This window comes from Streptomyces sp. PA03-6a (assembly GCF_033792765.1).
In the GTDB taxonomy this organism is placed as follows: Bacteria; Actinomycetota; Actinomycetes; order Streptomycetales; family Streptomycetaceae; genus Actinacidiphila.
This window is the reverse complement of record NZ_JARAVK010000032.1, coordinates 1-53,093: the sequence shown is the minus strand read 5'-3', so window position 1 is coordinate 53,093 and position 53,093 is coordinate 1. Positions and strand designations below refer to the sequence as shown.

The 53,093-nt window shown below is 69.6% G+C and carries 50 protein-coding genes; 27 read left to right on the top strand and 23 right to left on the bottom strand.

Going from position 1 to position 53,093, the window contains the following annotated elements; all coding sequences use genetic code 11:
• Positions 1 to 163: 163 nt before the first annotated feature.
• Complete coding sequence (locus PV350_RS11000) at positions 164 to 532, bottom strand: MarR family winged helix-turn-helix transcriptional regulator (RefSeq protein WP_500333504.1); 369 nt, start codon at positions 530 to 532, stop codon at positions 164 to 166.
• Between the two features lie 329 nt (positions 533 to 861).
• On the opposite strand from PV350_RS11000, the gene dxs reads away from it, so the two are divergent.
• Positions 862 to 2,853, top strand: coding sequence for a 1-deoxy-D-xylulose-5-phosphate synthase (gene dxs, locus PV350_RS10995; protein ID WP_499510159.1), 1,992 nt, complete (start codon positions 862 to 864; stop codon positions 2,851 to 2,853).
• Positions 2,850 to 3,929, top strand: coding sequence for a tellurite resistance/C4-dicarboxylate transporter family protein (locus tag PV350_RS10990; RefSeq protein ID WP_500333503.1), 1,080 nt, complete (start codon positions 2,850 to 2,852; stop codon positions 3,927 to 3,929). Before dxs ends, PV350_RS10990 begins: the two co-directional genes overlap by 4 nt.
• Positions 3,930 to 4,022: 93 nt before the next feature.
• Here the strand turns inward: PV350_RS10990 and PV350_RS10985 are convergent, their stop codons facing one another.
• From PV350_RS10985 to PV350_RS10970, 4 genes are all read right to left on the bottom strand, one after another.
• A complete protein-coding gene (locus tag PV350_RS10985) occupies positions 4,023 to 4,859 on the bottom strand; it encodes a GNAT family N-acetyltransferase (RefSeq protein ID WP_499510157.1) in 837 nt (278 codons plus the stop codon).
• Positions 4,856 to 5,764 (bottom strand): alpha/beta fold hydrolase, encoded by a 909-nt coding sequence (locus tag PV350_RS10980; protein WP_500333502.1) that lies wholly within the window; start codon positions 5,762 to 5,764, stop codon positions 4,856 to 4,858. The genes PV350_RS10985 and PV350_RS10980 overlap by 4 nt, the downstream gene beginning before the upstream one ends.
• 35 nt (positions 5,765 to 5,799) lie before the next feature.
• On the bottom strand, positions 5,800 to 6,777 hold the full coding sequence (locus tag PV350_RS10975; protein ID WP_500333501.1) for an RNA polymerase sigma factor: 978 nt from the start codon (positions 6,775 to 6,777) through the stop codon (positions 5,800 to 5,802).
• Positions 6,778 to 7,104: 327 nt separating this feature from the next.
• Positions 7,105 to 8,001, bottom strand: a complete 897-nt coding sequence (locus PV350_RS10970) for an aminoglycoside phosphotransferase family protein (RefSeq protein ID WP_500333500.1) — start codon at positions 7,999 to 8,001, stop codon at positions 7,105 to 7,107.
• A 177-nt stretch (positions 8,002 to 8,178) separates the two neighbouring features.
• Between PV350_RS10970 and PV350_RS10965 the strand changes: the two genes are divergently transcribed.
• The gene (locus PV350_RS10965; RefSeq protein ID WP_500333499.1) at positions 8,179 to 9,063 is read left to right on the top strand and encodes a GNAT family N-acetyltransferase; all 885 of its coding nucleotides are present in this window, start codon (positions 8,179 to 8,181) and stop codon (positions 9,061 to 9,063) included.
• A 171-nt stretch (positions 9,064 to 9,234) separates the two neighbouring features.
• Here PV350_RS10965 and PV350_RS10960 read toward each other — a convergent pair whose 3' ends face one another.
• Positions 9,235 to 9,582, bottom strand: a complete 348-nt coding sequence (locus tag PV350_RS10960; protein ID WP_500333498.1) for a hypothetical protein — start codon at positions 9,580 to 9,582, stop codon at positions 9,235 to 9,237.
• A gap of 231 nt (positions 9,583 to 9,813) precedes the next feature.
• Between PV350_RS10960 and PV350_RS10955 the strand changes: the two genes are divergently transcribed.
• The 3 genes from PV350_RS10955 (at position 9,814) to PV350_RS10945 (ending at position 12,215) form a co-directional block, all read left to right on the top strand.
• A complete protein-coding gene (locus tag PV350_RS10955; RefSeq protein WP_499510152.1) occupies positions 9,814 to 10,221 on the top strand; it encodes a DUF6416 domain-containing protein in 408 nt (135 codons plus the stop codon).
• Between the two features lie 465 nt (positions 10,222 to 10,686).
• Positions 10,687 to 11,847, top strand: a complete 1,161-nt coding sequence (locus tag PV350_RS10950) for an NADAR family protein (RefSeq protein ID WP_500333497.1) — start codon at positions 10,687 to 10,689, stop codon at positions 11,845 to 11,847.
• Positions 11,848 to 11,966: 119 nt separating this feature from the next.
• The gene (locus PV350_RS10945; RefSeq protein ID WP_500333496.1) at positions 11,967 to 12,215 is read left to right on the top strand and encodes a DUF1707 SHOCT-like domain-containing protein; all 249 of its coding nucleotides are present in this window, start codon (positions 11,967 to 11,969) and stop codon (positions 12,213 to 12,215) included.
• A 331-nt stretch (positions 12,216 to 12,546) separates the two neighbouring features.
• Here PV350_RS10945 and PV350_RS10940 read toward each other — a convergent pair whose 3' ends face one another.
• Positions 12,547 to 12,969 carry a hypothetical protein gene (locus tag PV350_RS10940; RefSeq protein ID WP_499510148.1) on the bottom strand — a complete coding sequence of 141 codons (423 nt, stop codon included), beginning with the start codon at positions 12,967 to 12,969 and terminating at the stop codon, positions 12,547 to 12,549.
• A 34-nt stretch (positions 12,970 to 13,003) separates the two neighbouring features.
• On the opposite strand from PV350_RS10940, the gene PV350_RS10935 reads away from it, so the two are divergent.
• From PV350_RS10935 to PV350_RS10925, 3 genes are all read left to right on the top strand, one after another.
• Complete coding sequence (locus PV350_RS10935) at positions 13,004 to 13,429, top strand: hypothetical protein (RefSeq protein ID WP_500333495.1); 426 nt, start codon at positions 13,004 to 13,006, stop codon at positions 13,427 to 13,429.
• Positions 13,430 to 13,558: 129 nt separating this feature from the next.
• On the top strand, positions 13,559 to 14,056 hold the full coding sequence (locus tag PV350_RS10930) for a Ku protein (RefSeq protein ID WP_500333494.1): 498 nt from the start codon (positions 13,559 to 13,561) through the stop codon (positions 14,054 to 14,056).
• Positions 14,057 to 14,197: 141 nt separating this feature from the next.
• The gene (locus PV350_RS10925; protein ID WP_500333493.1) at positions 14,198 to 15,112 is read left to right on the top strand and encodes an ice-binding family protein; all 915 of its coding nucleotides are present in this window, start codon (positions 14,198 to 14,200) and stop codon (positions 15,110 to 15,112) included.
• A gap of 428 nt (positions 15,113 to 15,540) precedes the next feature.
• Here PV350_RS10925 and PV350_RS10920 read toward each other — a convergent pair whose 3' ends face one another.
• Positions 15,541 to 16,008 (bottom strand): DUF5994 family protein, encoded by a 468-nt coding sequence (locus tag PV350_RS10920; protein ID WP_499510143.1) that lies wholly within the window; start codon positions 16,006 to 16,008, stop codon positions 15,541 to 15,543.
• 240 nt (positions 16,009 to 16,248) lie between these two features.
• Between PV350_RS10920 and PV350_RS10915 the strand changes: the two genes are divergently transcribed.
• Entirely contained in the window at positions 16,249 to 17,118 is an 870-nt protein-coding gene (locus PV350_RS10915) for an aminoglycoside phosphotransferase family protein (protein WP_500333492.1), read from the top strand.
• 197 nt (positions 17,119 to 17,315) lie between these two features.
• On the opposite strand, the gene PV350_RS10910 is transcribed toward PV350_RS10915, so the two are convergent.
• The gene (locus tag PV350_RS10910; RefSeq protein WP_499510141.1) at positions 17,316 to 17,525 is read right to left on the bottom strand and encodes a hypothetical protein; all 210 of its coding nucleotides are present in this window, start codon (positions 17,523 to 17,525) and stop codon (positions 17,316 to 17,318) included.
• Between the two features lie 282 nt (positions 17,526 to 17,807).
• Between PV350_RS10910 and PV350_RS10905 the strand changes: the two genes are divergently transcribed.
• Complete coding sequence (locus tag PV350_RS10905; protein ID WP_499510140.1) at positions 17,808 to 18,326, top strand: hypothetical protein; 519 nt, start codon at positions 17,808 to 17,810, stop codon at positions 18,324 to 18,326.
• A 561-nt stretch (positions 18,327 to 18,887) separates the two neighbouring features.
• Here PV350_RS10905 and PV350_RS10900 read toward each other — a convergent pair.
• Complete coding sequence (locus PV350_RS10900) at positions 18,888 to 19,562, bottom strand: SMI1/KNR4 family protein (RefSeq protein WP_500333491.1); 675 nt, start codon at positions 19,560 to 19,562, stop codon at positions 18,888 to 18,890.
• A gap of 243 nt (positions 19,563 to 19,805) precedes the next feature.
• Here PV350_RS10900 and PV350_RS10895 point away from each other — a divergent pair, with 243 nt between their 5' ends.
• Complete coding sequence (locus tag PV350_RS10895) at positions 19,806 to 20,678, top strand: hypothetical protein (RefSeq protein ID WP_500333490.1); 873 nt, start codon at positions 19,806 to 19,808, stop codon at positions 20,676 to 20,678.
• A gap of 121 nt (positions 20,679 to 20,799) precedes the next feature.
• Here the strand turns inward: PV350_RS10895 and PV350_RS10890 are convergent, their stop codons facing one another.
• Positions 20,800 to 22,413, bottom strand: coding sequence for a peptidoglycan-binding protein (locus PV350_RS10890; protein WP_499510136.1), 1,614 nt, complete (start codon positions 22,411 to 22,413; stop codon positions 20,800 to 20,802).
• Positions 22,414 to 22,438: 25 nt separating this feature from the next.
• Positions 22,439 to 22,987, bottom strand: coding sequence for a DUF4190 domain-containing protein (locus tag PV350_RS10885; RefSeq protein ID WP_500333489.1), 549 nt, complete (start codon positions 22,985 to 22,987; stop codon positions 22,439 to 22,441).
• A gap of 279 nt (positions 22,988 to 23,266) precedes the next feature.
• Here PV350_RS10885 and PV350_RS10880 point away from each other — a divergent pair, with 279 nt between their 5' ends.
• From PV350_RS10880 to PV350_RS10870, 3 genes are all read left to right on the top strand, one after another.
• Positions 23,267 to 23,734 (top strand): hypothetical protein, encoded by a 468-nt coding sequence (locus PV350_RS10880; RefSeq protein ID WP_500333488.1) that lies wholly within the window; start codon positions 23,267 to 23,269, stop codon positions 23,732 to 23,734.
• A 272-nt stretch (positions 23,735 to 24,006) separates the two neighbouring features.
• Positions 24,007 to 24,975: an ATP-binding cassette domain-containing protein gene (locus tag PV350_RS10875; protein ID WP_499510133.1), complete on the top strand. Its 969-nt coding sequence runs from the start codon at positions 24,007 to 24,009 to the stop codon at positions 24,973 to 24,975.
• On the top strand, positions 24,972 to 25,763 hold the full coding sequence (locus tag PV350_RS10870) for an ABC transporter permease (RefSeq protein WP_499510132.1): 792 nt from the start codon (positions 24,972 to 24,974) through the stop codon (positions 25,761 to 25,763). Before PV350_RS10875 ends, PV350_RS10870 begins: the two co-directional genes overlap by 4 nt.
• On the opposite strand, the gene PV350_RS10865 is transcribed toward PV350_RS10870, so the two are convergent.
• Positions 25,744 to 28,842, bottom strand: a complete 3,099-nt coding sequence (locus tag PV350_RS10865) for an ATP-binding protein (protein ID WP_500333487.1) — start codon at positions 28,840 to 28,842, stop codon at positions 25,744 to 25,746. The genes PV350_RS10870 and PV350_RS10865 overlap by 20 nt on opposite strands.
• A gap of 176 nt (positions 28,843 to 29,018) precedes the next feature.
• Between PV350_RS10865 and PV350_RS10860 the strand changes: the two genes are divergently transcribed.
• Complete coding sequence (locus tag PV350_RS10860) at positions 29,019 to 29,447, top strand: pyridoxamine 5'-phosphate oxidase family protein (protein WP_500333486.1); 429 nt, start codon at positions 29,019 to 29,021, stop codon at positions 29,445 to 29,447.
• 63 nt (positions 29,448 to 29,510) lie between these two features.
• Here PV350_RS10860 and PV350_RS10855 read toward each other — a convergent pair whose 3' ends face one another.
• The 3 genes from PV350_RS10855 to PV350_RS10845 all read right to left on the bottom strand — a co-directional run bounded on the left by PV350_RS10855 (position 29,511) and on the right by PV350_RS10845 (position 32,595).
• Positions 29,511 to 30,269, bottom strand: a complete 759-nt coding sequence (locus tag PV350_RS10855) for an SDR family NAD(P)-dependent oxidoreductase (protein WP_499510129.1) — start codon at positions 30,267 to 30,269, stop codon at positions 29,511 to 29,513.
• 328 nt (positions 30,270 to 30,597) lie between these two features.
• A complete protein-coding gene (locus PV350_RS10850) occupies positions 30,598 to 31,695 on the bottom strand; it encodes a MerR family transcriptional regulator (RefSeq protein ID WP_500333506.1) in 1,098 nt (365 codons plus the stop codon).
• A gap of 195 nt (positions 31,696 to 31,890) precedes the next feature.
• Positions 31,891 to 32,595 (bottom strand): NPP1 family protein, encoded by a 705-nt coding sequence (locus PV350_RS10845; protein WP_499510128.1) that lies wholly within the window; start codon positions 32,593 to 32,595, stop codon positions 31,891 to 31,893.
• Positions 32,596 to 33,273: 678 nt separating this feature from the next.
• Here PV350_RS10845 and PV350_RS10840 point away from each other — a divergent pair.
• Together PV350_RS10840 and PV350_RS10835 are read left to right on the top strand one after the other, a co-directional pair.
• Positions 33,274 to 33,777 (top strand): NfeD C-terminal domain-containing protein, encoded by a 504-nt coding sequence (locus tag PV350_RS10840; RefSeq protein ID WP_500333505.1) that lies wholly within the window; start codon positions 33,274 to 33,276, stop codon positions 33,775 to 33,777.
• A 59-nt stretch (positions 33,778 to 33,836) separates the two neighbouring features.
• Positions 33,837 to 35,261: a flotillin family protein gene (locus PV350_RS10835; RefSeq protein WP_500333485.1), complete on the top strand. Its 1,425-nt coding sequence runs from the start codon at positions 33,837 to 33,839 to the stop codon at positions 35,259 to 35,261.
• A gap of 302 nt (positions 35,262 to 35,563) precedes the next feature.
• Here the strand turns inward: PV350_RS10835 and PV350_RS10830 are convergent, their stop codons facing one another.
• Positions 35,564 to 36,013: a hypothetical protein gene (locus tag PV350_RS10830; RefSeq protein ID WP_500333484.1), complete on the bottom strand. Its 450-nt coding sequence runs from the start codon at positions 36,011 to 36,013 to the stop codon at positions 35,564 to 35,566.
• Between the two features lie 293 nt (positions 36,014 to 36,306).
• Positions 36,307 to 36,795, bottom strand: a complete 489-nt coding sequence (locus PV350_RS10825) for a hypothetical protein (RefSeq protein WP_500333483.1) — start codon at positions 36,793 to 36,795, stop codon at positions 36,307 to 36,309.
• On the opposite strand from PV350_RS10825, the gene PV350_RS10820 reads away from it, so the two are divergent.
• Positions 36,769 to 37,491, top strand: coding sequence for a CocE/NonD family hydrolase (locus PV350_RS10820; RefSeq protein ID WP_500333482.1), 723 nt, complete (start codon positions 36,769 to 36,771; stop codon positions 37,489 to 37,491). The genes PV350_RS10825 and PV350_RS10820 overlap by 27 nt on opposite strands.
• A 180-nt stretch (positions 37,492 to 37,671) precedes the next feature.
• Here PV350_RS10820 and PV350_RS10815 read toward each other — a convergent pair whose 3' ends face one another.
• Positions 37,672 to 38,100, bottom strand: coding sequence for a hypothetical protein (locus PV350_RS10815; RefSeq protein ID WP_500333481.1), 429 nt, complete (start codon positions 38,098 to 38,100; stop codon positions 37,672 to 37,674).
• A 618-nt stretch (positions 38,101 to 38,718) separates the two neighbouring features.
• Here PV350_RS10815 and PV350_RS10810 point away from each other — a divergent pair.
• Positions 38,719 to 39,474, top strand: coding sequence for an SDR family NAD(P)-dependent oxidoreductase (locus PV350_RS10810; RefSeq protein ID WP_500333480.1), 756 nt, complete (start codon positions 38,719 to 38,721; stop codon positions 39,472 to 39,474).
• 196 nt (positions 39,475 to 39,670) lie between these two features.
• On the opposite strand, the gene PV350_RS10805 is transcribed toward PV350_RS10810, so the two are convergent.
• Complete coding sequence (locus PV350_RS10805; protein WP_499510122.1) at positions 39,671 to 40,087, bottom strand: MerR family transcriptional regulator; 417 nt, start codon at positions 40,085 to 40,087, stop codon at positions 39,671 to 39,673.
• Between the two features lie 304 nt (positions 40,088 to 40,391).
• On the opposite strand from PV350_RS10805, the gene PV350_RS10800 reads away from it, so the two are divergent.
• The 3 genes from PV350_RS10800 to PV350_RS10790 all read left to right on the top strand — a co-directional run bounded on the left by PV350_RS10800 (position 40,392) and on the right by PV350_RS10790 (position 44,055).
• The gene (locus tag PV350_RS10800) at positions 40,392 to 41,351 is read left to right on the top strand and encodes a helix-turn-helix domain-containing protein (RefSeq protein WP_500333479.1); all 960 of its coding nucleotides are present in this window, start codon (positions 40,392 to 40,394) and stop codon (positions 41,349 to 41,351) included.
• Positions 41,352 to 41,888: 537 nt separating this feature from the next.
• Complete coding sequence (locus PV350_RS10795) at positions 41,889 to 42,452, top strand: NADPH-dependent FMN reductase (RefSeq protein ID WP_500333478.1); 564 nt, start codon at positions 41,889 to 41,891, stop codon at positions 42,450 to 42,452.
• Between the two features lie 196 nt (positions 42,453 to 42,648).
• Entirely contained in the window at positions 42,649 to 44,055 is a 1,407-nt protein-coding gene (locus PV350_RS10790) for an FAD-binding oxidoreductase (RefSeq protein ID WP_499510119.1), read from the top strand.
• A 108-nt stretch (positions 44,056 to 44,163) separates the two neighbouring features.
• Here the strand turns inward: PV350_RS10790 and PV350_RS10785 are convergent, their stop codons facing one another.
• On the bottom strand, positions 44,164 to 45,711 hold the full coding sequence (locus PV350_RS10785) for a SpoIIE family protein phosphatase (protein WP_500333477.1): 1,548 nt from the start codon (positions 45,709 to 45,711) through the stop codon (positions 44,164 to 44,166).
• Between the two features lie 113 nt (positions 45,712 to 45,824).
• Positions 45,825 to 46,754: a PP2C family protein-serine/threonine phosphatase gene (locus tag PV350_RS10780; RefSeq protein ID WP_500333476.1), complete on the bottom strand. Its 930-nt coding sequence runs from the start codon at positions 46,752 to 46,754 to the stop codon at positions 45,825 to 45,827.
• A 695-nt stretch (positions 46,755 to 47,449) separates the two neighbouring features.
• Here PV350_RS10780 and PV350_RS10775 point away from each other — a divergent pair.
• Entirely contained in the window at positions 47,450 to 48,022 is a 573-nt protein-coding gene (locus tag PV350_RS10775; RefSeq protein WP_499510116.1) for a TetR/AcrR family transcriptional regulator, read from the top strand.
• 607 nt (positions 48,023 to 48,629) lie between these two features.
• Here PV350_RS10775 and PV350_RS10770 read toward each other — a convergent pair.
• Positions 48,630 to 49,424: an SDR family NAD(P)-dependent oxidoreductase gene (locus PV350_RS10770; RefSeq protein WP_500333475.1), complete on the bottom strand. Its 795-nt coding sequence runs from the start codon at positions 49,422 to 49,424 to the stop codon at positions 48,630 to 48,632.
• A 415-nt stretch (positions 49,425 to 49,839) separates the two neighbouring features.
• Here PV350_RS10770 and PV350_RS10765 point away from each other — a divergent pair, with 415 nt between their 5' ends.
• The 3 genes from PV350_RS10765 (at position 49,840) to PV350_RS10755 (ending at position 52,583) form a co-directional block, all read left to right on the top strand.
• Positions 49,840 to 50,535 carry an alpha/beta hydrolase gene (locus PV350_RS10765; protein WP_499510114.1) on the top strand — a complete coding sequence of 232 codons (696 nt, stop codon included), beginning with the start codon at positions 49,840 to 49,842 and terminating at the stop codon, positions 50,533 to 50,535.
• Between the two features lie 112 nt (positions 50,536 to 50,647).
• The gene (locus PV350_RS10760; RefSeq protein ID WP_500333474.1) at positions 50,648 to 51,490 is read left to right on the top strand and encodes a GNAT family N-acetyltransferase; all 843 of its coding nucleotides are present in this window, start codon (positions 50,648 to 50,650) and stop codon (positions 51,488 to 51,490) included.
• Positions 51,491 to 51,839: 349 nt separating this feature from the next.
• Positions 51,840 to 52,583, top strand: a complete 744-nt coding sequence (locus tag PV350_RS10755; protein ID WP_499510112.1) for a GNAT family N-acetyltransferase — start codon at positions 51,840 to 51,842, stop codon at positions 52,581 to 52,583.
• Positions 52,584 to 53,093 lie beyond the last annotated feature (510 nt).

Genomic DNA, 53,093 nt, shown 5'->3' with positions numbered 1-53,093 from the left:
TTGGCCATCGTGGTTCTCCCTGGTGCCGGTGCGGCCCATTGTGGCCGCCTTCACCCCGGGGACGGAGCCGGCCACGGGTTCTCGACATCACCGCCCGATATTTTTCCGGGACCCGTCGACAGGCCTCGGTGTGTCCGGCCGGCGACCGTGGCGTGTGCACCGGTCACAGGACGAAATGCCGGCGCAGCCGCTCGTGTGCGGCCCGCTCGGCGTCGGTGAACCTGGCACGTCCGGCCTCGGTCAGGGTCACTTCGATCGTTCTGCGATCTCTGGGGCCACGACTGCGTTCGACGAGTCCTTCCGCCTCCAGGCCCGTGAGGAGGGAGGCGATCCGGGTCCGCGTCTCGCGCAGGAGCACCGTCAGCCGGGTCAGGGGTACGGGCCGGCCCTCGGCTTCCGCGAGGGCCCCGAGGATGAGGTAGTCGTGGAGCGACAGGCCGTGCGCTGCCCGCAGTTCGCCGTGCAGGAGACCCAGGCTCCACAGGATGGGTGGAGGTTGCCGTGTGGCGGTGGCCGGATGGCGGTCGGTCATGCTTCTTCCCCGGGGTGGGTCCACCGGCCGCGAGTTCGCGGCCCTACAGACATAACCGGGCTTCCCCACGCAGCCGATGGCGGAGCGGGGGACAAGAAGCCCTCGGATCAGGACACCGCGTCGTCCGTGCGCGCTCCGTGACGAGGGGACGGGCGGTCCGGGGCGGCCGCCCGGCCGATGTCCTGATGTGAGGCCGCCGTGGCACGCAGGACTGTCCGTCCCCGTGCCCTCCCGGATCTAGCGTCGTCAAGGCGATGGGGCCGCACAGGTCGGTCCGAGCGGCGGGTGCAGCCGCCGACGGCACAGCGGCATCGATGAGGAGCAGCGGCATGAGCCTGCTGGCAGGGATCAACCGGCCCGCGGACCTGAGGGGCCTGAGCCATCCGGAACTGGTCGGGCTCGCCGGGGAGATCCGCGAGTTCCTGATCCGGCACGTCGCGGCCACGGGCGGCCATCTGGGGCCCAACCTCGGCGTGGTGGAGCTGACGCTGGCGCTGCACCGGGTCTTCGACTCCCCGCGTGACCGGTTGCTGTGGGACGTCGGGCACCAGGCGTACGTCCACAAGATCGTGACGGGGCGGGCCGGTGAGTTCACCGGCCTGCGGCAGCGCGGCGGCCTGTCGGGGTACCCCAGCCGGGAGGAGTCCGCGCACGACCACATCGAGCACTCCCACGCGTCGGCGGCCCTGTCGTACGCCGACGGCATGGCCAAGGCCGGACAGCTCGCGGGGGAGGCGGACCGGCACATCGTCGCCGTCGTCGGCGACGGGGCACTCACCGGGGGGCTGGCCTGGGAGGCCCTGAACAACGTCGCGGAGGCCCCCGAACGGCCCGTGGTGATCGTCGTCAACGACAACGGCCGTTCGTACGCACCGACCGTGGGCGGACTCGCGCGGCACCTGACGGCCCTGCGCACCCACGCCGGCTACGAGCGTCTGGCGGGCTGGGGCAAACAGGCCCTCGGCGGTGCCGGAACGCCGGGGCGGGCACTGCACCGCACCCTGCATGCCGCCAAGGAGGGCATCAAGGAGGGGCTGCGTGCGGGCCTGGTGGAGGGCTCCACCGACGCCGTGACGCCGCACTCGCTCTTCGGCGCGCTGGGCCTGCACTACCTCGGGCCGGTCGACGGCCACGACATCCCCGCCCTGGAAGCGGCCCTGGAGCGGGCCAAGGCCCATGGCGCGCCCGTCGTCGTCCACTGCATCACGCGCAAAGGGCTCGGATACGCGCCCGCCGAGGAGGACGAGGAGGACCATCTGCACGGCATCGGCGCCATCGACCCGCAGACCGGGCGCCCGCTGCGGCCCGCCGTTCCGACCTGGTCGGCGGTGTTCGGCCGGGAACTGGTGGAACTGGCGGACGCGCACCCGGAGGTCGTGGCGATCACCGCGGCCATGCCCGGCTCGGTCGGTCTGAACGACTTCGCCGCACGCTATCCGGCACGGTTCTTCGACGTCGGCATCGCCGAGCAGCACGCGGTCGCCTCGGCCGCCGGGATGGCGATGGCGGGACTGCACCCGGTGATCGCCCTGTACGGCACCTTCCTGAACCGCGCACTCGACCAGGTGCTGATGGACCTCGGGCTGCACCGTCTCGGTGCGACCCTCGTCCTCGACCGGTCCGGGGTCACCGGTGACGACGGGCCCAGCCACAACGGTCTGTGGGACCTGGCGATGCTCCAGGCCGTCCCGGGCCTGCGGATCGCGGCTCCCCGTGACGCGCACACGCTGCGGCAGCAGCTGCGGCAGGCCGTCGCGACCACCGACGCGCCGACGGTCCTGCGCTACCCGCGGGGCGCGGTCGGCCCGGCGATCCCGGCGGCCGGTCGGGCCGGTGCGGTCGACGTCCTGCGTGAGGCCCCCGGCACCGGCGGCGTCCTGCTGATCGCCGTCGGGACGATGGCCCCGGTCGCCCTCGAAGCGGCGGAGCTCTGCGCCGAGCGTGGCGTGGAGGTCACCGTGGTGGACCCGCTGTGGGTCAAGCCGCTGCCTGGAGAACTGCCCGCCCTCGCCGCCGACCGCGCCCTGGTCGTCACGGTCGAGGACGGCCTGCGTACCGGGGGAGTGGGCACCGCGGTGGGCCAGGCCCTGCAGGATGCCGGCATCCGCACCCCGGTACGTGCCCTGGGCGTGGCCGACGGGTTTCCCCGGCAGGCCACCCGTGCCGAGATCCTCGCGGAAGCGGGCCTGACCGCACAGGCCGTCGCGGACAGCGTCATGGAGGCCCTGGCGCAGGCTGCCGTCACCGTGCCCAAAAGACGACGAAATGCACATACCAGTAAAATGCTGCTGCTGCGTCAGCGGCCGGAGGATGCGTCATGACCAAGATCAGCGGTCGCAGAATCGGTGAACAGGCGCCTTCCGGACGCCGCGCGGCCGTCTCCGCCGCGGTGGCCGACCTCAACCCGGGCGCGCTCGCGTTCGTCATGGGCACCGGCATCGTCTCCACGGCCCTGTACGTCAACGGCGCCGGCACCGCCTCCGCCGTACTGCTGTGGGTGGCACTGGCCGGGTTCGCGGTACTGCTGCCCGCCTACGGCTGGCGGCTGCTGCGGCAGCGCGAGCGTTTCGTCGCGGATTTCCTGGGGCCGCGCGCCTTCGCGTTCCTCACCGTCGCCATCTCCGCCAACGTGCTGGCCGCGCGCCTCGCGCCGGAAGGCCACACCGCGGTCGCATGGGCGTTCCTGGCCTTCGGGGCACTGGGGTGGATCGTGCTGGACTACGGCATCCCGCTCGCGCTCATCACCACCCTGAAACGGGGACCCTCGTTCGACCAGGTGAACGGCACCTGGTTCCTGTGGGCGGTGGGATCGGAGTCGGTGGCGGTCGCGGCGGCCGCGCTGGCCCGGGTGACCCCGGGCGCCGTCCTGCCGGTGCTGGCGGTGGTGTGCTGGGCCGTCGGCCTGGTGCAGTACCTGCTGACCGCCGCCATCGTCCTGGCCAGACTGCTGGCCCGGCCGGTCCGGCCGGAAGGCCTCATGACGTCCGTCTGGATCTTCATGGGGGCGGCGGCGATCGCTGTCCTTGCCGCAGTGCGGCTGATGGCACTCCCCGCGGGCAGCACCATGCTGGCGCGCCCACTCCTCGTCGGGTCGTCCGTCGTCCTGTGGTCGTTCTCGAGCTGGCTCATCCCCCTTCTGCTGGCCCTGGGCGTGTGGCGGCACGCGCTGCGCCGCATTCCGCTGCGCTACGACCTCGGCTGGTGGAACCTCGTCTTCCCGGTCGGCATGTACGCCGTCACGACGCACGAACTGGGACGCGCGACCGGGACCTCGTGGATGACGAGCATGGGCCGCTGGGAGGTCTGGATCGCCGCGGCGTTCTGGGTCGTGGTGTTCGCGGCCATGGTCGCCGCCAAGCTCCGGCCTCGCCGTATGGCTCCCCGGACGCTGTCGTAGGCGTGCAGCCGCCGGCCGCACCCCGCCGGCCGCAGACGCCCGCGGTCAGGCTCCGGGCCTGACCGCCGGGCGCCTCCGGCCTTTCCGGTCCGGCTACCCGCCCCACACCCAGGTGACCCGCTCGTAGAGCAGCTCGAACCCGGCGCGCGTCATGTTGTGCAGGGACGTGTTGTGGTCGCCGGGGCCTTCCGCCCCGGTCTCGGCGACGAGCCATCGGCAGCCTGCGTCGTGGGCGGCCCGGGCCCGGGCCGTGAGCAGCGCCGACTGGGCGCCGCGGCCGCGCCACTCCGGCAGCGTCGCCCCGCCGAACATGTCGGCACAGTCACCGTTCACGAAGATGCTGCCGACCGCAACGATCCGTTCGCCCTCCCAAACGGCGTACTGCCGCCAGTCCGGCCTGCCCACGCATGCCGCGGCCATGTCGATCATGGCCGGCGTGCCGAAGCCGAAGGTCGTCATCATCACGGTCGCCCACTCGCGTGCACGGTCACGCTCGACGAGGCCGACCCGCAGGTCCGGGTCGAGCGCGGCGACACCGTCGGCCCCGGCCAGTACGGTCGAGACGTCGCATCCGAGCTTGGCGAAACGGGTGCCCTCGGTGAGGTTCCACTTCTGCGCGGTCGAGGCCCAATCCGACGGCAGCAGGGACGGCGCGATCATGAACGAGCCCTGGGGCACGCCCTGAGCGCGGTAGAAGTCGCACACCTGCTCCACGACGTCCGCCGTGATCGGCTCGGCAGGCCCGAATCCCCCGGCCCGGTTGAAGAAGCGGCTCGGGTCCTCGCGAACGGCCAGCGCCCGCGCCGAGCCGAACTGCTGCGCGCCGATGCCCAGGGTGCTGAGGACGTCCGCGGGCGCGCCGGCCACGAAGTCGCTGTACGCCTTGATCTCGGTCTCTTCGGCCAGGCCGGTCGGCACGGTGGTGCTCACGCTTGGTTCCCCTTGTCGGTGGTGGTGACGAAGTCGAGTACGGCGGCGACGAACCTCTCGGTCTCCTCGACGTGCCCGAAGTGGCCGCTCCCGGTCAGCTCGCACAGCCGTGCGTCCGGCATGCCGGCGTGGATCTCGTACGCGAAGCGGGGAGGGCAGATGAAGTCGTAGGAACCGACGATCACCAGGGTCGGCGCCGCGATCGTGCCGAGCCGGTCCCGTACGTCCCAGTCGGCGGGGAGCCGATTCGGGTCATGGGTGGCCCGCAGGGTGGGCGTGCCGAACTGCGCGACCGTCGCGCGGTAGTCGGCGAAGTAGGCGGGCAGGAGGGTGCCGAGGTAACGCTCCTTCGACGCGTCGTCGACGACCTCCAGCGCCCCCGACATCCGGGCCTCCCACACCCGCCCCGCCTCGGTCGCCTCGGGCCGGTCCGGCCAGCGCTGGACGAACACGGCCATCTCCTTGGACGCCGCCTCCATCAGTTCCGGCCCGTACACGGGCGCGGTGTCGTAGAGGATCAGCCCGTCGAGGCGGTCAGCGTGGTCGAGGCCGAACTGCAGCGCGACGAAACCGCCGTGCGAGTGGCCGAGGACGTAGGCGGACCGCGCCCCGAGGTCGTCGAGTACGGCCGCGGCGAAGCGCGCGTAGCGGGACGTGGAGTAGTCCCCGTCCGGCAGCAGGCCGCTGTCGCCCGACCCGACGGGGTCGAGGTGGACCATGGTCAGATGCGGCTCCAGTGCGGGTATGCGCAGGTACTCAGGGTGCACACCGGGGCCTCCGGAGTGCACGAGGCACACCGGCCCGTCACCCGCGACCCGGTAGACCTGGCGCACGCCGTCGACCATGACGGTGCGCACCTCGGCAGCACGCTCGCCGTGCTCCGCCTCGTGATGGATTGCTTTCATACCCACACGATGCGGTGGGCCCCGGAAAGGTTCGATCAGTCTTCAAGATTGTTTGCGAGGCCGGCCCGGCGGCGGCGCGGGTGGTACAGGCGCAGCCTGTCGTCACGGTTCCGGTCCAGGTGGTGCACCCAGACCACGCTGGGCGGGCAGTGGAACGGATCCTCCGGGGGGCTGATGATGGCCGCCTCCCAGATGACCACCTCGCGACTGGCCACCACGTTCATCAGCTTCTGACGGACGCCGTCGGAGACGTCACGGCGGAAGGAGAACTCCAGGTAGTCGAGGTCCGAGCGCTTGCCGGTCGGCCAGGTCACCTCCAGTCGAGGTGACCGCCACTGCGCCCACGCCGAGGCGAGCTCGCCACGATGGCCCGCCAGCATGGTCTCCTCGGCCAGACGGCGGTGGCGCGCGGTGCGGGAGACGGCGTCGTCGTGCACCTGGTCGCCCATGCTCACCAGTGCACCGGCCAGCTTCGCCCGCGCCTGGCTGAGCCTGCTGCGCACGGTGCCGACGGGGGTGCCGCACAGCAGCGCGATCTCCTCGTAGGAGGTGACGTCCGTGAAGTAGCGCAGCATGGTCACCAACCGCAGCGCCGGTGACAACTTCTCCAGCGCACTCCAGATCCAGTCCTGCAGCACGTGCTCGTCCAGCACGTCCGCCGGGTCGGGCGGACCACCCGAGCGGTCCATGGCGACGAACCCCTCGAGCTCGGCCACCGGCACCGCCGACTTCTTGCGCAGCTGGGCACGGCAGACGTTGCGGACCACCATGCGCAGCCACGGCCCGGCGGCGTCCGGATCCCGCAGATCCCCGATGCGCCGCAGCGCGATGAGCGCTGCCTCCTGCACCGCGTCCTCGGCATCCGGGCTGTGGCCCAGCATGGCGAGGGCGACTGCGCGCATGGTCGCCTGATGCCTGGCGAGCAGCAGCCCCAGGGAACCCGCATCGCCTGCCTGAGCGGCCCGCACCAGCTCGAAGTCCAGCGGCGCCCCGCTCAAGATCAGATCAGTCATATCGTCACCATTGAACCAGAACGCCCTCACGCCCCGGATTCGCCGCCCACGTCTCACAGCCGTCACCGGACCACGCGGGAGCATCCCGCGCTCGGACTACGGAACGGAGACTTCCGCGTCGACACCGCCCCCATGACCTCCGGAGCAGCCGTGACCGGGTCGGCGGTTGGAAGAGCCCCGGGCGCTGCGGCGTTCCAGGGCCTCTGACCATGAAGCACGCGGGCGGAATAGTGGACGACGCAAGCGTCGCATCGCCTTCGACAGGGTTCGAAGAAGGATCCTCGGGACGCTCGGGGCCACCTTGTACGGCCTACGATCGGGGCGACATCACTTCGTCGACTCCAGGATGCGGTCGAGTGTCCGGCGCCCCATTCTGCTCATCGTCGGATTGCTCTCGACGTAGTACCAGACAAGCCCCATCGCCTGTTCGAAGGCCCAGGCCTTGCCGCGCTCCCACTCCAGATCGTCGCAGGCCAGTGTCCGCCGGAGCACTTCCCGTGGGCCCGGTTGCAACAGGTGCCAGGCGCTGACCAGATCCAGCGCCGGGTCGGCCGGGCCGAAGCCACCGGTGTCGAGTACGCCGCTGAGCCGGTCTCCCGCGACCAGTACGTTGCCGGGAATCAGGTCGCCATGGCTCATCACATCGGCAGCCGTGCGTGGCAACTCCCGGAGCTGGCGCCACACTCGGCGCAGCCGGGGCACATCGAGCAGCCCCTTGCTCGCCTCGAAGCACTTCGCCATCCAGTCGTCGTGGTCAGCGAGAACGCCGCCACGGTTCTCGCCGCTGAAACGCCGCCCTCGCGTCTCGGCGCCCCGCAGGGCTGCGATGAAGGCCGCAAGGTCCTCGGCGAAAGCGTCCGACCCACTCGGGTCGGCATCGAAGGCGACTGTTCCCGGCAGCCATGTCTGGACCGACCACGGCATGGGGCAACCCGCTCCAGGCTTTCCCAGGGCGACGGGTTCCGGAACGGGGAACCGAGACACCTGTGCCAGCTCCGCGCTCGCCTGGGCTTCCCGTTCCAGTACCGCCAGTGCCTCAGCGGCATCGGTCAGACGCAGCGGGAAACGCGCGGAGAGGTCGTCCCCGATGCGGAAGATGGCGTTGACCGTCCCGGTCGACGACTGGAGCCGGATCGCCTTGCCGCTCCACTGAGGGAACTGTTCCTGGATCAGGGCCGCAACGATGTCGGTGGTCACATCCACTTGGTCATCGTGCATGGTCATTCTCGCAGGCCCTTTCCCCAGTCCAATGCGAACGTCGCGTCGCCAGCAGGCCGGATCAACGGAGACGACAGCCAGTATTCATGCGCCAGGGTCCTGATCAACTGAAATTTTCGGGTCCCCAGGCGCTCTTCGGATCAGGAGCGGATGCTCGCCCTGCCGTAGGGGCAGGATGGGCGCATGATCCTTCGCCCCTTGCGCGACACCGACGAGGACGCCGAGGCGATAGCGGTCGTGGCCGCCGCCGCGTTCGGCGCCTCCGATGCCCTGCCCGGTGGCGGCCCGCCCGAGGAGATGCCTCCCGAGCTGGGCGCTCTGCTGCGGCGGCGCAACCGGTACGTCGCGCGTACCGACCCCGGTGGCTGCTGGCTGGCCGTGGACGAGACCTCCGGCATGCCGCTCGGGATCGCCATGTCGACGCGCCGCGAGGGGACGTGGGGGCTGTCGCTCTTCGCCGTGCTGCCCTCCGCGCAGCGGCAGGGGGTCGGGCGCGAACTGCTCGCCGCCGCCCTGGCGTACGGGCGCGGCTGCCTGCGCGGCATCATCTGCAGCTCCCCCGACCCGCGGGCGGCGGCGGTCTACCGCCGGGCGGGCTTCGCGCTGCACCCGGCGATGCGCCTGGAAGGTGCCGTCCGCAAGGGCGACCTGCCGGCGCCGGACGGGGCGGTGCACGAGGGCTCGGCCAAGCACCGCGACCTGATGGACTCCGTGGACCGGCGCACCCGGGGCGGCGCGCACGGCCCCGACCACGACCAACTGCTCACCGAGTGCCCCCTGTTGGTCGTGGACGACCTCGCCGGAAGCGGCTACTGCTACATCGACAAATACGGGAACGTACGGCTGCTCGCCGCTACCTCCCGCCGCCTGGCGACCCGGCTGCTCACGGCCGCACTACTGAGCCTGCCCGAGGGTTCCCCGGCAAAGGTCGCCAATGTGACGGCCGAGCAGCAGTGGGCCGTGGATGTGGGGCTGACCGCCGGACTGGAACTCAGCACCTCCGGCTGGGTCTGCCTCCGCGGAATGCGGCCACCGGAGCCGTACATCCCCTCGGGATTCTTCGGGTGACGTTGGAGGCACTTGGGGCGCCTACCCTGCCCCAGGCGCTTGAGTTCGTTCGGCGTCAGACCTTGCCGAGGACCGACTTTCGCTCGGTCTCGTCGTCGCCGGCGCCGGTGGCCGCGGCGGGCCGATTGAGCGCCTTACGTTCGGCCAACCCAAGCTGCACCGTCGCCTGACTCACCAGTCACGCCACCGTTCGGTCAACTCCTCCATGTCCTGGCGGGCCAGGAGCGCCGAGACGTCGACACCTTGCTCGACGAGGACGTCATCGATGTACTCGCAGAGGTCCTCTCGCTCGATGGTGCAGTACGCCCCGTGCTTCTCATCGAGGACGTTCAGTTGCTGCACGACGCGCTCCACGGCGGCAAGTACGGGCTCGTCGGATGCGCTGCCGAGAGCACGTGCCTCTTCCTCAAATGAGGCCAGCGCGGCGTCGGTGGCCTGCAGCATGCCGGGGGAGTAGAGCTCCGTGGAGTCGCTTCGCGCGACCTCGTCGCGCCATGTCGTGGACGGTCTGGTTGCCATGCGCGGAGACTACTGCCGGCCTCCGACACCGTAGCGTCGGCCTTCCCGGGCCGCTGGACCAGTTGTTAAGAAGGGGCTCTGGGGCCGCGTCCCGTTCTCCTTGATCTGTGGTTCTTCCTCAGCTGAGCTGCTTGCCGGTAGAACTTCGACACGGATGCGACACGCAGTGTCCTGGCGGATCTGCACGGTGCGAACGGCACACACGTGAGGGGTGAACTGTTGGGGGCGGACATGACGGCGTATCTGACCGACGCTGATCCACGATGGGCCAAGCACTCTGGTGAAGAGGGGCACTACGGAGCCTCGGAATGGGGTCCGGAGGACTTGGAGCGCGCCGCGATGTTCTTGGCCGAACTCGCGCCGCAGGCCCGGCGGGTGCTCCAGCACCTGCTGTGCAACCCAGGCCGGATGATCCACTGCACGGAGTTGGTGGACCAGGCCCTGGGCGGGCCGAACGAGAGTGATCCGGCGCGACGCGTGGCAGGGGTGCTGTCCGGGATGAGCAAGGGACACAGCAACAGTGGGCGGCGGCTTCCGTTCTACTGGTGGGAGGCTCCTGAGGGGAGCGCGGGCGCAACGTACGCGGTCCGCCCCTCGGTGGCAGCGGTGTTCCTGGCCGCTCAGCTCAACGCCGCGTGATCTGCACAGCCGCAACTGACCACAGGCGGCCGCGACCTGCGGCTGTCCGAATGATGAGCGTCCTGACCTGCTGCTGAACTGTTGACACTCGTCAGCGTTGGTCATCACTGAGCGCCCTTCCACGGCCCCAGGACGGCCCGGGAGGGCGCTCGCGCGTCAGGGACGACTGCGCTGTAAACCTGGTGGTGGACTTCGGGAAGACGCGCAGACCTCAGGGCAGATGGGGAGTACCCAGGTGGGTGGGTAACCGCGACCGATGCGCACCGTCGTTGGCCGTGACCGACCGCCCAATGCGGCACGGAAGTGGCACGCCAGCATGGCAGCGGCGCCTTGGGTCGTCGGCGGAGCGAAGTGCCAGTCCACGGCAACGGCGAGCAGGCTTAAAGTCGCAGCAGTCGATGTCAGAGACCTTCTGATCCCTAGCTCTGGCTCGATCAGCCGGTGCGGCTCCGACACAATCACCAGATGATCGGCAACCGGATCACGTATCGCACCGCGGACGGCGTCCGCATACCCGGAACCTGGCGGCACGCCTTCGTCCGCAACGGCCAGTACTTCCTGACCGACCTCTTCATCTATGCCGACGGACTCATCGACTGCTGGGGCCTGAACACCATCGAGGAGTTCGAGGAGAAGCTCCGGACCGGCTGGGTGGCCACGAGCCTCCCGGAGGGTGCTCAGGCATCCGCGCACGAGCTGGCGTCCTGGAAGTTCAGCGAGCCCCGAAATTGGCTCACCCCTGACCTGCTGGTCGCCGAAATCCGCGACACCATCGACAAGCTGAACGGACGGCCTGACTCGACCGGCCGCTGTCTGGCCGCCGTCGACACTTTCCTCGCCGATAGGACAGAGGCAAACCGGGCCGCGGCCCGCACCGCGTTCCTGGCCATCCCCATCTCACAGCGCCGCTACGCGCTGGGCGACATGGACAGCAAGGACTGGCCGCTGCGCGTGCTGGTGGCGGGGCCCGGAGGTGAGACCTACGTGCCGATCGACCCGCCGGTCACACAGGACGCCTACGACAGTGCCCTCGCGTACTTCGAGGACCGGGCCCGCCGGATCGCCGAGCGGCACACCCGCATCCCAGCAGACGGACCGACCGCTCCGCACGCTCCGGCGGTGCATCTGTACCACTCGTATCCGAACAAGCCGATGACCGACCCCGGCCAGGTCGGCCTGCGCAACGACTATCCCGCCCCGATCACCGTCGGGAAGGTCAGCTACCCCTCGGTCGCCCACGCCTACTGGGCCCTGTCGGTCTCTGATCCAGAGGTTCGCGCCGCGATCACGACAGCGGACACCGCCGCGACAGCACGCAAGCTCGCGACCGGGACACCACGCCGCAAGGGCTGGGAACATGCACGCACCGCCGTCATGACCGGCCTGCTGCGCACCAAGTACGACCAGCATCCCGAGCTGGCCGAGATCCTGCTGGCAACGAGGGACGCCACCTTGATCTACAGCGATGCGGACTCGGCCTTCTGGGGTGACAACGCCGGCCGAGGTCGCCGACATCAACGCCGCATGCCAGGCCAGACAAGTTGGCCGGCGGAGGGAGGTCGACCTCCATCGCGGTGCCCTGCGGCTTACCGACGAGGCACTTGCCGAGCTACGCGGACACATTGATGAGCTTGCCTCTCGGTTCGGAAACCACGACGCACCCGGCGTCTGGACCCGAGTCGTCGTCGCGGTGATCGACCTGCACGATCGTCCATCCGGCAACGCGCCATCGCCTGGAGGCCAAGATGACCCACGCTGAAGAATCTCAAGACCGGCCTGCGCTCAAAATCTCGGACCCGGAGCGCGATGATGCCGTGGAGCGGCTGAAAGACCACTACGCGGCCGGCCGACTGACCCTGTCCGAGCTTGAAGAACGCGTGGCCGACGCCTACCAGGCAGCCACCGCCGCGCAACTCGGCGCCATCACCGCCGATCTACCGGCGGAGGTGAAGGCATCCGGCCGGGCTTCGGCCGAACGGACTCAAAGGTACTGATCCTACTGCTGTGCTTCTGCCCACCGGCGGCCCTCGCCTACTGGCTCATCACCCGCAGTCCTGCCCGCCGACACGACTCGTAGCTGCAACGACGCCCCTCGATCCGTAGCTCCATGTAGATCGGTCGCGGACGGTCATTCCGGCGGTGCTGCTGCTCTAGGAGGACGCCAAAGGACGGGATTGGTCGCTGTGGTTGCTGTACTTCAGTGCGGTACGCCGATCCAACTGTCAGGGTGCGGGACGAGCGGGCGTACGCCAACCTGTACGCCGACAACAGCGCGCAACTGCGAACAGGACGGTCGGCGGTGCTGCTTGTCCGATGGGGGTGGCGTCAGAGCTTCAGCGGCCCGTGGGTGCCCGCGTGGAAAGTGAAGACGGTCGGCGCGGCGTCGAATTCCTCGCGGAAGTGCCCGCCGTAGCCAGGTTCTTCGACGTGAGGTGCGAGCAGGTCCAGGATGGGGACGAGGTCAGCCATCATGTCGTCGAGCCAGAGGTTGCGGCTGAACAGCCCCCAGACGTGGCGCTCACCACTGGCCGTGAAGCCCCAGGACTGGCGCCGTAGGGACGCGAAATCACCTCCGGGCAGGCGGCTGTCCGGATCCGAGGAGAGCAGTGGATATGTGTGCTCCTCCCCGTCGAGTCCTGCCGGGCGTTCAGGGGTCAGGCCGAGGTGCCATCGCAGGGCGTCCAGGACCGCATCAGGCGTGTCGTCGCGGAGGAGGCAGGCGAAGACGACTTCGTAGTGGAGGCTCACGGAGCCGTATTGTGCCCGGTACGCGGAACCTCCCGTGTACGTCGAGCCCGTCCCGGAGTACCGCCGGCAGGGCGTGGGCTTCCAGCTCGACGGCCGCCTGTACCGCGGTGCGGTGACCGAGCGCCGCGAGCCCCCCGACGGCAGGGTGGCCGTGCACGTGCTGCTGTGGCCTGCGCTGCCGAAGCAGCTCCTCGACGGGGACGTGGTCCGCATCCGCCGGGGCGACGTCCCGCCGGACCGGATCCCGAAGTACGAGAGCCTCGAGCCGGGACTGCAGCCGCGGGTTCAGGTCCGCGTGGGCGGCCAGTGGCATGACGGCGTGGTCTGGCACAAGATCCGGTACCGGGACGGGCGGCACGCGGTCCAGGTGAAGGTGGCGTTCCTGGAGGGCGACGGCTTCCCTGTCGTGTACTGGCACACCTACTGGTGGAACCCGGATGCCATCCGCCTCGTCCGCTGATCAAGGGCTGAGGAGAGTGAGCGGGCCCGTCAGCCAGGGCGGAGGCCGACGGGCCCGCCGTATCAGGATGCGCCGGAACGGGCTCCAGAGCGCTGGAGACCCGGCCACAGCCAGGCTCGCGGGCACGTCGTGATCACTGTGCCGGAGTATCCCACCGGGCATCGAACTGCCCCGTCACTCACGCTGTCGGCATGCACGCGATCTGGACTGGAGCACGACACCGGATTCCACCAGGTCCACGCGAGCGACGGAGCCCGCATCCGGCACCGGAGGGTCTGTGAGCACGAGGACGTGGAGGTTCCGCAGTCGGGGATCGCGTGCGGCTGGGAGCGCTCCGACGGACGCACCGTCGTGCTCCTCGATGAGGACCTGGCCGCGCTCCCCCTTCCGATCAAGCGCACCGTCGACGTCCTCGGCTTCGTCGACGAGCGCGATGTCGATCCGGTGCTCTACTCCCGTCCCTATTGGGTCGGAGCGCTGCTGTGGCCGGAGGAGATCCGCGAACCAGATGACCTGTCCCTGGCGGCGCCGGTGACCGAGCGGGAGCTGGAGCTCGCAGAACTGCTGATGGGCCAGCTCGCAGGGGTCAATATCGGAGAGCTACACGAATCACGCGGCGGCGCTTGAGCAATTGGTGGTCGCGAAGATGACCGGCGCGGGGCTGCAGGAGCCGAAAGACCGGGTACCGACCGTGGATCTGATGGCGGCGCTGGACGAGAGCATCCGGCAGGCGGGCAAACGCTAGCGGGCACCGCAGTCCGCGCCGGGATGGCGCTGGATCTCGCCGTCAACGGGACGGTCACTCTCGACGCACAGGGCGACCCCAACGCCGTCTTCATCTTCCAGGTCGGCTCCACCCTGGTCATGAACGTGGGGAGCACCGTCCGGCTCATCAACGGAGCGCAGGCCTGCAACGTGTTCTGGCAGGTGGGCAGCTCCGCCACCATCGGGACCAATGCCGACTTCAAGGGCACCATCATGGCCCTGACGGACATCACCGTGGGCTCCGACGCGGCGATCGCGGGCCGGTTGCTGGCGCGAAACGGCGAGGTCACCCTGATCAGGGACAACATCACGGTCCCGACCTGCGGTGTGGCTGGTCCCACCGGTCCCACCGGCCCGACTGGACCCACTGGTCCGTCCGGTCCGTCCGGTCCGTCCGGTCCTGCCGGTCCCTCTGGTGCTCCCGGTGACACCGGCCCGACCGGCCCTGCCGGCCCCTCCGGTCCTGCCGGCCCCTCCGGTCCTGCCGGTCCCTCGGGTCCTGCCGGTCCCTCTGGTGCTCCTGGTGACACTGGCCCGTCCGGTCCTGCCGGTCCTGCCGGTCCTGCCGGTCCTGCTGGACCCGCCGGACCTGGTGGTCCTGCCGGCCCGGCTGGCCCGTCCGGTCCTGCCGGTCCGAGTGGTCCCGCCGGCCCGGCCGGTCCTGAAGGTCCTCCCGGGGGTCCCGGCTACCCCGGCTACCCCGGCGGCTTCCCCGGCTACCCCGGCCTCCCCGGCGGTCCGGGCCTTCATGACCACCGCGACCACGACGGCAAGTACGACCACGACGGCAAGCACGAGGACGGCGACGAGTACGACGATGATGAGCACGGCAGCCACTGCCACGCCAAGCCGCCGTCGTGGAAGGAACCGGACGACGACGAGTTGGCATGGAGCTTCCAAATGACCTGCCAGGACTGAGAGAAGCCCCATCCTCATCGCCTTGAGGAAGGAAGACTTCCAGGGGGCGCCCCGAACAAGGGGCGCCCCCTGGGGGATCTACGGCTTCGGCGCCGTCCACCAGCCCTTCGCCGCCGACCTGGAGCGCCGCATCAGCTCGGACCGCCGTGCACTTGCCGACGCCGATGCATCTCACACCCGTGCTCGGCCGGACCGGCGGCGTTGGGACGGGCGCAGTCGCCCACGGCCCCCGTCGCGGTGGTCACGGCGGTCGTGCCTGACGAGAGGCGGTGCCGGCGTCGCCGGTGTGGTCGGTACGGTCCCGACCGGGAGGCGCGGGCCGTAACCGTGTGTTCCGCCGTGCTGGGTGTCGCGCAGATGATTCATGAGTGCTCTCAGGGTGCTCGCGGCATCAGCGAGAGCAGTGGTGACGGCGGCGTCCGAGACCCTCATATGCTTCCTGCCACGTGTGAGCGCTCCACTGCCAACAAGCGGCCGGCGGTGGCGGTGATGCGGGGATCGGCCGCGGCGGACAACAAACGGGCGGCGGTGTCGGAGTCCGTCTCCGGCGGAATGATCAGAAGGTCCCAGCGTCCGGTGTCGCGGGAGAGCAGCAGGAGCTTGCGAGGGTCCTGGTCCGCTGTGAACCAATCGACGGGCACCACGTGCCCGGCCACGGCCACCCTCCGGGGGACGGCCGGCCAGAAGTGCGGGTTCACGGCGACACGGGCGATCCGCCCCCATGGCGCGTCCGGAGTGGCCGTAAGTGCGGAGAGTTCCGCCGCCAGATCGCGTGAGCGGGGCCACCAGGCTCCGTCGAGGGGACCCGGGGCGGCGGTGACCGGCTTCAGGGAGAGTCGTACGTCATCAGGCGCGAGGGATTCATCGTGCGTCGTGTGATCAAGGATCAAGCCCATGCGTTCACTGGCCCGGCTAGGCATTCGCCGAAAACGACGCCGGCACGGAAGCCGGGGTACGGAATGCCTTCGGTTCGTCCACCGTACTCCGCTGAGGAGCCTTCCGTGCTTGCCGCATCCGGCAACCATGAGTGCATCTGGGGCCCGCTCCAGTGGTGGGCCACAGGCATGTCCACAACCCCGTACGAGGACGCCGGGTCCCGCGCAGCCCCGCCGGCGGCGGGGCTACGATCCCGGGTGATGATGCACGCGAACGAGATACGGACGGACGCCGCGCTGGTGCGCCGGCTGCTGGCACGGCAGTTCCCGCGATGGGCTGACCTGCGAATCGAGGCGGTGCCCTCGGCGGGCACCAGCAACGCCATCTACCGGCTCGGGGACGAGATGGCGGTCCGCCTGCCCCGGATCGAGGGCGCCGTCGGGCAGGTCGGGTTCGAGCACGACTGGCTGCCGCGGCTCGCTCCCGTCCTGCCCATCGCCGTACCCGAACCGATCGCCCAGGGACAGCCGGGGGAGGGATATCCGTTCCGCTGGGCGGTCGGCCGCTGGATCGACGGGACGCACCCGGGGGAGGAGACCCGCGACGAACTCGGATTCGCCGTGGACCTCGGCGAGTTCGTCGCGGCGCTGCGTACGGCCGACACCAGCGGCGCGCCGACGGGCTACCGCGGCGGGCCGCTGCGGGCCTGGGACCCCTTCGTCCGGGAGACGACCGCGAAGGCGGCGGACGTCATCGACGCACGAGCCGTCCTTGCCGCCTGGGAGGACGCCCTCGCCCAGCCAAAATGGGACGGCCCGCCCCGCTGGGCGCACGGCGATCTCATCCCCGGCAATATCTTGGTCGACGCCGGCAGGCTCCGTGCCGTGATCGACTTCGGCACCGCCGGTACGGGCGACCCGGCGTGCGACGCCATCCCGGCGTGGACCCTGCTCTCCGCGCGGACACGGCCGGCCTTCCGCGACGCGGTCGGCTTCGACGACGCGACCTGGGCCCGCGGCCGGGGCTGGGCACTCACCTTCGTGGGCTGCATCGACTATTACCGCGTCACCAACCCCGCCATGGCGGAACTGGGACGCCGCGCCGTCGCGGAGGTCCTCGCGGAGCTGTGAGGCACGGCCGATCGACGGCGGCTGCGATTCTTGGGAACCACTGCCTTGTAGGCCTGGTGGTGAGGCTTTCGGAGAATGTGCTGGTCGGGGCTACCTTGCAGAGTCGCCATGTCGGCGGTGCAGCGCGACTGCGAGGAACCGTCGTTGACCGTGGTTGTCCGCACGATGTGGCACGGTTGTGGCACGCGCTGGCGATGCTAGTGGCACCGAGCGTCGTCGAGTTCGGCTGTCAGCACGGCCGTCTGAAGCACGTGGGTGAAGTATCTGGTCGCGTACTCGTCATCATCGATGGGCGGGAGGATCCTCCTCAGGACCGCGATGCGCCGTTGCAGGACCTCGCGGCGCCATTCGTCCAGGGGACGCTTCATCACTACGGAGACGCAGCCGGCGAGCATCGTGTCCATCATCGCCAATGCACTCCCCCTCGGGCTCGCGACGGATGAAGCCCGGAGGAAACCGCAAGCTCCTGAACTCGTCCCATTGACGTGACAGCTGATCTTGCTTCACTCCTGTCATGCTCAGGATGATGCCTGACGGGCAGGCGTAGAGGGACGGTCGCGCCGGTTGACCGGCAGAAGAGGGACCTTGAACTGCTCGGAGATATAAGGGTGTTCAAGGAGATTCCCTGCCCGCGACCGAGGTCTGCTGCGGTACAGTCCCGCCACTGCCGAGGGGAGCACGGGAGCGTCATGGGTGAGATATCGGCTGAAGCGGTGGGCTCCTTCGTGGCCGCACTGGCGCTCATTATGTCCGCGTGGTCCGTTTTCTACCTGGCCAAACAGACGAAGGCAGCAGCCGAACAGACCCGGGCCGCCGCCGAGCAGACCCGGGCGGCCACAGAGCAAACCAGGATCAGCAATGCGGTGGCTGCCGTCTCGGCCAATGACATGGTGCTCCGGTCGCTGCGTGAGGTGCACATCCTGATGCTCGAACGGATCGGCTCACGCGGGCACTTCTACGACAGCAAGCCACTGCCCGAGCAATCGGATGAGCGCGACGCGATCGTCACCATCGCCGAACTGCTCGCTGACGTCATGAGTAGCGGCATACACGTCCACCAGAAGATCCCCGACAGCACCAGCACCGAGCCCTGGGAAGAATTTTGCCGAGGGACTCTGGAAAGTAGCCCGGTGCTGTGCGATGTGGTGCGAGCACACCCCTCATGGTGGCCCAACCTCCCTGCCCTCCTCCCGGCGAACCCATCGTGACGGCGGACACTGCGGTCCCTGCGACCCGTGATTCTAGGTCCGCAACGGGACGACTCCCCGAGCAGGATTTCTGTGAGCTGGGCAAGCGCCAGGAATCCCTGCCCTGACTCCGGTAGCGCGGTCACGATCACGACCGGGTCCGCCGCGAACGTCGGCTACCGGGTTGCCGCGGCGACCCTGCTGACCCGGCTGCGCCGTCTGCGTCGCGGCATTCCCCCTCGTTCTTACGGCGGATACACCGGCGGCACCTCGTCGACCGGTGCCGTGACAAACCTCCACAGCCACCGGCTGACCGGCCGGCCGTCGCCCTCCCGCTTGGATAGCGCCAATCCTCCGCAGACGGGAGCATCGCTGGTCACGTCGACACCCTTGGCGAGTGGCATCTTCGTCTTCGTCCCGATGCAATGCATGCGGTGCTGCGGCCTGCGGCGGAACGGCTCGTGACGCGAACACCCACGAGCTGTGCAGGAGTCCTGTCTCCACGCACGCACGGCCAGCGGACGATCCAACCGGGCGACAGACACAGAGTCACGCCGACCGAGATCGACAGCGGATTCCTTCCTATCGGTCCAGGCCGCATACAGCCTCGGCGGCAGTGAGCCAACCCAGGTACCAAGCAGCGAAGTCCAGCGGAGAGCCGTCGGCGCCGCGCATCGGATGCAGGTCCGTGCCGTCGCTGCGCGGGTCACGCCACATTCGTCCGCGCTCCGAGCCCGTGACGACCAGCCAGACCATCAGCCCGCAGCCCTCGTCACACAGGCAGAGCGCCCCGGCAGTGAAGCGCGGGTTGTACTGCACCTCGGCCAGACGCTCCTCCCACACCTCAAGGGCTGCGTCGAGATCGGCGAGGTCGTCGAACTCCTCCCTGAACGGCTGCTCAGCCAGGATCCTTGCTGCTGCCACCGGATCCGCCCCTCCCGGAAACTGCTCAGCGAGCATGCCCGGCTCGACCTCCTCAGGGACGTCGCCGACCCAACGCCAGCCGCCGGAGTCCCCGCGCCGCACCGGAAATACGCCGTAAGCCGGGCCGGCTCCGCCCGCTCCGACGTGCATCAGGAACGAGCGATAGTCCTCGGGAAGCTCAACATCCAACCACGCTTCGAGCTCGGTCACCTCGGTGGCCGAGAGAGGTACATCCAGCGCAAAGCCGTGCCCCATGGCTCCGAACACCTTGTCACTGCCAGGCATCGCGGCCAGAGCCAGAACCCGCTCGCGTACCCCAGTCCAGTCGGTCATAGCACCCGACGTTATCGGGCCGCCGCCCATACTCGGGCTGGCATGTACCGGCAGCCGGGGTGGGTGAGCTCGCTGTCTGCGGGCAGGGGGCGGCGGGTGCTGATGTCGGTACGCAGGATGTCGGTCAGCGCGCGGGCGTCCGGCTGTGCGGTCCTGTTCATTTGCCCGTGAGGTGATTTCTTGAGGAAGGTGGCACTGCGTCCCCACGCACTGTTGCCTCGGCAGTACAACCACCGAAACGTCTTGGCGACCACAGTGGACGCCTGGGGCCGAGCCCTCTGGTTGATCTGCCCCGATGCGGAACTCCGTCCAAGTCCGTACGGCGGGCGCTCTCCTCAGCCCCGTACCCGTCCGTACGAAGCGCTTCTGGTCATCAACAACGGCGGCGCAGTCAGGGAACAGCTTCTGCACGACATGAGCCTGCGTGTCACCCACGTGGACGCGCTGCCCAATGGCCGGGTCGTCGTGCAAGGGCACAGCCTCGCGGGGGATCGGAACGCGCAGATCTACGGCATGGACGGGCGACGCCGCCGCAGCTTCGCCATGGGGCGCGCTGTCGAGTACGTGATGGCAGACCGGCGGCACCGAATATGGAGTGCCTACTTCGACGAAGGCGTCTACAACGATCCCATCAGCTCCGCGGGCCTGGTGCGCTGGGACAGCGGAGGCAACCACGAGTGGCGGTACACGCCTCCGGAGGGCATCGAACACATCGATACGGTCTATGCCTTCAACGTTGACGATGGTGTCGCTTGGGCCAGTTACTACCCGACCTTCCCGTTGCTTGAGGCCCGGACCAACGGCGAGATTCGACTGCGGAAGACCCCCGTGGTCGCTCCCGCAGGCCTGGCCGTCCACGGAGAGCAGATCGTCATGCTCGGTGGCCGTCGACAGCCTGATCGCCTGCATCGTTGCCGCATGACAGAACACGAGGCCCTACTGGTCGAGGAGGCTTGTCTCACCCTTCCAAACGGCTCGCCCCTCAAGCGATACGCACGTCCCATCGGACGAGGCCGGCACTTGTACCTGCGTGGACCATCGCCCAGGCAGTGGTACGTGATGAGTGTCCAGGCTGTCTCAAGTCCTCTTGCGTTTCGGGACACCGGCGCGAGCTGACGCCCCAGCACGCCTCCGACGGCGAACCCGCCACCGGGGCCGAGCGCGACCCCGACGCGGAGTGGTGCCGCACCCGGGGTCGGGGTCGCGGGTGCGGCACCGCTTCCGTACGTGCCCTGGGTCAGCGGACCCGGATGAAGACCACGTCGTACCCCAGGTTCGTGCCGCGGTTCTTGACGTAGACGCCGTCCTTGCCGCCGCCCGGGTTGCCGGTGTTGCCCTCGACGGTGGTGAAGGAGGAACCGCCGCTCACCGTCCGGACGATGCCGATGTGCTCCTGGCCGTCGTTGAAGTTGCTCCCGCCGTTCCAGTCGAAGGCCACGATGTCGCCGGGCTGCGGGTTGGTCGTCACCGACAGGTGGTAGTTGCCGGCCCGGGCCTGCTTCACCCAGCCGGAGACGTAGCTGTTGCGGTAGGAGGTGGCACCCGTCTGCCTGGCCACCCAGCTGACGAACGTCGCGCACCAGGCGTAGTTGTTGGTGGACAGGGAGAGCCCCACGGACACTCCGTAGCTGTTCGCCCGGGCGCTGCCCTCGACCGTGCCGACCTCGGCGGCGGCGACCTCGAGGAGCTTGGCGTAGCCGCCGCCGGGCGGCGGCGACGTGGGCGGGGTGACCGCGCCGTACAGGGCGGCCTTGGTGTTCGGGCCCACCCTGCCGTCGACCGCGAGCCCCTTCTCGGCCTGGAAGTCCCGCACCGCGCTGTCGGTCATCGGCCCGAAGTCGCCGTCGACGGCGAGATCGGCGCCGTGGTGGTTGAGCAGGCTCTGCAGTTCGGTGACGCAGCCGCTGCGCTGGCCCTTGACGATGTCGGTCGGGCACGAGGCGGAGTTCAGGTTGATCGGCGCGGGGGCGCCGCTGCCGCCGCCACCGCCGATGTTGGAGTACAGGGCGTTCTTGGTGTTCGGGCCGACCTCGCCGTCGACCGACAGGCCGTGCGAGGACTGGAAGGACCTCACGGCCGTCAGGGTCAGGGGACCGAACTCGCCGTCGACGTCGAGGTGCTGGCCCTTGCCGTTGAGCAGCGCCTGCAGGGTCGCGACGCAGCCGCCGGTCTGGCCCTCCAGGATGACGGACGGGCACGAGGAGGACCGCAGGTCCAGGCCGGTCGACGGCGCCTCGTCGGTGTCGTACAGTTCCCGCTTGGTGTTCGGGCCGACCTCGCCGTCGACCGACAGGCCGTGCGAGGACTGGAAGCTGCGGACCGCGCTGTACGTCTCCGGCCCGAAGTCGCCGTCCACGCTCACCGCGTAGCCGAAGTGGCGGAGCAGGCGCTGGAGTTCGGTGACGCAGCCGCTCTTGCTGCCCTGCACGATGTTCGCCGGGCACGAGGAGGACGTGAGGTTGACCGGAGCGGGCGCCGTGCCCCCGGTGGCGTACAGCTTGCTCTTGGTCTGGGGGCCCACCCGGCCGTCCACGGCGATCGCGGTGGCGGCCTGGAACTCACGGACCGCGTAGAGCGTGTTAGGCCCGAAGTCGCCGTCCACCGTGAGGCCCGCCCCGTGGGCGTTGAGCAGGTTCTGCAGTTCGGTGACGCAACCGCTCACCTGGCCCTGGACGATATCGGTCGGGCAGGAGGCTGAGGTGAGTTTGATGGGCGCCGGCGCGGCCATCGCCGGGCCGGCGCCCATCAGGGTGGCCGCCACGAGGATCGCCGCGGTGGCCGCGAGGCTCACGATCCGGGCGCGCCAGCCGGGTCCGGCGCCCGGGGCAGGGAGGTGTAAGAGGCTTCTCATGACTGCGGAGGACTCCTTCGACGGATCATCTGACGAGCGACCGGGTCGAGTGGCCGCCGGGCGGCCGCGCACGACGGTGACAGCTGGTGCCCGTGCGGGCAATCCGTTTCGAACAACTGGCCGGATTCCGCCGCCGTGTCCGGGAGGGAGGCACCGCCTCCTGGCGTCGAAGGGGCCGGCCGCGCTCCGCCCCGCCCTCGCCTACGAGCCCGGGCTGATCACGCCTCGGTGTTCCCCGACGCGTCCGACGCCTCCGCGACCGTTCCTTGACGCCCTCGTCGACGCCCGTCACGAACGCGGTGAACGCGCTGCCGGCCAGGACGACGGCGATGACCGCCGTACTCAAGGCCGAGAGGACCAGTCCGGTGACGGCCAGGCCCTTGCCCCGCTCGCGCGTGTCCTTGATCTGTGTCAGAGCGATGGCCCCCACCACCATGCCGACCACCGGCACGAAGACCAGCAGCCCGAACACCAGGGCCACGACCGCGAGTTTGTTGAGCGATGGCCGCGAAGGCTGCGATGGCACGGGCGTCGGGGTGAGCGACGACGGGTACGACGGGTGCTGCGAGTCCACGGAACAGCGCTCCTCATGGAGGGTCGGGCGAACGGCCGTGCGAATATATCCGGCATTTGGAACCCGATACTGCCCCGCCCCCACCGGTGCGCGTTGCGCATCGCCGGGCATGCCGACCCACTGCCTGTGGCCGCGACGGGCCGCGTGTCGCCGTACCGGTTTCACTGCCGTCGGCGCCCCTGAAAACGCCGTGAAACGGCGGTGAACGGCGGGTCGGCCACGCTCTGCGGCATGACGACGACGGCCCCGCGAGGGGTAGCGACCGGGGAGGGGACCACCATGAACGGCCTGCGACTGATCCGCCGTCACGCGGCGGCGTTCGTGCGCTTCGCAGGGCTGGGCTGCGGGGTCACCCTGGCGGCCTCGGCGGCCTTGGTGCTGCTCTCGCAGTGGATCCCGTGGATGGCGGCGAACGTACTGACCACCCTCGCCTCGACCGTGGTCGCCACCGAACTGCACGCCCGGGTCTCGTTCGGCCAGGGGCGGCCCGGCCTGGCAGGCCACGTGAAGAGCGCGGCCACCGTCGCCGCCGGCTGGCTGGTCACGTCGGCCGCAGTCGGCGCACTGACCGCGCTCCGCCCCGGCGCCGGGCTCGTCCTGCAGCAGACGGTGTACCTGTCGGCCACCGCGCTCGTCGGGATCGCCCGCTACCGCGTGCTGCGCCTGTCGGTGTTCGCGGAGCGCGTCCCGCGGCCGCGAACCGCCGGCGGCGTCGGGTTGCGGGCTGCCTTCGACGCTGCGGCGTGAACCAGTTGGACGAGTTGACCGGAACTCCTGACGTGCACCGGTTGCGTACGGGCCCCCATCGATGCTGATGGGGGCCTTACGCAGTTCTTCGAGGCGTTCTGGCCCCACTCTTGCGCCGGTGCGCTGTCCCGAGCCGGCGGGGCTCCCCGGCGGGGCCCTCACCTGACGCAGTCGCTGCGCTGACCAGCGCATTTCACCGCGTTGCCGCTCGCGGGGGCTGGTGAAACCGCGCTGAAAGGTCGTTGAACGCGGCGCCCCGCAGACTCCGTCGCATGATGACAACGACCGACGCATCCGCCATCGCAGCCACGGGGCTGCGGAAGTCCTTCGGGGACAAGCTGGTCCTCGACGGCATCGATCTGCACGTGCCCGCGGGCACGGTCTTCGCCCTCCTGGGCCCGAACGGCGCCGGCAAGACCACCGTCGTCAAGATCCTCTCCACCCTCATCACCGCCGACGCCGGCGAGGTCCGCGTCGGTGGGCACGACATCGCCGCCGACCCGCAGGCGGTACGTGCCGGGATCGGCGTCACGGGGCAGTTCTCCGCCGTCGACGGTCTGATCACCGGCGAGGAGAACATGCTCCTGATGGCGGACCTGCACCACCTGTCCAAGCGTGAAGGGCGGCGGGTCGCCGCCGAGTTGCTGGAGCGCTTCGATCTGGTCGAGGCCGCGAAGAAGCCCGCCTCCACCTACTCCGGTGGTATGAAGCGGCGCCTGGACATCGCCATGACCCTGGTCGGGAACCCGCGGATCATCTTCCTCGACGAGCCGACGACCGGCCTCGACCCGCGCAGCCGCCACACCATGTGGCAGATCATCCGCGAGCTGGTCTCCAGCGGCGTCACCGTCCTCCTCACCACCCAGTACCTGGAGGAGGCCGACGAGCTCGCCGACCGGATCGCGGTGCTGAACGACGGGAAGATCGCCGCCGAGGGCACCGCGGAGGAGCTGAAGCGGCTCATCCCGGGCGGGCACGTGCGGCTCCGCTTCACCGACCCGGACGCGTACCGGTCCGCCGCCGACCAGCTGCGCGAGGTCACCCGGGACGACGAGGCGCTGACCCTGCAGATCCCCAGCGGCGGCAGCCAGCGCGAGCTGCGCTCCATCCTCGACTGGCTGGACACGGCCGGCGTCGAGGCGGACGAGCTGACCGTGCACACCCCGGACCTCGACGACGTGTTCTTCGCCCTCACCGCCCCCGCCACCGTCCCCAACCAGTCCAAGGAGAACGTCCGATGAGCGCCTTTTCCCTCGCGGTCCGCGACTCGAACACGATGCTGCGCCGCAATCTGCTGCACGCGCGGCGCTACCCGTCCGCCACCCTGAACCTGCTGCTCGCGCCGATCATGCTGCTGCTGTTGTTCGTGTACATCTTCGGCGACGTGATGAGCGCGGGCATCGGTGGCGGCGGCGCCGATCGCTCCGAGTACATCGCCTACATCGTGCCGGGCATCGTGATGATGACGATCGGCAGCACCGTCATCGGGGCGGCGGTGTACATCTCCATGGACATGAGCGAGGGTCTCATCGCCCGCTTCCGTACGATGGCGATCCACCGCGGCTCCGTGATCATCGGGCACGTGGTGGGCAGCGTGCTGCAGTGCATCGCCAGCGTGGTCCTGGTCGGTGTCATCGCCGTGGCCATCGGCTTCCGGTCCACGGACGCCTCGGCCTTGGAATGGCTGGCGGCGTTCGGGCTGCTGGTGATGTTCTCGCTGGCGTTCACGTGGATCGCGGTCGGTATCGGCATGGCGAGCCCGAACGCCGAGGCGGCCGCCAACAGCGCGCAGCCGTTGATCCTCCTCCCGCTCATTTCGAGCGCGTTCATCCCGGCGGACACGATGCCGGGCTGGTTCCAGCCGATCGCCGAGTACCAGCCGTTCACCCCGGCGATCGAGACCCTGCGCGGCCTGCTGCTCGGCACGGAGATCGGCAGCAACGGGTGGATCGCGGTCGCGTGGTGCGTCGGTCTGACGGTGCTCGGCCACCGCTGGTCGATGGCGCAGTTCAACCGCGATCCGAAATGAGCGTGCGGGCCGCCTCCCGCAGCCCGTCCCGCTTCAGGGCGGCGTACTCCGACACCGCGTCGGCGTACGCCGCCCCGTCGGCGTCTTCGGCGGCCTGCCGGGCGCGGTCGAGGGACATCGTGGGCTGGAAGACCTGTGAGACGTGCAGTCGTTCCGCCAGGGCCAGCAGGCGTACCGCGGACCGGTCGCCCTTGGCGAGCCGTGCCAGACCGAGGGCCAGGACGCGGGTGCCGTAGGTGAGGACCTCACCGGGCGGGCGGGAGCCGTCGGCGAGCAGCGTGAGCAGCCGGTCCTCCAGTTCGGCCACGAGTCCGGCGACCGGTTCCAGCCGTCCTGCGTACGCGTGGGCGGCCACCGCGTGGGCTTCGATCGCCTGTGCCCAGGCGTCCACGGCGGGATCGGCGGGGGGTGAATCGCTGGCGCGTATCCGCTCGACGGCCGTTCGCCATTGCTTGAGGCCGAGTTCGGTGAGGCCGCGGGCGAGCGCGATCTCGGCCCAGGCGGCCTGGTCGGTGGTGAAGTCCGAGGTCTGCTCGTCCGGCTGGCTCTGCTCGACGCGCCGTAGCCACTGCTCGGCTTCGTCCGGATTGCCGCGCTGCAGGCAGGCGAGGACGAGACCGCGGCGCAGGCCCGTGGTGGGGGATTGGTCGCTGAGGTGCGTCAGGGTGTCCAGCGCGGCGAGGAGGTGCTGGTACGCCTCGTCGCCGAGGCCCGCGTCGGCGCACAGTTCGCTGCTGCGGGAGTGGCCGAGCAGCTTGAGGGTCGGGTTGGGTACGGCGTCGACCATGGCGAGCATGCGGCGAGCCGAGGACAGCGCGCGTTCCGGCTCGTGTTCGTACTCCCAGAGGTAGCTGGCCACGCATTCGGCGATGCCCGCGAGCAGGGGTGCGTCGCTCGCGCACAGTTCCTGCAGGGACTCGTAGCCGGGCGGCCGCATGTCCGGGACGGCGCTCAGTACGACGGCCAGTGCGCGCAGCAGGGTGTCGGGCTTCGCGGGCGGCAGTCGGCGCAGGGTGACCAGGTGGCGTGTCCTGGGCGGGCCGTACCCGATGAAGGGGGCGGCGGTGCAGATGGCGCAGAGGGTGCGGGTGACGTCGGTGTGCCGGGCGTCGGGGCGGTAGTGGGACAGGGGCGCCGCGGTGTCGGTCGCCAGGGTGAGGACCCGGTGGAAGCTCGCGGAGTCGGTGAGCCAGACGCCGGCCAGCACCGCGCCGGCCGCCGCGGTGGTGGCGTGGTCCTCGCGGGCGAGGGCGAGGCGCAGGGCGAGCACGAGGTTGTCCTGCTCGGTGCGCAGCCGCGCCCAGTGCCGTAGCGGCTCGAGGCTGAACAAGGCGTCGTGGTTGGTGAGTCCGAAGTTCCGTGCCCAGTCCAGGAACCGGTCGGTGACCGCCTGTTCCTCCCCGGCCGTCGCGCGTCGGGCGGCGCTGAACTCCCGCACCGTCTCCAGCATGTGGAAACGGATTCCGGCCGCGGTGTCAGCGGCTTTCAGCAGCGACTGGTCGACCAGTTGCTCCAGCAGGTACGGCGCGTCGCCGTCGTCACCGAGAAGGTGCTCCGCCGCTTCTTCGGTGAAGCCGCCGGGGAAGACGGACAGTGCCCGCAGCGCCGCCCGGGCGTCTTCCTCCAGGAGGTTCCAGCTCCACTCGACGACGGCGTGCAGGGTGCGGTGGCGTTCGGGTGCGTCCCGGCTCCCGCCGCGCAGCAGCGCGAACCGGTCACCGAGGCGGCGGGCTATTTCGGGGACGGTCAGTACCCGCACCCGTGCCGCGGCCAGCTCCACGGCGAGCGGCAGCCCGTCCAGGTGGCGGCACAGTTCCGCCACGTCGGTGGGCGGGAGTTCGACGTGGTGGCGTGCGGCCCGGGCGCGCTGTTCGAAGAGCTCGATGGAGGTCGCCAGGCTCAGTTGCGGCAGCTGGTAGACCGCTTCTGAGCTCAGCCCGAGCGGTGCCCTGCTGGTGACCAGCACCCGCAGGTCCTTGGACAAGGCCACCAGCTCGCGCACCAGGTCGGCGGTGCCCTCGACGACCTGCTCGCAGTTGTCCAGCACGAGGAGTGTGGGGTCGGTGCCGAGTGCGGCGACGATTTTGGCGGGCGCGTCCGACCCGCCGCCAAGCGCCGACGCCACCTCGCCTGCCACGTCGTGGTCCGTGCTGACTCCGGCGAGCGAGATGAAGTGCACCGTCCGCTGTTCCGCCTGGCGGCTGACGGCGTGCGCGAGGCGTGTCTTGCCCAGCCCGCCGGGGCCGACGATCGAGGCCAGCCGTGAGGAGTGCAGCAGCCCGGCCACGGCCGCGAGATCCTCGTCCCGACCCAGGAGCGGATTCGGATCGTGCGGCACCCCGTACCGGACCGTGGGTGCCTCGACCTGCAGCAGCTGCCGGTGCGCTGCCTTGAGACCGGGGCCCGGGTCGGTGCCGAGGTCGTCGCGGAGTTCACGCCGGTACGTGTCGTAGCGGGCGAGCGCCGCCGACGGCCCGGCCGTGGCCGCCTCGGCGCGCAGCAGTTCGGCCAGTACTTCCTCGTCCCGGGGGGTCCGGGCGAAGACCTCGGTCAGCGGCCCCATGGCCTCGGCCCGTCGTCCCAGCCGGGCGAGGGCGAGCGCGCGGGAGCGTATGAGGGAGTCGTGGAGCGGCGCCCGCTCGGCGCGCAGCTCCGCGACGGGGTCCCCCGTTGTGGCGTCCGTGTCGGGGGAGGAGTCCCAGAAGGCGAGGCCCTCCTCGGCACTGGCCAGGGCGGCCGCGTGATCCCCGGCCCGGGTGTGCCGGGCGCTCGCCTCGGCACACCGGACCACCGCCGAAGCGTCGACCTGCTCCTCGGCCAGCGCGAGCCGGTAGCCGGTGGGGGTGCTGACGACGACGTCGGCGCCGAGCTGGGAGCGGGTCCGGGAGACGAGGATCCGCAGCGCGTTGGCGGGATTGGCCGGCAGTTCGTCCTGCCACAGCCCGTCCACCAGCCGTGCGGTGCTGCATCCGGAGCGCAGCTCGCTCGCGAGCAGCGCGAGCAGCCCGCGCAGCCGGGGCGCGGTGATCTCCTGGCCGCGGTAGGCCACGCGCGACAGGAGAGTCAGGTCGGTCGTCACTCGGTCAGGTTATCGACAGCGCTTGCCCGGGCGGCTGTTCAGGGCTGGGGGAGTGGGGCTGCGGCGGCCACGCGCTCTCGCTCGCCGGCGACGAGCCGGTCCACTGGGTATCCCTTGGCCCTGTGTCTGCCTGGTCGCGCGGAGGTGCCGTCAGTGGCCGGGCCTACAGTCGAGGCATGGAACTTTCCCGCGAGGAACGTGCAAGCTTTCTGGCTGAGTCGCATGTGGCCGCGCTGGGCGTCGCCGCCGGCGACGACCGCGGGCCGTTGATGGTGCCGATTTGGTACGCCTACGAGCCCGGCGGCCTGCCCTGGATCCTCACCGGCGCGGGCTCGCGGAAGATGACGCTGATCAGCGCGGCGCGCCGCTTCAGCCTGCTGGTCCAGCGCACGGAGCCGACGCCCCGGTACGTATCGGTCGAAGGGCCGGTCGCCGAAGTGACCGAGGGGACGAGCGCGCTCCATCGCGAGATGGCCGCCCGCTACCTCTCGGGTGAGGCCCTCGACAGATTCGTGGCCATGGCGGAGGTGGAACTCGCCGATCACGTCGTGGTCCGTATGCGGCCGGAACGCTGGCTCACCGCCGATCTCGGCACGGTCGCATAGCCTTCCGGTTCCGACGTGTGCACGAGCGCCCTCCCTTAAGGCCGTGCGGCCGCCGGCGGCGTGTCAGTACATGGACAGCCCGCCGTTGACCGCGGCGGTGGTGCCGGTCATGAAGGCGTTGTCCTCGGCGGCGTAGAAGGCGACCGCCTGGGCGACGTCCGCCGGGCGCGCGAGGCGGCCGAGAGGGGTGGCGGCCACCTGCCCTTCCTTGACCGCCTCGTCCAGTACGTCCGCCGACACGCGGGTGTCCTCCACGGGACCGGGCGCGACGACGTTGACCGTGATGCCCTGCGGCCCCAGTTCCTGGGCGAGGTAGCGGGCGAACTGCTCCAGCGCGGCCTTGGCCGTGCCGAGCGCGATCATGCCCTCCCGGGGCCGGCGGCTGAGGCCGGTGCCGAGGTAGACGATGCGTCCCCAGCCCTGTTCGGTCATGGCGGGCAGGACGGCCTTCGTGACCGTGAACGCGGCGTGCATCTCGGCGTCCAGCTTGCCGCCCAGCTCCTCCCACGTCATCTCCTGGAACGACGTGACCACGTACGGGATGAGCGCGTTGTGCACGAGCACCTCGATGCCGCCCCATGCCGCCCGGACCTGCTCCACCATGCCCTCGACGGCCGCGACCTCGCGCACGTCGGCCTGCACGGCCATGGCCTGGCCGCCGGCTGCCGCGATGTCCGCCACGACGTCTTCGGCCGCCTTGCCGCTGCGGAGGTAGTTGACGACCACGCGCATCCCCCGGGCGGCCAACAGGCGTGCGGTGGCCGCCCCGATCCCGCTGCTGGCGCCCGTCACCAATGCCACCCTGCCGGTTGCTCCAGTCATGGGGCCGGTTCCTCCTCGTCGTCGCGGGTCGTCGGGATGACCGCCCCGGGTTGTCCGCCGCCGATGCCGTGGCGGCTACGGGGTGGCCCGGCAGCTGCGAGGTGAGCAGCCTCCCCGACCGCCCGGCGGGTGTCCGTACCGGAACGGCTTTTGTCGAGCCGTCGCTAGACGGCTGCGTTCAGCGGCTGCTCCACGTACTGACGTAGCATCACATCGTCGCGACCCGCGGTTGGCTGAGCCGCGCCGAGCCGCCTGAGCGCGGTACCCGCCGTGACGGGGCCCGCGCCGTGCCCTGCGCCAAGGAGCCGACGCTGACGCCGCGACCGGTTCACGCGATGAGCAGGCGGAGGCCGAGATCTGCTGCGTCGAGGTCGGCGAGGTCGCCGTTGCGCTCGGTCCACCGGCCGGAGTCCAGGTCGTCACTGAGGCTTCGCACCGCCCGCTGTTCGGCCTCCGGTCCGACCCTCGTCCACACCGACATCGCACGGCGCACGTGATCCTCCAGATACGCCCCCGGCCGGCGCCAGTACGCCTCGAACAGGCCGTCCGCGCAGTCCCACGGGATGGGTACCGGCTCAGCCCGGGCGCCGATCGCGTCGGCCATCCCGGCGAGCGAGGGAAAATCCGCGAGGACGGCGGCGAACTCGGGCAGGTAGTCGCGGGTGAGCCAGAACCGGTCCTGCCAACCGGGCTCGTCGGTGTCGAACGTGAGCACCACCACGCGGCGGGCCACGCGCCGCATCTCGCGCAGTCCCGCCATCGGATCCCCCCAGTGGTGAACGGTGGAGACGGCCATCGCGGCGTCGAAGGACCGGTCCCTGAACGGCAGGCTCTCCGCGGCGGCGGCCACGCAAGGCGCCGCGCCGGCGGGCCGCTGCCCCCGCATCACCGCCGATGGCTCCACCGCGGTCACGTCGCGGTCAGCAGGCTCGTAGGAGCCGGTGCCGGCCCCGACGTTCAGCACCGTCCGCGCGTCCCCGAGCACGTCCCGGATCTGCGCGGCGATCCGCGGGTCGGTACGCCGTGTCGCGGTGTAGGCGCCGCCGATCGCGTCGTACAGCCGTGCGCCGAGCATCTCGAGTTGCTCCTCCGGCGTCACCTTCAGGCCCTTCGCCCGTGCCTCGAGTTCCCTGTCGATGGCCGTCACCATCGCGTCAGCGCGATCACGCCGCTCCAGCAGCAGGCCGCGCAGTCGGCGCAGGTGCGCGACGGCGTCGGTGGACGCGTCGCCGACGAGTTCCGCGACCTCCCGCAGCCCGAAGCCCAACCGCCGGTAGGCCAGCACTTCCCGCAGCCGCTCCACGTCGCCCGCCGAATAGGCCCGGTATCCGGCTGCGGTCCGCCCCGACGGCTGGACGAGGCCGATCTCGTCATAGTGATGCAGCGTGCGGACGCTCACGCCGGCCAAATCGGCGACGCGTCCCACGGTCCAGTGGTCCTCCACGGCACCCGACTATGCAGCCTGACGCCACGTGAGGGTCAAGGGGCCAAGCACGGCGGCGGTCCGAGTAACCCGGCGCGGAGCCGGGAGACGGCTCAGCCCACCTCGCAACGGCGGCCGCGGCGCCGAGAACACGCCCCGCGCGGACGGCGATCCGGCGGATCGCCGTCCGCACACGGCTCAGGCGTTGGGATCGAAGGGGATGCCGGAGGGCTTGGAGTTGGCGAGGGTGGAGTTGAAGCGGGCGTCGTTGATCTTGATGGTGGCCGAGCCGAAGTCCGCGTTCATGAGCTTGTCCCGGTAGCCCGCCGGGTAGCCCTCCCAGCCGACGAGGCGGGGGTAGAACCAGCCTCCGGTGGCGTTCTCCGGCGGCTCGTCGTTGGTGTTGGCGAAGCGGAAGCAGTGTGTCGAGGCGCCGTCCTTGTGGTACACGATCTTGGGGTGGGTGCCGTCGAAACGGATCGCGGAGCGGGCGGCGATCTGGTAGCCGGAGTGCTGGGACGCCGAGACGTACTCGACCTGGTTGTTGTGGATCCAGACCACGACGTGCTCCCAGTCGTGGGTGTGGCCGATGGCCGCAGGGCCGAGCGTGGCCTGGTCCTTTTCGAAGTAACTGGCGTAGACGACTGCGCACCAGTCGTTGTTGCACTTCTCGCGCGAGTACGTGTTGGCGTTGGCCAGCTGGGCGTAGTCGTGGCAGTGCCCGTTGACGTCCCCACCCAGCTTCAAGCCGGGATTGAGCGTGCCGTCGGCGCCGATGGCGGCCGTGGCGTAGCAGCCGTCCTTGTCGTAGTCGTAAGCCGGGGAGAAGGACTGCTCCAGGCCGTCGGCGTTCTGGGGCAGCAGCTGCAGGACTGAGGCGTTCGCCTCGGCAGGGAAGGCCAAGACCAGCGTCGCGCCGAGCGCGGTCGCGACGGCGCCGAGACGGAGACGGTTGGGAAGCCGATTACCGGCGGACGTTCCAGCGGGATTCCTTCTCGCTGACCTAAGGCTGCGCACGAGAACTCCTCGACATGAAAGAGGGCAAGGGTTCTGCTTGAGAATCCCCTGCCCGACGACTGACGCTCTGCGCGACGAAGTTCCCGGCGTTCCGGAAGGCCGGAGGCTCATCTCCGGTTGTACCTCCGCCTGTTGACGCGTCGACAATTTATCCGAGGCTGATCCGGTGGCGCAAGAACACATTTCTGGATCGGCATTCCCGACATGTCCCGGCTTCCGGTAAGGAGAAGATGCCGGGAAATTAAATATCGCTGTGTATTGACCGACCAACCGGGGACGCCACGAGTGCGCCCCGGAAAAGTCCGGCCGGCGGCCGTGGCCGTCATGCCGTCGCCGAACGCCCGGCGGATGAACTTCGGTTCCTTGGCGGAGCGGTCTCCGACGCCGTCGCGGTCGTGGTCCGCGCCTACGGCACCGCCGAGAACCCGCCGGCAGCAATGGGGCCGTCAGCAGGTCGTAAAGAACACGTAAAGATTGCCGGGATCCGGCAATGTCACGGCGCTGTGCTTCATGACACCATCGCGATGCCTTCGGGCGATCGGCGTGCTGGGGGGTGGGGGCAGGATGGGGTGGTTTCTCGGTCTCGGCATCGCCGGTCTGGTGGTGCTGGCGCTGGCGCTCGTCTTCGACGGCGTGCTGGATGGGCTCTTCGACGGGCTCGGTGGCCTGGACGGTTTGCTGTCCCTGCCCGTGATCGCGGGATTCGTGTCGATGCTCGGCTTCGCCGGCGCGATCGTCCTGGGCACCACCGGACTCGGAACGGCGTTCGCCGCCGGGGTGGGGGTGGTTGCCGGCGGCGTGGCGGGATGGCTGACGTGGAGGTTCGGTCAGGCCTTGATGCGCGGGGGGACTTCGCCGGCGCCGCGTGGCGACGATCTCATCGGCGGCTCGGGCACGGTGGTCACCGCGATTCCGGCGGACGGCTACGGCGAGGTGCTGACGTACCTGGCCGGCCAGCCGGTGAAGCTCGCCGCCAGGAGCACGGTCCCGCTGCGGCGGGGCACCAGGGTGTGGGTCGAGGAGGCACTGTCGACCACATCGGTCGCGGTGCGTCCCGTCGATCACTGAACGCCCGAGGCGTCCGCACCACGTCTTCGTCATTGCTGTTCCGATCAAGGGATTCCTGCATGAGCCCTGTACTCACCGCTGTGGTGGGCATCGTCGTACTCGTCGTACTGCTCGCCCTCGTCGTCATCACCCGCTACAAGGTCGCGGGCCCCAGCGAGGCTTTCATCGTCACCGGCCGTCGGGGCAAGAAGTCCACCGACCCGGAGACCGGCCGGGTCTTCACCGACAACAGCGGCCAGAAGGTCGTGGTCGGCGGTGGCGTGTTCGTCGTGCCCTTCGTCCAGCAGAAGTTCACCCTGGACCTGTCCAGCCGGCACATCCCCGTCGCCGTGCGCGGCGCGGTCACGCTGCGAGGGGTGAAGGCCCACCTGGAGGGTGTCGCGATCGTCAAGGTCGGCGGTACCGAGGACTCGATACGGGCGGCGGCCCAGCGCTTCTTGATGCAGCAGGACGGCATCGTCGGCTTCACGCAGGAAGTCCTGTCCGGTGCTCTTCGCTCCATCGTCGGGCGGATGTCCGTGGAGGACATCATCCGCGACCGTGCGGCGTTCGCCGGCCAGGTGGCGGAGGAGGCGGAGGCCAGTCTGTCCGGGCAGGGCCTGGTGCTGGACGCCTTCCAGATCCAGGACATCACCACCGAGGGCTCCTACCTGGAGGACCTGGGTCGCCCGGAGGCCGCCCGCGCCAAGCAGGAGGCGGACATCGCCGAGGCGGTGGCGCGGCAGGCGTCGGAGCAGGCCCGGCTCAAGGCCGAGGAGGAGATCGCGATCGCCCAGCGGACGTTCGCGCTCAAGCAGGCCGAGATCAAGGCCGAGACGGACGAGGCCGCTGCCCGCGCCGCTGCCGCCGGCCCGCTCGCCGAGGCCGCCCGCAGTCAGGAAGTCCTCGCCGAGCAGGAGAAGGTCGCCGCCCGGCAGGCCGCGCTGACCGACCGTGAGCTGGACACCAAGGTCCGCAAGCCCGCCGACGCCGCGCGCTACCAAGCCGAGCAGGAGGCCGAGGCCCGCCGCATCGCCCTGGTCAAGGAGGCAGAGGCGGACGCCCAGCGTTCCCGGCTGACCGGTGAAGGCGAGAAGGCACACCGCGCCGCACTCGCCGATGCCGTACGGATCGAGGGCGAGGCGCAGGCCGCGGCCATCGCGGCGAAGGGGTCGGCGGAGGCGGAGGCCATGCAGAAGAAGGCCGACGCGTTTGCCCAGTACGGCGACGCCGCGGTGCTGCAGATGCTGGTCGAGGTGCTGCCTCAGGTTGTCGCCAAGGCGTCCGAGCCCCTGGCCGCGGTGGACAAGATGACCGTGATCTCTACCGACGGCGCCGGCCAGTTGACCCGTACGGTCGCGGACAACGTGGCGCAGGGCATGGAACTGCTCAGCTCCACCACGGGAGTCGACCTTGCCGAACTGCTCAAGGGCATCACCAAGCGCGGATCCGAGACGCCGGTACACCCTGAGGCGCCCAACGGACGGGTGGAGATCACCGGCTGACGTATGACGGCGAGAGGCTGGGGGTTGCGCAGGCCGGCGCCGGCAAGGCCAGGCTGTGTGCAGGCACAGGCCCCCCGGCGAGACGGTGAAGGGGTGGGTGTGTGGGCGTACGCCTGTGGGTGTGTGGGCGTACGCCACGTTCTGCGACACAGGGGCCCGCGCCGCCCAAAATGACCCGGACGTGGACGACGTGGCGAAGGGCCTCTCGAGTGGGGCCGACCGCATACGCCGGCCCTACGACTGGGAGGCGTCCTGGCGGGTAATGAAGGCGTCGGCGCATCTACTTGGCTGGACCGCATGCTTCAAGAGCTGTCCGGGGCCTTGTGCCCGATGCCGGCAGGAGTGACGGGCTCATGGCTGGGCAGCGTCGTTGTCAATCCGCCCTGACCTGCGACTGAACCGCCCGCAATCGTCGTGCCGGGCCACGCATGAGTCGGCCACACCACGGCCTGGCGCCTCGCGGCGGCTGCCGGCCGAAAGCGCCGGTTGGCCCGTTCCGCCAACATGATGCACATGCGTACGAAGAGAATCAGCATGCCCAGCACCGGGAGCAGTCCAACGACACGCCAAACCATCAAGACCGAAGGCGGAACCTCCCAGAGGACCAGCGCGCCGTCGAAAAACGCCCTCGTTCCCGCGAGAAGCGGTATCAGTTCCACGTACGTCCGCTGGTAGGGAGCGCCGGCCGGCCTGAAACGTCTCCATCCCCAGCGGGCAATGCTGATCACCGTTCCCGCCGCGAGGAGGACCATCCCGTAATGGCGAACTATTCGCGCTATGTCCTCCGTGGCCGGGTCCAGCACGCTTCCCCCTCGAGCTCGAGGGATCCCTGTACGTCCCCGGTTGCGGGGAGCTTACAAGCAGAGGGAGGAACGGCTTCAAGGCGGCAGTGGCCCTGATGTGGGTCATCCACGCCATCGTGGCGTAGGCGGAATGGGTGCGGCTCACCTTTGCCGGACGGCCGTTCTCCCGGTGTGTCATCCCCCAACCGGTCGTCGTTGGGCTCGGCAGTCGCGAGCCCAGCGACGACCGGCTGGGCGCCGGATCAGGCGCTGCGACCCGGCAGGTCGTGGCCGGCCGCGCGGACGCCGGTGAGGCGTCCGAAGGCGTTCTCCAGGGGTGGCGCACCGGGCTGGAGCACCTCCGCTGCGATGCCGAAGAGGCCCGCGAGGACGGCCTCGGTGACCGCGACCGCGGCCACGCTCTCGCGGTTGGAGACGCCTCGTTCGGCGACCCGGTAGGTGCCGTCCGGGGTCACCTCCATGGCCTGGCCCCACAGGGCGCCGGACGTGGTGCGGTGCGCCCGGCGCAGGATGCCGGCGGCGAGGTCCGGGCGGCCCAGGCGGCACAGGCCGTACGCGGTCGCGCCGGGCCAGGCGGCGAACGCGCCGGCGGCGCCGTGGTCGGGGCGGTCGGAGAACGGGGCGACGGGGTCGCGCGGGTCCAGGGCGCGCATCCAGTCGCCGTCGAGCAGCCGCCGGGTGACGAACCCGACCATCTCCTCGCGGTGCGCGGGGGTGAGGTCCTCGGTCATGTCGGCGGCGACCAGGACGTCGCCCACCCCGACGGGCGGCTGGGTGACTACCTGGACGCATCGGAGTCTGCGGTCCTGGTCTTCGTGACGGGCGCGAGCGTCTGGCGGCGGCCGGACCGCTGGCCGCCCCCGACCACCGGGACGACGTGGTTCCTCCGCGCCTCCGGCACACTGTCGCCCGAGCCGCCCGGCACGGACGAGCCGCCGGCCTGCTTCGTGCACGACCCCGCCGACCCCGTGCCGGTCCGCGGCGGCACCCTGCTGCTGACCGACGCGTATCCCGCGGGCCCGTTCGACCAGCGCGCCATCGAGGCCCGGCCCGACGTGCTGACCTGGACCGGTCCATTGTTGACCGCCCCCCTGGAGGTCGCCGGCCGGATGACCGCGGTCCTCACCACAACGAGCGACGGCCCCGCAGCCTGGGTGGCCCGGCTGTGCGACGTCCACCCGGACGGCACGTCGATCAACCTCGCCGACGGCGTCGCCCGCGCCGAAGGCTCGGGCGGGACGGACCCCCAGGAGGTCCGCGTCGACCTGTGGTCCGCGGCGCACGTGTTCCGCCCGGGCCACCGGCTCCGCCTCCAGGTGACCGCCTCCGCCCATCCCCGCTGGGAGGCCCCCGACACCCCGGGCCCGCGCCGTATCCACCACGCCGCAGACCGCCCCTCACGGCTGGTGCTGCCGGTGGCGGAGTGAGCCTCACCGATACCGATGGCCGGGCACTCCAACGCGGAGCATGGCCGGCCATGACGGGACGAGCCTGACCGCGGCCGACCCGTCAGGATCGGCCGCGGTCAGGCCTTCGCCCATTGCCCCTTTCGCATGTGACCGGTCCCTGACCGGCAGGTCGCCCAGGACGACGGTCGGCTTCGGGAGCTACTGACGGATGTTGATGGCCTGGACCGCCTCGGACTGTGCGACTGCCGCCGGGGAGGCGACGTTGGCCGACAGCGATTCGTTACGGGCCTTCACGTGCGCAGAGTTGAGCGACTTGTTGGTCAGCCTGAAGGAGCCGAAGTCCTCGCCCCAGCCGCCGTAGCCTCCACGGCCGTAGCCGCCACCGCCGTAGCCTCCACGGCCGTAGCCGCCACCGCCGTAGCCTCCACGGCCGTACCCTCCGCGGTCGTAGCCTCCACGGCCGTACCCCCCGCGGCCGTAGTTCCCGCGGTCGTGACCTCCGTGGCCGTAGCCTCCACGGCCGTGGTCTCCGCGGTCATGGCCCCGGCCACCGTAGCCGTTGTCCCAGCCATCCCCCGAACAGGTCGCGGAAGTGGCCAGCGCCGTACCGGCCAGGGGAACCCCCATGGCTGATACCGCCAATGCCACCGTAGCCGCGGCTCGAGCAAGACCTTTCACTGCATTCCTCCCTTGGAGATAGGAATTTCCTGATGCGAGACCGAAGCTAGCCGATGCCCATCCGGAAGTCATTCACGCTTCGCGGTGAAAGTCGGCCAAACGGGCACCACCGAGAAATGGGCGACGGTGCCCAGGAGGCCGCAACCCTGGCGTTTCCCGAGCTCAGGCCCCATGTCGTCCCGCTGTGCGAGATTTCCCGGGTTCCGCGTTGATACACCTTGGAGTGAATCCGGCACGGGCTCTCAACGTCGATGAAGCGTTGCGGGACGGGATAAAATTAATTCATTCAATCGAGCCAAATTTGGCAAAGAACATGCCATTTCGGATTCCCTGGAGGGATATTCCGGCGCAACAAATGCGGCCCGAGCAGCGAGGATCGAAAAATTGGACAACTTGAAATCTGGGGCGGTGCCGAATCCAAACTTCCCGGTGTTCGCCGACGGGTGCGGTCTCGGCAGTGCGAGTGGCGGGCGTCACGGCGTCCCGGCTTGACGTTCACACTAATGTCAACCTTTAGCTTCGGTTCAGTAGCTGCAAGCCAACTGAACGGCGCAAGGAGACATCGCCATGCCCAAGGCTCTGACAGGACGGACTGCGCTCGTAACCGGAGGGTCGCGGGGAATCGGTGCGGGGATCGCTCGTGAACTGGCGCGCGAGGGTGCAAACGTCGTCATCACCTACCGGACGTCGCGCGAGCAGGCGGAAGAGGTCGTCGCCGACCTGGCCGCTCTCGGGGCGAAGGCGCTTGCCGTGCAGGCGGACCAGTCCGTTCCCCACGAGGCGTCGACCGCTGTCGAACAGGCTGCCGAGTTCCTGGGCGGCCGGATCGACGTGCTGGTGAACTCCGCCGGTGTAGCCGTCATGGGCACCGTCGACCAGTTGGACCTGGACCTCCTCGAAGGGGTCCAGCAGATGATGGCCACCAATGTGATGGGCACCGTCGTCACCACGCATTCCGCATCGCGCTATCTGCCCGACGGCGGGCGCGTCATCCTGGTGGGAAGCATCGTCGCCCACCGCGTCCCGGTCCCTGGCGTCGCCGAGTACGCGGCGAGCAAGGCGGCGATCGACCAGCTCGGCCGCGGGTGGGCGCGCGACTTCGGCCCGCGCGGCATCACTGTCAATGTCATACAGCCCGGTGCGACCGACACGGACATGAACCCCGCGGACGGGCCGAACGCCGCCCCGCAGGTGGCCATGACACCGCTGGGGCGCATGGGCACCACCGAGGACATCGCGAAGGCGGTCGTCTTCCTCGCCAGTGAGAACGCTGCGTACATCACAGGCGCCCGGTTGGCCGTCGACGGCGGATACAGCATCTGACTCGGGAGCAGCACCCATGACGCGCGGGGCTCCGGTGTCACGACGACAGTTGACGGGACCGGAGCCCCGCCACTGGTGGCTCCGTCCGTTGCGGCGTCCTCCGGCCCGCCGTCGCCTCGCCGGTGGCTTCAGCCTCGTGCCGCACCGGTAGCGGCCGCCGACAGGTGAGCGCTACGCCGCGTGAGTCCCGCCGCTGTCACTCCGCGACCAAGACGAGGACTCCATCCGTGGTCGTAGGCGTGGCGGCCGTGGCGTCCTCCTGGAAGCGCAGGTATGCCTCGATCGCGCGCTGGTTGCGTTGCAGCACGTCGATGCGCCGTTTGATGCTGCTGAGTTGACGTCGCAGACCGTCCAGGTCCTTTGCGTCCGGGCACTCCCGGGCGTGCGCATCGCCCTCGGCGGACTCGAAACAGGGCAGGACCTCGCGGATCATCTCCGTCGTCAAACCGACTTCGAGGAGTTCGCGGATCTGCAGTACGCGGTCGATGGCCGGCTCGCCGTACGTGCGGTATCCGTTGGGGCTCCGGAACGGCGTCAGGATGCCGACCTCTTCGTAGTAGCGAAGCAGCCGCGGCGCGACACCGGTCTTCGCGGCCAGTTCTCCGATCTTCACATTGCCCTCCCTTTGCCAGGCGTCGCGCGGACGGTGTGCCTCGTCGTCGCGCAGGTGGGCGACCTTGCCGTCTGCTATTGAACCTTCACCCTACTCGGCCACTGGAGTTGATCGAGGCCCGGCGATCCGCGGCACTCATCGGCTCGGGCCCATCCGGTCCTCCCTGTCCGAAGGAATGCAGCAAAGCCACGCGAATTCATTCGTGCACAATATGACGCAAATCGCAGCGTAGGCCACTGGCCGCTGTACCGTGGGAGACCTGCTTGGCAACGCCTGCTCGCGGTCGGTTTGGGAGAGAGCTCGCATGGCAATCCGGTTTGATGTCAATTCGCTGGCTCCCGGTGATCGCGCGGATGCCATCCGTGAACTCTCGCGGTCGGTGAACGGCCGAATAGAGGTGGACCTTCCTTCGGACCCGACGCGCCTGAGGGCAGTTGCGAACATCAACACGCTGGGTGCGGTGGAAGTCTCGGGAATCGACTGGAACGTGGCCGGCCTCCGGCGGGCAACCGCTGCTGTGAAAGAGGACATGGTGCCGCATGTCTTCGTCGTTCTACAGCAAACGGGGGTCACCCGGTTGGGACAGGGAGGCAAGCATGGAGTGATCCGAACGGGCGATCTCACGGTGATCGATAATGCGAAGCCCTATGAGATATTCTTCGGCGGCACCGTGCATGCGGTCGTCGTTCGCGTTCCCATGCACATCCTGGGGCTCCGATCGTCCCTGCTCGGTCAGGTCGCAGGTGCGCGAATCGGCTCGAAGCCCCCGCTCGTAGGTTCCGCGGCAGCGTTCTTCGCTCGGTTGGCCCGTAACCGGGCCGCTGTCGGCGAGGCTGAGGCCGCCTTGCTCGCGCAGCCCTGCGTCGACCTGATCAGGGCGGTGGCCACTACGAGCCTCGGCCGTGCCGACCTGGCCGGAGGGCCTCTGCACAACACACTTCTTCAGCGCGTCAAGGAATACGTCCGTCTCCATCTGGCGGAATCCGACCTGACTGCCGCACGTATCGCCGCCGAGCATCATGTCTCCGTACGTCAGCTCTACCTGACCCTGTCCCGTGCGGGAATCGCACTAGGCGACTGGATAAGGGCTCAGCGCCTCGAAGAGTGCAAGAGGGAACTGGCCTCGCCCGTGCATCGATTCATGACGATCGAGGCGATCGCTCACCGGTGGGGGTTCGTCAGCGCACCCCATTTCAGTCGCGTGTTCAAAGCGGCGTACGGCATGAGCCCCCGCGAGTGGCGATCGGAACAAGCGGCAGACTGAACGGACCAATTCTCCGATGTTGCCAAGGTAAGCGGCAAGCTGGCCGTCGTATTGCCTTGGTGTGCACGGATCCGCCCGCCGACTTGCCTCGCCGTGCAAGGATTCTGGTCCGACGCCTGGTCTCGAGGAGTCGGCCGCCCTGAGCGTCGGCGCCTCGGCCGCATGACGTGCTGCGGACGCCACGCACCCCCGTCGGAGGGCGAACGCTGCGGATGAAGGCGACCGGCGGGCGGCTCACCAGCGCCTGACTCTGGCGGTGCGCCAGCGGGCAACTTACGTCCATCGCTGGATACATCCGGCATTTTGCCCTGGTTGCCCTTCTCGATTGCTTCGTCCTACTGTCCCTGCCGACGACGTCGTTGGCGCCGAGCCTGCGAGCTACGCGACGAGGGGGGTGCCCCGGGAGGGCCACCTCGCGTGCGCTTTCCTCGGTGGACTCCATACCGGAACCGTGCGGGGGCTTACGGCGCGCGTCGCATCCCGGCGCCGGGCACAACTTCCGTGCCTGAGGTGCGCCGTACCGACGAAAGGCACGACATGACCAAGATCGCGATCATTCTCGGCAGTACCCGCCCGGGGCGCAACGGAGCCGCCGTGGCGGACTGGGTTCTCGGTATCGCCAAGCAGCGTTCCGATGCGGAGTTCGAGCTCGTGGACCTGGCGGACCATCCGCTGCCGCTCCTCGACGAGGCGCTGCCCCCGTCGTTCGGGCAGTACCAGAACGACCACACCAAGGCGTGGGCGTCGAGGATCGCCGAGTTCGACGGCTTCGTGTTCATCACCCCGGAGTACAACCACTCCACCACGGGCGCCCTGAAGAACGCGCTCGACTACCTGTACGCGGAGTGGAACAACAAGGCCGCGGGCTTTGTGGGCTACGGCTCCGGCGGTGGCACCCGCGCCGTGGAGCACCTCCGCCTCATCGCGAGCGAGCTGCAGATCGCCACGGTGCGTGCGCAGGTCGCGCTGTCCCTCCTGGCCGACTTCGAGAACTACAGCGTCTTCAAGCCGGGCCCGCACCACCAGTCGACCGTGGAGGCCATGCTCGACCAGGTCGTCAGCTGGTCGAAGGCCCTGCAGCCGCTGCGCGCCGACGCCTGATCAGCCGCTGTCCGAGTGCCCCGTCTCCCCGGTCCGCCCTGCTGAAGTATCGGACGGGCGTCGCGCGCTACTCGGCGAGGCGGGGTCCCGGCCGACAGGCCGGTCGCGCCAGGTGCGGACGGCCGGGTCCGAGGTGCCTGCATCAAGGCATTTTAGATGGCGTATGTAATGTAAGAATGTTTTCACAAGGGATCCCATGACTTTTGACGTTCCGTTCGCACGGGTCTCGTCCGCGGAGGCGGCCGAACTCGCATCGCTGGTGAGCGGTCCGGTTCTGCTGCCCGGCGACGAGGGTTACGACGCCGAGTGCCAGATCTACAACCTGAACGTCCCTCTGGAGCCCGCGCTCGTGGTCGGTGCCGCCAACGCGGCCGACGTACGGGCGGCGATCCGCTTCGCGGCCCGCCAGGGCCGGCCGGTGACGGTGAAGACCACGGGGCACCAACAGGTCCACCCTGCCCGGGGCGGCGTTCTGATCAGTACCCGGCGTATGAAGGGCATCGTCGTCGACGCCGGCCGCGGACGCGCACGGGTCGAGGCCGGAGTGATCTGGCAGGAGGTGATCGACCGGGCCGCCGACGTCGGCCTGGCCCCGATGAGCGGCTCGGCTCCGCTGGTGGGCGTAGCCGGCTACACCCTCGGGGGTGGACTCAGTCCGGTCTTCGGCCGGAGCCGGGGATACGCGGCGGACCATGTCCGCTCGCTGGAGGTGGTGACCGCCGACGGCGAGCTGCGACAGGTCACGGCGGACAGTGATCCGGAACTCTTCTGGTCCCTGCTCGGAGGAAAGGGCAATTTCGGCGTCGTAACCGCCTTGGAGTTCGACCTGTTCCCGTTGACCCATTTCTACGGCGGCGGTATCTACTTCCCCGGCGAACGACTCTCCGATGTGCTGCACACCTGGCGCACCTGGCAGTCGGACATGCCGGAGGAGATGTCCTCCTCAGTGGCCGTGCAACGACTCCCTCCGCTTCCCGAGTTGCCGGAACCCCTCCGGGGGGCGTTCGTGGTACACGTACGCATCGCCCACCTCGGTCCGGTGCCCGAGGGCGAGCGGTTGATCGCACCCCTGCGCGCGGCCGCCCCGGCGCTCATCGACACGGTGGGGGAGATGCCCTACACCGCCATGGGCGCCATCCACATGGACCCGCCGACGCCGATGCCCTACTACGACCGCACGACGATGTTGCGCGCGTTCCCCGCCGAGGCGGCCGACAAGCTGATCGAACTGCTCGGCCCCGGGTCGGACTCCCCGCTGGTGAGCGTCGAGATCCGCATGCTCGGCGGTGCGCTCGACCGTGAGCCCGCGGTACCCAACGCCGTCTCCAGCCGAGGGCTTCCCTTCGTCCTCTTCGGATTCGGCGTGGGTGCCCCGGACAGGGCCGAGTTCCTGGGCGGCAAGCTCGAGGAGGTGATGAACGCGATGGAGCCCTGGGCGGACAGGCGCAGGATGGTCAACTTCCTCTCCGTCGAAGAGGCCACCGACCCCGAGCGGTTGAGCGAGGTCTACGGCGCCGAGCGCTACCGGCGTCTGACTGCCGCGAAGAAGGCATACGACCCGACCAATGTGTTCCGGGTGAACCACAACATCTTGCCCGGCTGACGAGGAACCAGGGGCCGGGAGCGTCTGCCCGGCCCCCAGCGGTCCCGGCGAACCGTCAAGGGCGCGTGGGAGCAGGGCCCGTGCCGCCTCCTGAGGGGGATGGGGGCATCACACGAGCCCGGCCCGCAGGGCCTGTCCTTCCTCCTCCATGGGTTCGTCGGCCTGGTAGGAGTGCTCGGCCCAGATGGTCTTGCCTTGCGGGTGATGGCGGGTTCCCCAGCGCTGGGTGAGCTGGGCGACGATGAACAGTCCCCGGCCGCTTTCGTCGAAGGTGCGGGCGCGTCGAAGGTGCGGGGATGTGGTGCTGCCGTCGGTGACCTCGCAGGTCAGGCCTGTGGGGCAGCGGATCAGGCGCAGGCGTACCGGTGGCTGGGCGTGACGGATGGCGTTGGTGACCAGCTCGCTGGCGATGAGGACAGTGGTGGGGGTGGCACCGTCCAAGCCCCATGTCCTCATCTTGGCCGTGACATGTTTTCGTGCGGCAGAGACGGCCGCCGGGTCGGCGGGGAGGTTCCAGGTCGCCACGGTGGTGCCGTCGAGCGTGCGGGTACGGGCGGCGAGCACGCGCGACTGGCGTGGCGCTCCCGCTGCCACAAGGGCTTCCAGAGCAGTACGGCAGGTGTCCGTGAGCGAGGACTCCGGCTCGACGATGCGTTCGGGCACCTTGAGCCCATCGGTCTTCGTCTCGGAATCGGGTGGCGCGACGGAGTGCGTGTGCAGCAGGAGCACGCTGCCTTTCCTGAGCCGGATTTCGGCGGTCCCGACCTTCGCTCGCGTGCGACCGAGCGGTACTCCAGCAGGAAGGTCGACGGCAGTGATCACACCATCGGGGGCGATGACGGAGGGCGCAGGATGCCCGGCGCAAGCGAGGGCGCACTCTGCGGTGACGGGGTCGTAGACGGCGTACAGGCAGCTCGCCGTAACGTCACGGGCACTCTCGTCCGGCCGCAACCGACGTATGACGTCGTGGAGGTGGGTGAGCACCTCGTCCGGTTGCACGTCGATGTCCGCCAGCGTCCGCACCGCGGCGCGAAGTTCGGGGACCAGGGTGGGGGCTGGGTCTCCGTCCTCGGCCACGCTGCCGGCGACCAGCGCCACCCGGGCTCCGGACAGTGGGATCGCGTCCAGCCAATGAGCCTGCGGCGGCCTTCTGTCATCAGCCCGACAGTATGCGAGCTCCACGGCGGCGGGTTGCGGCAAGCGCCCGGGCGGCAGTCCACCCGCCGGCAGGGAGGCGCATGGGTCGCCGTGGGCCTGACGTGGTGCGGAGACGACGCGGCCCGTCTCCTCACCGCTTCCGGGGCGTACAGCGAAGACGCACCCGGCTTTCTGGCGGAGCCGGACTCGGCAGATGAACAGGCTCATGCCCAGAGACAGGACGGCTGCGGAGATGACGACCGTCCGGCCTCCGTCCGACACGCCTGGAATCGCGAAACCGTAGATGGCCACACTGGTCGCCAGCGTGGAAGCTCCGACGATCAAGGTGTGCCTGATGGGTAGCAGAGCTGCCGCCATCAGCGGTGCCAGGACCGAGTAGTCCGACCAGCGGACCGAGCCCACTGCAGAGGCATCCAGTTGCAGTGCGCAGGTCGCAGCGAGATAGACGGCGAGCAGTGCGCTCGGGTGCCGGAGCGGGAGGAGTCTGGGTGTGGCCATCCTCGTCACCGTCCCTTCTGATGTGGTGCGCAGTGCCTGCGAGACGGTGCGCATGTTTGTGGCGCAAGGGTCGGGGTCTTTGCGCGACGTGCGGGTTCTCGGGCTGTGGACGTTCACGGTGGCGTTTGTCCGGTCTGGACGGGGTGCGCTGGATGATGGACAGCGACAAGGGCCAGGTCGTCCTGGAGGTTCCTGCCCGCGTGTCGGTCCACATCGAGGCTGACGTGCTGTACGAGGCGGCTGGGGCAGTCCCACGTCCATGTATCGGCGCGGTCGAGGACGGGGAAGAACTGGCCGGCGGAGTCGCGGGCCTCGGCCAGGCCGTCGGTGTAGAGAAGCAGGGTGTCTCCGGGGCCGAAGGCGACGGTGTCGAGGCAGAAGGCGTTGGGCGTGTCTGCTGCAAGCCCCAGCGGCGGGGCGGGCCGGGTGACGGGAAGCAGGGTGACCTGGTTGCCCTGGCGCAGCAGGGGTGGTGGGTGCCCGCAGCTGACCACTCTGGCGACTTCTTCGTCGTCGGGGAGTTCGATCAGCAGCGCGGTGATGAACCGCTCGTTGCTGTCGGGGGCGATACGGGTCAGCTCGCCCAGGTGCCTGCGGACGCTGCGTTCCAGGGAGGCCGCAAGTTCCGGGAGTGTGCGGTGCTGCTGGGCTGCCTCACGGAAAGCGCCCAGGACGGCGGAGGCGTCGTCGATGGCCGGGAGGCCCTTTCCGCGGACGTCTCCGATGAGGACGCGTGTGGTGCGGTCGGTGCGGGCGGCGGCGTACAGATCACCGCCCACCAGCGCGTGTGCCGCTGCCGCGCGGTACATCGAGGCGACGTGGAAGGGGCCCAGCTCCGGGGGGATCGGCCGTAGCAGCACTCGTTGGGCTGCTTCGGAGACAGCCCGTACCTCGGCCAGTTCCCGCAAGTCGCGGTCATGCAGGGCCCGGGAGACGATGACGAACGCGGAGACTATGAGAACTGCTCCGATGTGAATGGGCAGCAGTGGTGAGTGGAGCAGGCCGTCGTGACGGTCCACGAGGAGCACTGCCGCGGCCGCCATGAGCGCGATGACGGCCGTGAAGCGTGTTCGTGCGAATGTTCCCGTGCACGTGGGGGCCGCCACGAGCAATGGGGACAGGTGAACCGCAAGGGGGGCGAATGACGCACCCGAGGTGATGGCCGCGATCAGTAGGAGCGGAGGCACTGCGTGGCCGCGCATGCCCAAGGGCCCGGTGCCGCGGCCATGGGCTTTCGGCCGTTGGGGGACTTCGGCGCCGGATGCTGGGAGTGAGCGGGCCCCGTCATCGGCCGCGCGCTTGGTGACGGGAATGCGCGGGGCGAGGTGCATCACGGGCTTTCGTGCCATTTCGCTTTTCCGTATGGTGGAAGTGGTTTACCGATATGCGATTCAACTGTGCGACGTGCGGTTCGGCACGTCAAGCGAGCCGTTTCCCTCTCGTCCGGCCGGCACAGAAGGCGCCACGTGGCACCCTTCACGCTTCACTGCGGGGAGTTTGAAAGGCACTTGGGCGACGCCAGGGTCTGCTGAGGTTTGGGTGACGGGTTGGGTCGCGTGGCCTTGAGGGCCGGTGTGGTCATGGCGGTCTCGTATGAGGGCGGTGGGTGCCGGTCGGCAGGCGGCTATGGCGGAGGATAGACAGCAGGCATAATCTTAGAGTCGGGGTGTCGGCCCGCTGGTCGTCGTAACAGCCCGCGGCGGGGCAGATGACCAGTCGGTATTACGGAGGGTGGTAGATGAGTCGCGTATCGCAAGCGGAAGCGAAGGTCAACCGGGAGCGAACGGTGGCCGCGGCTTCTCGGCTGTTCCGTGAGGACGGTGTCGCCAAGGTCGGCATCGCGGATGTGATGAAGGCGATCGGACTCACTCAAGGCGGCTTCTACAAGCAGTTCGCCTCCAAGGCCGCGCTCGTCGACGAGGCGACCGCCAAGGCGTTCGCCGACAACCTGCAAGACCTCGTGACTCTGGACCACGAGGCTGGGGGGCATCAGGCGGCGTGGCAGTCGCTGCTCGAGTCCTACTTCTCCGTCGAGCATCGCGACAACCCCGGCACTGGTTGTCCCGCAGCCGGCTTCGCGGGCGACATCGCGCGTGAGCCCGGGCACAGGGAGACCTACGCCAGGGGCGTCGAGGAACTCGCGGGGTGGATCGCGCCTGGTGACGCCGGCCTGGCCGCCTATGCCACGCTCGTCGGCGGCCTCCTTCTTGCCCGTGCCACCGCAGGCACGCCTTTGTCGGAGCAGATCCTGCAGGCGGCACATGCAGCGGTGGCCAGGGCCGCCGACAGTGGTGAGCCGGCAACCGGCTGACGTGCACGCCACCCCAGTGTCCTGAACCGCTTGACGCCCCGCAGCGCCGACGCCGCGGTACGGCGTCCTGAACTCGTGGCCTGTCCCGCCGCCCCTGTCCCGGCGGGCCCGCGCTTGGCCGTCATCGCGACCGGTGGCGAGTGAATCACCGCCTCCCCGGCTGTTCCTGGCCGTGACGTGGTTCCGTTGCCGCCGGTCTGGCGGCCCGGCGGCCGGCAGTGCGTGAAGCCCAGTGGACGGCTGACGTGGTGACATCGCCGGGAACGGCCGCCGTTGGACCGAGCACCTTGGTGCTCGGGACGTCGGCACCGGCCCCCGCGCGCCCTGGCGTCACTCATGGGCGACAGGCGGTACCCGGGCTTCGCCTGCAACTCCGGTCCTGACGGCCTTCGACTGCGAGACCCGGCCCTACGGGGCGTGGTGGCAGTTCGTTGACCGGGTTCCACCGCGCCAGGTCGGGAAGCGGAAGGAGCCCTTCGCCGAGGTGCTGCACGGCGAACAGCCGGCCGTCATGTCGGCTCCCACCCCAAGGCGCAGGGGGCGAAGGGGCGGCGGGCCGGGGGCGGTTGGCCCCCGGCCCTGGCGAAGAGCGTGCTTGCCCCGGATGTCAGCCGGCGTAGCGTCCGGCGGGGCGCGTGAGGGACAGACCCGGGATGAGTTCCTGGCGGGCGTTCTCGTACTCCTCCCACCTGGCGTACTCCGGCAGCGAGGGGATCGTGACCAGCTCGCCGGCGTCGAGGCCGGCGAGCGCGGCCCGCGCGGCATCGCGGGGTGCCATGACGGCCTCCTTGGGCAACTGGTCCAGTTCGATGCCCGAGCCGTCCCAGATCGCCGTCTCCAGCGCTCCCGGCACCACCACCTGCACCCGGACACCGGAACCGGCGAACTCCTGTGCCAGAGCCTGGCTGAACGCGATCACATATGCCTTGGTCCCGCTGTACGCCGCACCCACCGGCAGGATGTTGAGGGCGAGGGCGGACGACACATTGACGATCGTGCCCGAGCCCCGGCTGGAGAACGCCCGCGCGGCGGCAGCCGCAAGCCTGGTGGCGGAGGTCAGGTTGAGCGTGATCAGCCACTCCAACCGGTCCGGGTCCGCCGCGGACAGGGGGCCGAACAGGGCGCTGCCGGCGTTGTTCACCAGCATGTCGATCGAGAGGTCGGCCGCCAGGCGGTCCTCGACGCTCCGCATGCCCTTCGGCGTGGCCAGGTCGGCGCTCAGCACCGAAACCCCGATGCCGAAACGCTCCGCAAGGTTCGCCGCGGAAGACTCCAACCGCGCCTCGTCACGGGCGACGAGGAGCAGGTTGTGCCCCCGCGCCGCCAGCTCCTCGGCGTAGGCGGCACCCAGACCGGCGGTAGCGCCGGTAACGAGCGCTGTCCCGGGCTTCTGTGTGGACATGGTCGTCCTCATTTCTTCAGTAGATGTCACGCGTTAGATGGTGAGCTTAATCTAAAGCGCCCGCGGTCGTCCGGAATCCGGCCGTCCGTACCTGTCGGTCGGTGAGGGCCTCTACCGCGTCGCCGACGCCGCCGAGCGGAAGGGTGCCGGATGCCGGACCGTGCCGGGCGCCCTCCAAGCCCGGCCGGGCGGGCCCCGCAGGAAGCCCGGCAGCCTCGCCGCGGGCTTTCGTGACGGTCCGTCGGTTCTTCCGGTGGGCCGCCTCGGCTTCGCGTGCGGGTGGCGGGCAGGCGGCGGGCCCGGGCCCATCCCATAGATCATTAGCGACATCTATCACGTGGACGTTGCGCAGTGAGGGCCTGGATGATGGGCCCGTACATCATGCCCAACGCATCACCTGCCCTATGAGGTTCGGATGACCCTGCCGTCGCTGTTGCTCGTGCCCGGAGCGTGGCACAAGCCCGAGCATCTGCAACTCCTCGTCGATGCCCTGCCCGGCATCGATGTCCGCACCGTGGCCCTCACCTCGTGTGGCAACGATCCCAAGGCGCTGGGCGACATGTACTCCGACGCGGCAGCCATCAGGGCCGCGGTCGAGGCGATCGGCGGACCCGTGGTCGTCGTCGCGCACTCCTACGGCGGCGTCCCCACCACCCAGGCGCTCGCCGATGCGCCCAACGTCAAGAGCATCGTCTACCTCGCCGCGTTCCAGCTCGACGCCGGGGACTCCCTGCTGTCGAGCGCTGGCGGCGACCCGGCACTCTGGTGGGAGTTCCACCGGCAGGAGGGTGTCGGCGACTTCCTGACCGTCGCGAACCCGGTCGACGTGTTCTACGGCGACGTGGACAGGGGCGTTGCCGAGAAGGCGACGGCGGCCCTGGGTTACCAGTCCTACGTCGCGACCACCCAGAAGCTGACCGCGGTCGCCTGGCAGACGATTCCGAGCACTTACATCATCTGCGAAGCAGACGGCGCCATCCCGCCCTTCGTCCAGGAACTCTTCGCGAAGCGCGCCGACAGGACTCTGCGGCTGAACAGTTCGCACTCGCCCTTCCTGTCGCAGCCCTCCGCGCTCGCCGAGCTCATCAGGCACGAACTCGGCCTGCACTGAGCCGACCGCCCTTGCCGCCCGCCAGTCGCGTCCGCTGCGGCCGGCGGGCCCCAACCGCTTCCCCACGGCTCCGCGCATTGCCGCACGCCGGGCAAGCAGGAGATGCGATCTCGTGACCTGGTTCCTTACGGACAAGCCCGAAGTGTTTCGCTCCGAGGCGGGGGCATTCCTCGCCGCACGTCCCGACCGGCACACCATGCTGCTGTCCGGACTCGACACGATCGAGCAACTGCGCTCCGGGGGCAAACCCCCGCCCACGGTGCTGGGCTGGTGGCGGGAACCGGATGAAGCAGCGACGACGGCCGCGTTCGTGTGGATGCCACCGCACATGCTGACCGCGAGCCGCCTCTCCCAGAGCGCGGCAACGCACCTGGCCGGACTCCTGTCCACCCAAGCCCAGCCGTTTGCACAGCTCCTGGCCGACGACTCATCGGTCCGTGCCTTCTCCGCAGCGTGGCAGACGACCACCGGCTCCGCGCCCAAGAGCGGACCGCATCTTCGCCTCTATCGCCTTGACCGGCTTGTGCGCCCTGGAGTCGCACCGCCGGGGGCACCGCGGACGGCGACCGACGGTGACCGGGCTCTGCTCCGCGAGTGGTGCACCCGTTTCGTCGCGGAAGCCGGCTCGCTCGGAGCGGATCTCGACGCATTCATCGACGAGCGGACGAGCAGGGGCGGCTGGCGGTTGTGGACGGTCGGGGACGAACCAGTTGCCATGGCCGCCATGACGTCGGTGGTGGCCGGAACGGCTCGCCTCACCCCCGTCTACACCCCGCCCGAACAGCGCGGCCGGGGCTACGGCTCCGCCGTCACCGCAGCCGTTTCCCAAGCAGCACGCGACGCCGGTGCGGAACACGTACTTCTCTTCACCGACCTCGCCAACCCGACGAGCAACAGCGTCTACCAGCGCATCGGATACCGGCCCGTCTCGGACTACCGAATCGTGGTGCCCTGACACGCAAGATCAATGAATGACCGTGCCGGACAGGCAGGTTGCGCACCGCTCCGCCGGAGCCTGCGAGGCGTTGGCAGTCACGAATCACTCGACGCAGCCGCCGGCACCGTCGACGGCCACCGGCAACGCCCGGCGCGGAGACAACGACCCCACGGCTGGATCACACGGTCGGCAAGGCATCGCTGTGAAGCCAGCCGGACAAGCCACGGGATACCCTCGGGCCGCTCAGGTCCGAGGCTTTCGGACAGAGGTAACACCCATGACGGACGTATCAAGCAGCGCTGATGAACCGCTCACGGCGGGCGCATCCCCGGGCAGCGTCCCGCGAGAGCTGTGGCACCCCGGGGGCATGGCCCGCGTGACCGCCAACTTCCGGCAATACCTGACCGGATGGGGCATGGTGGACCGCGCTGACGGTGATCTCGAGTACTTCCGCAGCGGGCTGGCTCAACCACAGTTCAACGGAGTGGTCCGTGTCCGCTCCCTGGATGCGGTGGAGCAGTCCACCGCCATCGCGCGGGACCGGCTCGCGGGAGTGCCCTGGTGGTGGTGGGTCGGCCCGGACAGCCCCGCAGGCACGTCGTCCGCCCTCGCCGAGCGTGGGGCGAAGGAGTTCACAACGATCCCCGTGATGGTCAGACCGCTCGACCAGGCGGTCGATCCGATGGAGCCACCGGCCGGCCTGCGGATCGAGGAGGTGACCGATCACGGTCAGCTGCCGGAACTGGTTCGCACCTACAGCGCTTCCATGGGCGTCGCACCGAGCCTCGAACCCGACATCGTGCGGATCGAGTCGCAGCGCCGGGACAACGCGGACATCGTCCGCCTGGCGGCGGTTCTCGACGACCGTGTCGTCGGGACGACCGTGGTGATCGCAGCCCACGACGTGGCCGGGATCTTCCTCGTCCACGTCGCGGACACGCACCGCCGACACGGCATCGGCACAGCTTTGACGGCGGCGGCGCTCCGCGTGGGCCGAGATCGCGGTATGGGGCTGGCCGCACTCGGCGCGAGCCCGGCCGGCGAGCCGCTGTACCGGCGATTCGGTTTCGTCGAGGTTTCGCAGTACCGCCTCTTCACGTTCCCCGCCTAGGCCGTGTCGTCAAAGTCCCGCCTGCCCAGCGGCGCCTGGCACGGCACCTCGCTGCGTTGTCGAATCGTCCGAGTAGCCCACTACGAGGACGACTCTCCGCATTGCGATGCACCGCACCAGACGCCGCTGGGCCCGCCCTCCGGGCGGCCGGCGCTCCTTTGACGACACGGCCTAGCGTGATCTGCCACCCCGAGGCCGGGACCATGGCCCACGAGGTCATGTGGATCACGGTCGGCGGCGGGTGCCCATCACGGTGATCCTGTGCCTGAGCGCTGCGATGCGCAGGCCGGTTCGCCGTGGTTGGCGGCATCGCAGTACCAGGCGGCCAACTCGTCGGGTCGCGCCGCCGCCCCGCGGAAGCCGTGGGTCAGTCGGTGGGGGTGATGTGGCCGTCGCGGAGTTCGAGGACGTGGTCGGCGAGGGCGAGGAGCTGGGGGTCGTGGGTGGCGACGAGGGCGGTGACGCCTTCGCTGTGGACGACGGCGCGCAGGAGTTCCATGACGGCGCGGC

Coding starts and splice junctions, on each gene's coding strand:
- PV350_RS11000 (WP_500333504.1), bottom strand. CDS start 532: ATGACCGACCGCCATCCGGCCACCGCCACACGGCAACCTCCACCCATC.
- dxs (WP_499510159.1), top strand. CDS start 862: ATGAGCCTGCTGGCAGGGATCAACCGGCCCGCGGACCTGAGGGGCCTG.
- PV350_RS10990 (WP_500333503.1), top strand. CDS start 2,850: ATGACCAAGATCAGCGGTCGCAGAATCGGTGAACAGGCGCCTTCCGGA.
- PV350_RS10980 (WP_500333502.1), bottom strand. CDS start 5,764: ATGAAAGCAATCCATCACGAGGCGGAGCACGGCGAGCGTGCTGCCGAG.
- PV350_RS10975 (WP_500333501.1), bottom strand. CDS start 6,777: ATGACTGATCTGATCTTGAGCGGGGCGCCGCTGGACTTCGAGCTGGTG.
- PV350_RS10970 (WP_500333500.1), bottom strand. CDS start 8,001: ATGACCATGCACGATGACCAAGTGGATGTGACCACCGACATCGTTGCG.
- PV350_RS10965 (WP_500333499.1), top strand. CDS start 8,179: ATGATCCTTCGCCCCTTGCGCGACACCGACGAGGACGCCGAGGCGATA.
- PV350_RS10960 (WP_500333498.1), bottom strand. CDS start 9,582: ATGGCAACCAGACCGTCCACGACATGGCGCGACGAGGTCGCGCGAAGC.
- PV350_RS10955 (WP_499510152.1), top strand. CDS start 9,814: ATGACGGCGTATCTGACCGACGCTGATCCACGATGGGCCAAGCACTCT.
- PV350_RS10950 (WP_500333497.1), top strand. CDS start 10,687: ATGATCGGCAACCGGATCACGTATCGCACCGCGGACGGCGTCCGCATA.
- PV350_RS10945 (WP_500333496.1), top strand. CDS start 11,967: ATGACCCACGCTGAAGAATCTCAAGACCGGCCTGCGCTCAAAATCTCG.
- PV350_RS10925 (WP_500333493.1), top strand. CDS start 14,198: ATGGCGCTGGATCTCGCCGTCAACGGGACGGTCACTCTCGACGCACAG.
- PV350_RS10920 (WP_499510143.1), bottom strand. CDS start 16,008: ATGGGCTTGATCCTTGATCACACGACGCACGATGAATCCCTCGCGCCT.
- PV350_RS10915 (WP_500333492.1), top strand. CDS start 16,249: ATGATGCACGCGAACGAGATACGGACGGACGCCGCGCTGGTGCGCCGG.
- PV350_RS10910 (WP_499510141.1), bottom strand. CDS start 17,525: ATGATGGACACGATGCTCGCCGGCTGCGTCTCCGTAGTGATGAAGCGT.
- PV350_RS10905 (WP_499510140.1), top strand. CDS start 17,808: ATGGGTGAGATATCGGCTGAAGCGGTGGGCTCCTTCGTGGCCGCACTG.
- PV350_RS10900 (WP_500333491.1), bottom strand. CDS start 19,562: ATGACCGACTGGACTGGGGTACGCGAGCGGGTTCTGGCTCTGGCCGCG.
- PV350_RS10890 (WP_499510136.1), bottom strand. CDS start 22,413: ATGAGAAGCCTCTTACACCTCCCTGCCCCGGGCGCCGGACCCGGCTGG.
- PV350_RS10880 (WP_500333488.1), top strand. CDS start 23,267: ATGAACGGCCTGCGACTGATCCGCCGTCACGCGGCGGCGTTCGTGCGC.
- PV350_RS10875 (WP_499510133.1), top strand. CDS start 24,007: ATGATGACAACGACCGACGCATCCGCCATCGCAGCCACGGGGCTGCGG.
- PV350_RS10870 (WP_499510132.1), top strand. CDS start 24,972: ATGAGCGCCTTTTCCCTCGCGGTCCGCGACTCGAACACGATGCTGCGC.
- PV350_RS10860 (WP_500333486.1), top strand. CDS start 29,019: ATGGAACTTTCCCGCGAGGAACGTGCAAGCTTTCTGGCTGAGTCGCAT.
- PV350_RS10855 (WP_499510129.1), bottom strand. CDS start 30,269: ATGACTGGAGCAACCGGCAGGGTGGCATTGGTGACGGGCGCCAGCAGC.
- PV350_RS10840 (WP_500333505.1), top strand. CDS start 33,274: ATGGGGTGGTTTCTCGGTCTCGGCATCGCCGGTCTGGTGGTGCTGGCG.
- PV350_RS10835 (WP_500333485.1), top strand. CDS start 33,837: ATGAGCCCTGTACTCACCGCTGTGGTGGGCATCGTCGTACTCGTCGTA.
- PV350_RS10830 (WP_500333484.1), bottom strand. CDS start 36,013: ATGGTCCTCCTCGCGGCGGGAACGGTGATCAGCATTGCCCGCTGGGGA.
- PV350_RS10825 (WP_500333483.1), bottom strand. CDS start 36,795: ATGACCGAGGACCTCACCCCCGCGCACCGCGAGGAGATGGTCGGGTTC.
- PV350_RS10815 (WP_500333481.1), bottom strand. CDS start 38,100: ATGGGGGTTCCCCTGGCCGGTACGGCGCTGGCCACTTCCGCGACCTGT.
- PV350_RS10810 (WP_500333480.1), top strand. CDS start 38,719: ATGCCCAAGGCTCTGACAGGACGGACTGCGCTCGTAACCGGAGGGTCG.
- PV350_RS10800 (WP_500333479.1), top strand. CDS start 40,392: ATGGCAATCCGGTTTGATGTCAATTCGCTGGCTCCCGGTGATCGCGCG.
- PV350_RS10795 (WP_500333478.1), top strand. CDS start 41,889: ATGACCAAGATCGCGATCATTCTCGGCAGTACCCGCCCGGGGCGCAAC.
- PV350_RS10790 (WP_499510119.1), top strand. CDS start 42,649: ATGACTTTTGACGTTCCGTTCGCACGGGTCTCGTCCGCGGAGGCGGCC.
- PV350_RS10785 (WP_500333477.1), bottom strand. CDS start 45,711: ATGGCCACACCCAGACTCCTCCCGCTCCGGCACCCGAGCGCACTGCTC.
- PV350_RS10780 (WP_500333476.1), bottom strand. CDS start 46,754: ATGGCGGCCGCGGCAGTGCTCCTCGTGGACCGTCACGACGGCCTGCTC.
- PV350_RS10775 (WP_499510116.1), top strand. CDS start 47,450: ATGAGTCGCGTATCGCAAGCGGAAGCGAAGGTCAACCGGGAGCGAACG.
- PV350_RS10770 (WP_500333475.1), bottom strand. CDS start 49,424: ATGTCCACACAGAAGCCCGGGACAGCGCTCGTTACCGGCGCTACCGCC.
- PV350_RS10765 (WP_499510114.1), top strand. CDS start 49,840: ATGACCCTGCCGTCGCTGTTGCTCGTGCCCGGAGCGTGGCACAAGCCC.
- PV350_RS10755 (WP_499510112.1), top strand. CDS start 51,840: ATGGCCCGCGTGACCGCCAACTTCCGGCAATACCTGACCGGATGGGGC.